Annotated in this window: 62 protein-coding genes, 2 tRNA genes and 1 pseudogene (1 of these 65 only partly in view); 31 read left to right on the top strand and 34 right to left on the bottom strand. The window is 68.9% G+C overall.

Annotated elements, in window-relative coordinates:
• From dinB to rpl7ae, 7 genes and pseudogenes are all read right to left on the bottom strand, one after another.
• Window positions 1-503: the beginning of a DNA polymerase IV gene (gene dinB / locus IEX91_RS13040; protein ID WP_188879491.1), read on the bottom strand. Its footprint begins 739 nt before the window's first position; the window shows 503 of its 1,242 coding nt (coding positions 1-503); the start codon lies at window positions 501-503; the stop codon falls past the left edge of the window.
• Window positions 504-761: 258 nt separating this feature from the next.
• Entirely contained in the window at window positions 762-1,520 is a 759-nt protein-coding gene (locus IEX91_RS13035; protein ID WP_188879490.1) for a GTP cyclohydrolase III, read from the bottom strand.
• A 50-nt stretch (window positions 1,521-1,570) separates the two neighbouring features.
• Window positions 1,571-3,604 carry a hypothetical protein gene (locus tag IEX91_RS13030; RefSeq protein ID WP_188879489.1) on the bottom strand — a complete coding sequence of 678 codons (2,034 nt, stop codon included), beginning with the start codon at window positions 3,602-3,604 and terminating at the stop codon, window positions 1,571-1,573.
• 97 nt (window positions 3,605-3,701) lie between these two features.
• Entirely contained in the window at window positions 3,702-4,184 is a 483-nt protein-coding gene (ndk, locus tag IEX91_RS13025; RefSeq protein ID WP_188879488.1) for a nucleoside-diphosphate kinase, read from the bottom strand.
• A 3-nt stretch (window positions 4,185-4,187) separates the two neighbouring features.
• Window positions 4,188-4,373: pseudogene (locus IEX91_RS13020) on the bottom strand (50S ribosomal protein L24e); the annotation flags it as partial.
• Window positions 4,373-4,600 (bottom strand): 30S ribosomal protein S28e, encoded by a 228-nt coding sequence (locus IEX91_RS13015; RefSeq protein WP_020221793.1) that lies wholly within the window; start codon window positions 4,598-4,600, stop codon window positions 4,373-4,375. The pseudogene IEX91_RS13020 and the gene IEX91_RS13015, both read right to left, overlap by 1 nt.
• 4 nt (window positions 4,601-4,604) lie before the next feature.
• Window positions 4,605-4,967 (bottom strand): 50S ribosomal protein L7Ae, encoded by a 363-nt coding sequence (rpl7ae, locus tag IEX91_RS13010; RefSeq protein ID WP_188879486.1) that lies wholly within the window; start codon window positions 4,965-4,967, stop codon window positions 4,605-4,607.
• A gap of 225 nt (window positions 4,968-5,192) precedes the next feature.
• Between rpl7ae and tmcA the strand changes: the two genes are divergently transcribed.
• Complete coding sequence (gene tmcA / locus IEX91_RS13005; protein ID WP_188879485.1) at window positions 5,193-7,532, top strand: tRNA(Met) cytidine acetyltransferase TmcA; 2,340 nt, start codon at window positions 5,193-5,195, stop codon at window positions 7,530-7,532.
• 1 nt (window position 7,533) lies between these two features.
• Window positions 7,534-8,007, top strand: a complete 474-nt coding sequence (locus IEX91_RS13000; protein WP_188879484.1) for a DUF456 domain-containing protein — start codon at window positions 7,534-7,536, stop codon at window positions 8,005-8,007.
• 53 nt (window positions 8,008-8,060) lie between these two features.
• On the opposite strand, the gene IEX91_RS12995 is transcribed toward IEX91_RS13000, so the two are convergent.
• Window positions 8,061-9,818: a glutamate--tRNA ligase gene (locus IEX91_RS12995; RefSeq protein ID WP_188879483.1), complete on the bottom strand. Its 1,758-nt coding sequence runs from the start codon at window positions 9,816-9,818 to the stop codon at window positions 8,061-8,063.
• A 203-nt stretch (window positions 9,819-10,021) separates the two neighbouring features.
• Here IEX91_RS12995 and IEX91_RS12990 point away from each other — a divergent pair, with 203 nt between their 5' ends.
• From IEX91_RS12990 to IEX91_RS12970, 5 genes are all read left to right on the top strand, one after another.
• Window positions 10,022-10,873 (top strand): aldo/keto reductase, encoded by an 852-nt coding sequence (locus tag IEX91_RS12990; RefSeq protein WP_188879481.1) that lies wholly within the window; start codon window positions 10,022-10,024, stop codon window positions 10,871-10,873.
• A gap of 54 nt (window positions 10,874-10,927) precedes the next feature.
• Window positions 10,928-11,371: a universal stress protein gene (locus IEX91_RS12985; RefSeq protein WP_188879480.1), complete on the top strand. Its 444-nt coding sequence runs from the start codon at window positions 10,928-10,930 to the stop codon at window positions 11,369-11,371.
• A 76-nt stretch (window positions 11,372-11,447) separates the two neighbouring features.
• Window positions 11,448-12,521 (top strand): amidohydrolase family protein, encoded by a 1,074-nt coding sequence (locus IEX91_RS12980; RefSeq protein ID WP_188879479.1) that lies wholly within the window; start codon window positions 11,448-11,450, stop codon window positions 12,519-12,521.
• A complete protein-coding gene (locus IEX91_RS12975) occupies window positions 12,518-12,955 on the top strand; it encodes a metal-sulfur cluster assembly factor (RefSeq protein ID WP_229772878.1) in 438 nt (145 codons plus the stop codon). The genes IEX91_RS12980 and IEX91_RS12975 overlap by 4 nt, the downstream gene beginning before the upstream one ends.
• Window positions 12,956-13,137: 182 nt before the next feature.
• Complete coding sequence (locus tag IEX91_RS12970) at window positions 13,138-13,737, top strand: DUF5789 family protein (protein ID WP_188879477.1); 600 nt, start codon at window positions 13,138-13,140, stop codon at window positions 13,735-13,737.
• A 58-nt stretch (window positions 13,738-13,795) separates the two neighbouring features.
• On the opposite strand, the gene idsA3 is transcribed toward IEX91_RS12970, so the two are convergent.
• Window positions 13,796-14,842 carry a geranylfarnesyl diphosphate synthase gene (gene idsA3, locus IEX91_RS12965; protein WP_188879476.1) on the bottom strand — a complete coding sequence of 349 codons (1,047 nt, stop codon included), beginning with the start codon at window positions 14,840-14,842 and terminating at the stop codon, window positions 13,796-13,798.
• A complete protein-coding gene (locus IEX91_RS12960; protein WP_188879474.1) occupies window positions 14,839-16,161 on the bottom strand; it encodes an MBL fold metallo-hydrolase in 1,323 nt (440 codons plus the stop codon). Before IEX91_RS12960 ends, idsA3 begins: the two co-directional genes overlap by 4 nt.
• 211 nt (window positions 16,162-16,372) lie before the next feature.
• On the opposite strand from IEX91_RS12960, the gene IEX91_RS12955 reads away from it, so the two are divergent.
• Window positions 16,373-17,332, top strand: a complete 960-nt coding sequence (locus tag IEX91_RS12955; protein WP_188879626.1) for an AEC family transporter — start codon at window positions 16,373-16,375, stop codon at window positions 17,330-17,332.
• A 12-nt stretch (window positions 17,333-17,344) separates the two neighbouring features.
• On the opposite strand, the gene IEX91_RS12950 is transcribed toward IEX91_RS12955, so the two are convergent.
• Window positions 17,345-18,079 carry an isopentenyl phosphate kinase gene (locus tag IEX91_RS12950; RefSeq protein ID WP_188879472.1) on the bottom strand — a complete coding sequence of 245 codons (735 nt, stop codon included), beginning with the start codon at window positions 18,077-18,079 and terminating at the stop codon, window positions 17,345-17,347.
• 49 nt (window positions 18,080-18,128) lie between these two features.
• A complete protein-coding gene (gene mvk / locus IEX91_RS12945) occupies window positions 18,129-19,112 on the bottom strand; it encodes a mevalonate kinase (RefSeq protein ID WP_188879471.1) in 984 nt (327 codons plus the stop codon).
• 87 nt (window positions 19,113-19,199) lie between these two features.
• On the opposite strand from mvk, the gene IEX91_RS12940 reads away from it, so the two are divergent.
• Complete coding sequence (locus IEX91_RS12940; RefSeq protein ID WP_188879469.1) at window positions 19,200-20,012, top strand: VOC family protein; 813 nt, start codon at window positions 19,200-19,202, stop codon at window positions 20,010-20,012.
• A 72-nt stretch (window positions 20,013-20,084) separates the two neighbouring features.
• On the opposite strand, the gene rpsB is transcribed toward IEX91_RS12940, so the two are convergent.
• From rpsB to moaA, 15 genes are all read right to left on the bottom strand, one after another.
• Window positions 20,085-20,837, bottom strand: coding sequence for a 30S ribosomal protein S2 (rpsB, locus tag IEX91_RS12935; RefSeq protein ID WP_188879467.1), 753 nt, complete (start codon window positions 20,835-20,837; stop codon window positions 20,085-20,087).
• Window positions 20,834-22,033, bottom strand: a complete 1,200-nt coding sequence (gene eno / locus IEX91_RS12930) for a phosphopyruvate hydratase (protein ID WP_188879466.1) — start codon at window positions 22,031-22,033, stop codon at window positions 20,834-20,836. Before eno ends, rpsB begins: the two co-directional genes overlap by 4 nt.
• Window positions 22,033-22,203 carry a DNA-directed RNA polymerase subunit K gene (locus IEX91_RS12925; RefSeq protein WP_188879464.1) on the bottom strand — a complete coding sequence of 57 codons (171 nt, stop codon included), beginning with the start codon at window positions 22,201-22,203 and terminating at the stop codon, window positions 22,033-22,035. The genes eno and IEX91_RS12925 overlap by 1 nt, the downstream gene beginning before the upstream one ends.
• The gene (locus IEX91_RS12920) at window positions 22,203-22,403 is read right to left on the bottom strand and encodes a DNA-directed RNA polymerase subunit N (RefSeq protein ID WP_188879462.1); all 201 of its coding nucleotides are present in this window, start codon (window positions 22,401-22,403) and stop codon (window positions 22,203-22,205) included. The genes IEX91_RS12925 and IEX91_RS12920 overlap by 1 nt, the downstream gene beginning before the upstream one ends.
• A 10-nt stretch (window positions 22,404-22,413) precedes the next feature.
• Window positions 22,414-22,812 carry a 30S ribosomal protein S9 gene (locus tag IEX91_RS12915; RefSeq protein WP_188879460.1) on the bottom strand — a complete coding sequence of 133 codons (399 nt, stop codon included), beginning with the start codon at window positions 22,810-22,812 and terminating at the stop codon, window positions 22,414-22,416.
• Window positions 22,806-23,243, bottom strand: coding sequence for a 50S ribosomal protein L13 (locus IEX91_RS12910; RefSeq protein WP_188879451.1), 438 nt, complete (start codon window positions 23,241-23,243; stop codon window positions 22,806-22,808). The genes IEX91_RS12915 and IEX91_RS12910 overlap by 7 nt, the downstream gene beginning before the upstream one ends.
• Window positions 23,240-23,593, bottom strand: a complete 354-nt coding sequence (locus IEX91_RS12905) for a 50S ribosomal protein L18e (RefSeq protein WP_020221569.1) — start codon at window positions 23,591-23,593, stop codon at window positions 23,240-23,242. Before IEX91_RS12905 ends, IEX91_RS12910 begins: the two co-directional genes overlap by 4 nt.
• Before the next feature lie 36 nt (window positions 23,594-23,629).
• A tRNA-Leu gene (locus tag IEX91_RS12900) sits at window positions 23,630-23,714 on the bottom strand.
• A 144-nt stretch (window positions 23,715-23,858) separates the two neighbouring features.
• A complete protein-coding gene (locus IEX91_RS12895; RefSeq protein WP_188871775.1) occupies window positions 23,859-24,605 on the bottom strand; it encodes a DNA-directed RNA polymerase subunit D in 747 nt (248 codons plus the stop codon).
• 9 nt (window positions 24,606-24,614) lie between these two features.
• Window positions 24,615-25,007 carry a 30S ribosomal protein S11 gene (locus IEX91_RS12890; protein WP_188871777.1) on the bottom strand — a complete coding sequence of 131 codons (393 nt, stop codon included), beginning with the start codon at window positions 25,005-25,007 and terminating at the stop codon, window positions 24,615-24,617.
• Between the two features lie 4 nt (window positions 25,008-25,011).
• The gene (locus IEX91_RS12885) at window positions 25,012-25,530 is read right to left on the bottom strand and encodes a 30S ribosomal protein S4 (protein ID WP_188879449.1); all 519 of its coding nucleotides are present in this window, start codon (window positions 25,528-25,530) and stop codon (window positions 25,012-25,014) included.
• Window positions 25,530-26,045 carry a 30S ribosomal protein S13 gene (locus IEX91_RS12880; RefSeq protein WP_188871781.1) on the bottom strand — a complete coding sequence of 172 codons (516 nt, stop codon included), beginning with the start codon at window positions 26,043-26,045 and terminating at the stop codon, window positions 25,530-25,532. The genes IEX91_RS12885 and IEX91_RS12880 overlap by 1 nt, the downstream gene beginning before the upstream one ends.
• Before the next feature lie 20 nt (window positions 26,046-26,065).
• Window positions 26,066-26,149 (bottom strand) — tRNA-Ser (locus IEX91_RS12875).
• A gap of 119 nt (window positions 26,150-26,268) precedes the next feature.
• Window positions 26,269-27,576, bottom strand: a complete 1,308-nt coding sequence (locus IEX91_RS12870; protein WP_188879447.1) for an APC family permease — start codon at window positions 27,574-27,576, stop codon at window positions 26,269-26,271.
• 87 nt (window positions 27,577-27,663) lie between these two features.
• Entirely contained in the window at window positions 27,664-28,650 is a 987-nt protein-coding gene (gene moaA / locus IEX91_RS12865; protein WP_188879446.1) for a GTP 3',8-cyclase MoaA, read from the bottom strand.
• 121 nt (window positions 28,651-28,771) lie between these two features.
• Here moaA and IEX91_RS12860 point away from each other — a divergent pair, with 121 nt between their 5' ends.
• The 11 genes from IEX91_RS12860 (at window position 28,772) to IEX91_RS12815 (ending at window position 38,071) form a co-directional block, all read left to right on the top strand.
• Entirely contained in the window at window positions 28,772-29,698 is a 927-nt protein-coding gene (locus tag IEX91_RS12860; protein WP_188879444.1) for an FAD-dependent oxidoreductase, read from the top strand.
• 49 nt (window positions 29,699-29,747) lie between these two features.
• Complete coding sequence (locus tag IEX91_RS12855) at window positions 29,748-30,695, top strand: substrate-binding domain-containing protein (RefSeq protein ID WP_229772876.1); 948 nt, start codon at window positions 29,748-29,750, stop codon at window positions 30,693-30,695.
• Window positions 30,692-30,937 carry a hypothetical protein gene (locus IEX91_RS16330; protein WP_229772875.1) on the top strand — a complete coding sequence of 82 codons (246 nt, stop codon included), beginning with the start codon at window positions 30,692-30,694 and terminating at the stop codon, window positions 30,935-30,937. Before IEX91_RS12855 ends, IEX91_RS16330 begins: the two co-directional genes overlap by 4 nt.
• 218 nt (window positions 30,938-31,155) lie before the next feature.
• Entirely contained in the window at window positions 31,156-32,196 is a 1,041-nt protein-coding gene (locus IEX91_RS12850; RefSeq protein ID WP_188879442.1) for an Mrp/NBP35 family ATP-binding protein, read from the top strand.
• Between the two features lie 135 nt (window positions 32,197-32,331).
• Window positions 32,332-34,221, top strand: a complete 1,890-nt coding sequence (locus IEX91_RS12845; RefSeq protein ID WP_188879441.1) for a 2-oxoacid:acceptor oxidoreductase subunit alpha — start codon at window positions 32,332-32,334, stop codon at window positions 34,219-34,221.
• Window positions 34,222-34,224: 3 nt separating this feature from the next.
• Window positions 34,225-35,157 carry a thiamine pyrophosphate-dependent enzyme gene (locus tag IEX91_RS12840; RefSeq protein ID WP_188879439.1) on the top strand — a complete coding sequence of 311 codons (933 nt, stop codon included), beginning with the start codon at window positions 34,225-34,227 and terminating at the stop codon, window positions 35,155-35,157.
• Between the two features lie 47 nt (window positions 35,158-35,204).
• Window positions 35,205-35,633, top strand: coding sequence for an HTH-type transcriptional regulator LrpA1 (gene lrpA1 / locus IEX91_RS12835; protein WP_188879437.1), 429 nt, complete (start codon window positions 35,205-35,207; stop codon window positions 35,631-35,633).
• Complete coding sequence (locus IEX91_RS12830; protein ID WP_188879435.1) at window positions 35,630-36,025, top strand: thioredoxin family protein; 396 nt, start codon at window positions 35,630-35,632, stop codon at window positions 36,023-36,025. Before lrpA1 ends, IEX91_RS12830 begins: the two co-directional genes overlap by 4 nt.
• A gap of 40 nt (window positions 36,026-36,065) precedes the next feature.
• Complete coding sequence (locus IEX91_RS12825) at window positions 36,066-36,545, top strand: SRPBCC family protein (RefSeq protein ID WP_188879434.1); 480 nt, start codon at window positions 36,066-36,068, stop codon at window positions 36,543-36,545.
• Between the two features lie 52 nt (window positions 36,546-36,597).
• Window positions 36,598-37,158, top strand: coding sequence for an FAD-dependent oxidoreductase (locus IEX91_RS12820; RefSeq protein WP_188879433.1), 561 nt, complete (start codon window positions 36,598-36,600; stop codon window positions 37,156-37,158).
• A 148-nt stretch (window positions 37,159-37,306) separates the two neighbouring features.
• Window positions 37,307-38,071 (top strand): hypothetical protein, encoded by a 765-nt coding sequence (locus IEX91_RS12815; protein ID WP_188879432.1) that lies wholly within the window; start codon window positions 37,307-37,309, stop codon window positions 38,069-38,071.
• A gap of 195 nt (window positions 38,072-38,266) precedes the next feature.
• Here the strand turns inward: IEX91_RS12815 and IEX91_RS12810 are convergent, their stop codons facing one another.
• Window positions 38,267-38,626 carry a hypothetical protein gene (locus IEX91_RS12810; RefSeq protein WP_188879431.1) on the bottom strand — a complete coding sequence of 120 codons (360 nt, stop codon included), beginning with the start codon at window positions 38,624-38,626 and terminating at the stop codon, window positions 38,267-38,269.
• 50 nt (window positions 38,627-38,676) lie between these two features.
• Entirely contained in the window at window positions 38,677-39,234 is a 558-nt protein-coding gene (locus IEX91_RS12805) for a DUF7344 domain-containing protein (protein WP_188879625.1), read from the bottom strand.
• A 441-nt stretch (window positions 39,235-39,675) separates the two neighbouring features.
• Between IEX91_RS12805 and IEX91_RS12800 the strand changes: the two genes are divergently transcribed.
• The 6 genes from IEX91_RS12800 (at window position 39,676) to IEX91_RS12775 (ending at window position 45,785) form a co-directional block, all read left to right on the top strand.
• Window positions 39,676-40,362: a hypothetical protein gene (locus IEX91_RS12800; RefSeq protein WP_188879430.1), complete on the top strand. Its 687-nt coding sequence runs from the start codon at window positions 39,676-39,678 to the stop codon at window positions 40,360-40,362.
• A gap of 4 nt (window positions 40,363-40,366) precedes the next feature.
• The gene (locus IEX91_RS12795; RefSeq protein ID WP_188879429.1) at window positions 40,367-40,930 is read left to right on the top strand and encodes a hypothetical protein; all 564 of its coding nucleotides are present in this window, start codon (window positions 40,367-40,369) and stop codon (window positions 40,928-40,930) included.
• Window positions 40,931-40,992: 62 nt separating this feature from the next.
• Window positions 40,993-42,465, top strand: a complete 1,473-nt coding sequence (locus IEX91_RS12790; RefSeq protein ID WP_188879428.1) for a PGF-pre-PGF domain-containing protein — start codon at window positions 40,993-40,995, stop codon at window positions 42,463-42,465.
• Window positions 42,447-43,358, top strand: coding sequence for a hypothetical protein (locus IEX91_RS12785; protein ID WP_229772873.1), 912 nt, complete (start codon window positions 42,447-42,449; stop codon window positions 43,356-43,358). The genes IEX91_RS12790 and IEX91_RS12785 overlap by 19 nt, the downstream gene beginning before the upstream one ends.
• Before the next feature lie 48 nt (window positions 43,359-43,406).
• A complete protein-coding gene (locus tag IEX91_RS12780; protein WP_188879427.1) occupies window positions 43,407-44,576 on the top strand; it encodes a S26 family signal peptidase in 1,170 nt (389 codons plus the stop codon).
• 57 nt (window positions 44,577-44,633) lie between these two features.
• Window positions 44,634-45,785: a DUF5305 domain-containing protein gene (locus IEX91_RS12775; protein ID WP_188879426.1), complete on the top strand. Its 1,152-nt coding sequence runs from the start codon at window positions 44,634-44,636 to the stop codon at window positions 45,783-45,785.
• An 18-nt stretch (window positions 45,786-45,803) separates the two neighbouring features.
• Here the strand turns inward: IEX91_RS12775 and IEX91_RS12770 are convergent, their stop codons facing one another.
• A complete protein-coding gene (locus tag IEX91_RS12770; protein WP_188879425.1) occupies window positions 45,804-47,189 on the bottom strand; it encodes a dihydrolipoyl dehydrogenase in 1,386 nt (461 codons plus the stop codon).
• Window positions 47,190-47,321: 132 nt separating this feature from the next.
• Window positions 47,322-48,086, bottom strand: a complete 765-nt coding sequence (locus IEX91_RS12765; RefSeq protein ID WP_188879424.1) for an endonuclease/exonuclease/phosphatase family protein — start codon at window positions 48,084-48,086, stop codon at window positions 47,322-47,324.
• Between the two features lie 95 nt (window positions 48,087-48,181).
• On the opposite strand from IEX91_RS12765, the gene IEX91_RS12760 reads away from it, so the two are divergent.
• Window positions 48,182-48,844 carry a helix-turn-helix domain-containing protein gene (locus IEX91_RS12760; RefSeq protein ID WP_188879422.1) on the top strand — a complete coding sequence of 221 codons (663 nt, stop codon included), beginning with the start codon at window positions 48,182-48,184 and terminating at the stop codon, window positions 48,842-48,844.
• Window positions 48,845-48,847: 3 nt separating this feature from the next.
• Here the strand turns inward: IEX91_RS12760 and IEX91_RS12755 are convergent, their stop codons facing one another.
• Window positions 48,848-49,141, bottom strand: a complete 294-nt coding sequence (locus IEX91_RS12755; RefSeq protein WP_188879420.1) for a hypothetical protein — start codon at window positions 49,139-49,141, stop codon at window positions 48,848-48,850.
• Window positions 49,142-49,277: 136 nt separating this feature from the next.
• Here IEX91_RS12755 and IEX91_RS12750 point away from each other — a divergent pair, with 136 nt between their 5' ends.
• The 4 genes from IEX91_RS12750 (at window position 49,278) to IEX91_RS12735 (ending at window position 52,631) form a co-directional block, all read left to right on the top strand.
• A complete protein-coding gene (locus IEX91_RS12750) occupies window positions 49,278-50,024 on the top strand; it encodes an ABC transporter ATP-binding protein (RefSeq protein WP_229772883.1) in 747 nt (248 codons plus the stop codon).
• Window positions 50,021-51,430 (top strand): hypothetical protein, encoded by a 1,410-nt coding sequence (locus IEX91_RS12745; protein WP_229772872.1) that lies wholly within the window; start codon window positions 50,021-50,023, stop codon window positions 51,428-51,430. Before IEX91_RS12750 ends, IEX91_RS12745 begins: the two co-directional genes overlap by 4 nt.
• An 84-nt stretch (window positions 51,431-51,514) precedes the next feature.
• Window positions 51,515-51,937, top strand: coding sequence for a peptide-methionine (R)-S-oxide reductase MsrB (gene msrB, locus IEX91_RS12740; RefSeq protein WP_188879417.1), 423 nt, complete (start codon window positions 51,515-51,517; stop codon window positions 51,935-51,937).
• A gap of 136 nt (window positions 51,938-52,073) precedes the next feature.
• Window positions 52,074-52,631, top strand: a complete 558-nt coding sequence (locus tag IEX91_RS12735) for a sugar O-acetyltransferase (RefSeq protein ID WP_188879416.1) — start codon at window positions 52,074-52,076, stop codon at window positions 52,629-52,631.
• Here IEX91_RS12735 and IEX91_RS12730 read toward each other — a convergent pair whose 3' ends face one another.
• Together IEX91_RS12730 and IEX91_RS12725 are read right to left on the bottom strand one after the other, a co-directional pair.
• Window positions 52,632-53,006, bottom strand: a complete 375-nt coding sequence (locus tag IEX91_RS12730; protein ID WP_188879415.1) for a universal stress protein — start codon at window positions 53,004-53,006, stop codon at window positions 52,632-52,634. It lies immediately after the preceding gene.
• A 41-nt stretch (window positions 53,007-53,047) separates the two neighbouring features.
• On the bottom strand, window positions 53,048-53,506 hold the full coding sequence (locus IEX91_RS12725) for a hypothetical protein (RefSeq protein WP_188879413.1): 459 nt from the start codon (window positions 53,504-53,506) through the stop codon (window positions 53,048-53,050).
• Between the last annotated feature and the right edge of the window lie 56 nt (window positions 53,507-53,562).

Raw genomic sequence — 53,562 nt, 5'->3', positions numbered from 1 at the left:
GCGACGCCGACGCTCGCGGGGACGCCGACCTCGCGCGCGATCCGCTGTTTGACGTGGCGCGCGAATCCCTCGGCGACGTCCCACGCGGTGCGGTCGGTGACGTCGAGGTACGCCTCGTCGATGCTGACCTCGCGGACGGTATCGGCGAGCTCGTGGAGGATCGCCTTCACCTCCGCGGCGACGTCCTCGTAGTAGTCGAGGTCGACCGGCCGGTAGTACGCGCTCGGGCCGTCGGGATCGTCGGCGCGTCGGGGCAGGCGATCGAGCGCCGTCGAGATGGCCTGCGCGCTCTCGACGCCGTGCGCGCGCGCCTCGTAGCTCGCGGTCGCCACCGCGCCCACGGTCTCCCCGGCCTCGTACCCCATGCCGACGACGACGGGTTCGTCGCGGAGCGCGGGTTCGCGTCGCCGCTCACAGGACGCGTAGAAGCAGTCCATGTCCACGTGCAGGACGATCCGCTCCGTGGGGTCGGGCGCACCGGGGAGACGACCGCCCGCAGTCATGGCTCCGCGAAGGCGGCCCGGGAAGGAATAGCTTCGGTTCGCGGGCGTCGCGGCGTCAGTGCTCGGTGTCGCGGCCCTGCTCGTACACGAGCCCCCAGAGGGCCTGCTCGAGCTCGTCGTCGCTGGGCTCTCCGAGCGCGTCGTACAGGTTGTTCGGGACGTCGATGGACTGCATACGCGATTGATAGGGGGCCGAAAGGAAAAGCGTGGTGTGAGTACCGAGCGAGTACAAAATCAGGGAGTACGCATCGAGTTAATCTACGCGCCTTCGACGGTCGTCCCCTCCTCGCGGCAGACTTCGAGGGCGTGTTTGGCGGCCATTCCGGCGTCCGTCGCGGTGCGGCCCGCGCCGACGCCGACCTTGAGCGACATGTCGGCCTCCGCGCGGACGCGCTCGATGACGTCGACGTAGGTGTCGCGGTCGAGGTCGGGAACGAGCGCGATGACGTTGTCGCCGCCGACGAAGAATGCGAGGCCGTCGTGTTCGTCGTGGAGCGTCCGCATCAGCGCCGCGTACCCCTGCTCGATGCGAACGAACGTCGAGAAGGCGTCGAGCTCGTCCGTGTACTTGCCGGTCGCGTCGTTCACGTCGAAGTGCGCGATGCGGACGTCGTCGTCGTCGCGGTCGTCCGGTGAAATCGGATCGCCGGCGAGGACTTCGCGGCGCTCGGCGTCCTGCGCGCTCCCGGCCGCCTGCAGGTGCGCGGTCGCGTCGACGAGGGCGTCCGTCGGATTCGCGCCCGTCCCGATGCCGAGGCTCACGGTGACCGGATAGCGGTTGCGTAGCGACTCCTGTAGACGGCGGTGATCGGCCCGGTCGATGCCGTTCGTCACCGCGATCATGTTGTCGAAGCGCGTGAAGAAGGCGTAGCCGTCGCGGGTGCCGAGGAACTGCGAGAGGTCGGCGTAGAGGCGCGACTGGAGGGTCTGGAGGTCGGCCTCACGTCGGGGTGCGGGCGTCACCGTCCACGGGCCGTAGTTGTCCAGTTGGACGAGAGTGACCTGAGCGTTCGTCACGGATACCGGACACTCCGCCCCGCCCTCGCTTATCGCTTTTGAATCGCGTCTCAGAACTGGGTGTCGTTCCGAGTCGACGATCGGTCGGCGAGCGCGCGCGCCGCCGACTGCCGGACCTCGTCGGGCGTCACGTCGTGGTCGTGCTGATAGACGTCGCCGTTCAGTACGTAAACGGCCTCGCGCTCGTTACAGAGGTCCGCGACCGCCTCGCTCGACAGCGACGAGGGCTGTTCGATCTCGGTGCCGAAGAGTTGGAACTGGTCGCACACGCGTTCGTCGTAGAGCGCCGTCACCCCACCGGCGGCGTCGAACTGCGTCCACCACGCGCGAACCCACAGCTGGTGGCTCTCGAGCGTCGTCGATCGGACGACGAGGTTCGGGATCGAGGCGCCACCGCCGACGCGGACCAGACACCCCGAGACGTCTCCGGCGAAGCGATGCGGGCCCTTCGCGCCCGACCACGCGACGGCGCGCTCGAACGGCGCGCCCGAGAGGAGACGTCCCGCCATCCGGCCGACCATACGTTCGCCGAGCGTCGTCGACACTACGCCGACGCGGGCCCCGCGTTCGACGAGGGCGTCGACGATAGGCCCACCAGTCTCCCGGTCGCCGACGAGCGACACGGCGCGCGCCGAGACGGACGACACACTCATTGGATCGAGGACGCCGTCGCGGCAGGCGAACCCCGCGTCGGTCAGTGGCGCGTCGACGTGAACGAAGCCGTAGTCGGTTTCGAGCGCGTCCCGAACGGCCGCCGTCGTTGGCGGCGCGGTGTCGACCGTGAACGGCTCGGCGACCTCCCGGTGCTCGCGGCCGATCAGGACCGTGGAGAGCGTCTCGCGTGCCGCGCTGCCGACACCGAGGAGTGCGAAACGCTCTTCCGCCACGTCGCGCATCGGCTCGGTGAGCGCGTGCTGGTACCCCGCGACCGAGAGTCGTGTCGCCCCGTGAGGCACACACTCGCCGCTGTAGCCGGTCCGGATCGCGCGGTCGTCGGGCACGTCGTGCCTATCGGTCGTCACCGGCACGAGGTCCCTGACGAGGAACGGGAGCAACGGGGCGTCGGCCGGATCGTCGCGCACCACGGCCACGTAGCGCGCGTCCGGAAGGTAGTCGACGAACGCCGCGCGCGGCGCTTCGAGGTACTCCATGAGCTGCTCGACGATCGGCCGACCGTAGAGCGCCGGCGGGTAGAAGGAAAGCCCACCCGCGACCGGCTCGTACTCCTGGCGCGGCATCTCGTAGTAGCCGGCCGTTCGCACGAACGAGTCGAGGAACAGACAGCGTTCGAGCAGGTTGGTCGCCGCCCGCGGCGAGACCGCGCCGTCGCCCAGCGACTGGCGATAGCCGTTGTCGAGGCGGAGTTCCGCTTCGGACGCCTCGACCACGTCCGCACCGAGGTAGTAGGCGAGCGGCGCGACCGCGTACAGCGACTCGTACGTCGCCGGGGTGGCGATCGTCACGCCCGTCTCGGGCCGCGAAATCGTCGACGGGATCGAGAGGGCGTCCCCGCGCTCGATCCGCGGTGGGTGGCCCCGGAGCGTCGGCCACGAGCGCTCCGGCGACCACTCCTTTACCGCGGAGGCGAGGAAGGGGAGTGCCTCGAGCAGCGCCCCCGGATCGTCGGGCACCGTGATCGTCGCGTGCGGACGCTCGTGGCGCGAACGGGCACCGACCGCGACTCGCGTCGGTTCCTCGAACGTCAGTGTCGTCGCCCCCTCGCCGTGGTGGTGTTCGGTGACGGCCTCGAACGCGGCGTCGAACACCTTCACGTAGAGCTTGCAAGCCGCCTCGATGTCGACGTAATACGTCCCGCGAGGAAACGACACCACGATATCGGAGAGTTGGACGTCGATGTCGCCGCGCTCGTCACGGACACACGACCCCGCGTTCGCGGGCATCGACAGCGTCGTCGCCTCGAAGGAGACTGCGGCGTCGACCGGGAAGAGGAACCGCGCGTCCAACACCCGCTCGACGTCGATCGCGTCGTCAGCGGTGATGCGACACGTCGCGTCCATCACCCGGTCGTGTATTCGTAGCGTCTTCCCCGCCGTCTCGAACTCGATCGGATCTGCCCGCGTCACGCCGTTCCGTACCCTGTCGGTGTACTTACGTGTCGCGGTCAGGGCGGGTGCTGGGAGCTATGCGGGTGTAAACGGGGACGACGGCGAGAGAAACCGCTTAGTGGTCGTGGGCGTCTTCGTAGACCCAGGTCGCCGCGTTGGCGTTCCAGTCGACGAGTTCGTCCCCGTCGAAGAAGAGGTCGATCTCGCGCTCGTTGGCGCCCTCGTCCTCGTGGTCGCTGCCGTGGATGACGTTGTGCCCGAGGTCGTTCCCGAGGTCACCGCGGATGGTGCCGGGAGCGGCCTCCTTGGCGTCCGTCGCGCCCATCAGCTTGCGGACCTGCCGGGTGGCGTCGTCGCCCTCCCAGACCATCGCGAAGACGGGCCCGGACGTGATGAACTCGACGAGGCCCTCGAAGAAGGGCTTGCCCTCGTGCTCGCCGTAATGCTCGTGAGCGAGCTCCTCGTCGATCTGCATGAACTTCCCGCCGACCATCTTGAGCCCCTTGTCCTCGAGACGGCCGACGATCTCGCCGATGAGACCCCGCTGGACGCCGTCGGGCTTGACCATGACGAACGTCCGCTCGTGCTCGTGGCTCATCTATTCGCCCTCGCCGGCGTGGCCCGCGTCGGTCCACTCGAGCTCGCGGGGCTCGCGGCCGAGATCGGCGTTCTTCTCGCACTTCGACGAGCAGAAGTGTACGGTACGTCCGTCGTTGTAGACGAACATCGTCCCCGTGCCGGGTTCGATGTCCGCCCCACAGTAGTCACACTCTCGGGTCTGGGGCATTACTGACCTCCGATGGAGTCGGCTTCGCGGGCCGTCTCGCGCAGCTGGAGGACGTCGCCGACCCGCGTGGGGCCGAGGACGTTGCGCGTGATGATGCGGCCCTGGTTGGAGCCTTCCTGAAGTCGACACTTCACCTGCATCGCCTCGCCGTGCATCCCGGTCTTTCCGACGACCTCGATGACCTCGGCGGACGTGGAGTCCTCCGTCTCCGATTCCTCGGCACTCATCGGTTTACTTCAGCTCCTCGATCTTTTCGCCGATGTCCTCGACGTCGTCCTCGGCGTCGCCGGCGTCGACGACGGCCGCGGCGGCGGATCCGACTTCGAGGCCGGCCGCGACGCCGAGTTCGTCCTGCGTCTCGACGAAGACGTACGGGACGCCCTTCTCCTCCGCGAGCTCCGGGAGGTGGAGGACGATCTCCTCGGGGGAGACGTCTTCGGCGATGATGACGAGGTCCGCGTTGCCGCGCTCGACGGCCTTGGTCGTCTCGTTCGTACCCTTCTTTACGCTGCCGGTGTCGCGGGCGACTTCGAGCGATTCGAGCGCTCGCTCCTGGAGGTCGGCCGGGACGTCGTAGTCGACATAGACTGGCATTTTTATGTTCACCTACTCCCTCGGGCGGGCTTGCGCTCAGTCGCCGACCGCGATTCCCGTGGCGACTCGAAGCATCATGACCCCCCGAAGGCTGTACAACCTATTCCGGATCCCGTGGTTAAAAACGCTTTCAAAGCCCGCCGGGGTGCGAACGCGGGACACGGGGTCACCGACGGCTACAGGGAACGATAACGCCCTTCGGGGTCGCGGGCGAACGACGAGCACATGACCGTCGGAGAGACCGCCGCCGCGCTCCGCGCGGAGGCCCGCGAGACGAACGAGCGCCGCCTCCTCGTCCTCGCCGACGAGACGGACGGGAACGAGAACCGGGACGCGAGAGGCGCTGGCGACGGCGGCGACGGGACCGATCGCGGGCTCGCCGCCGCCATCGATGCGCTCGACGACGCGGGGATCGATCGCGCCGAGACGACGGTCGTCGGTCACCGCGACGGCATCGGCTGCGAGCGCCTCGAACCCCGCGAGACCGGCGACCTCCTCGGCACGACGCGCGACGCCGTCGTCTACGACGCCCGCGATGAGTGTCGACCGAACGCCCTCGGCCGCGTCGCCGGTGCGGTCGACGGCGGCGGCCTCCTGATCCTCGTGACGCCACCGCTCGACGCGTGGTCCGCACGCCGCGACCGCTTCGACGCGGGCATGGCCGTCCCGCCCTTCGGCGTCGAGGACGTCTCGGGACGCTTCCGGACGCGCCTCGTCGACACCCTCCGCACGCATCGCGGCGTCGGCATCGTCGCCCTCGACGAGAGCGGGGAGACGGCGGTCGACGACGGACGCACGCGCCCCGCACCCCGTCTCCCGTCACCCGGTCCGTCGGTGCCCGACGATCACGCCTTCCCGACGGCCGCCTACGAGGCCTGTCTCACCGGCGATCAGGTCGCGGCCGTGCGCGCCTTCGAGGCGCTCCGGGACACCGGCCGCGCCGTCGTCTGCGAGGCCGACCGCGGTCGGGGGAAGACGAGCGCCGCCGGGCTCGCGGCCGCGGGGCTCGCCGTCGAGGGACGGGACGTCCTCGTCACCGCGCCGTCGTTCCGCGGCATTGAGGAACTCTTCGCGCGCGCGGCCGAGCTGTGCGACGCGCTCGGCGTCGCGTCCGAGCGCACCGAGACGACGCGGCTCGTCCTCGCCGGCGGGGGGTCGATTCGCTACGCGAAACCGCCCGAGTCCGTCGACGTCCTCGACGACTGCGACGTGCTCCTCGTCGACGAGGCGGCCGCGCTCCCCGTTCGGCTCCTCGAACGCTTCCTCGACGCCGACGCCGTCGGTTTCACCACGACCGTCCACGGCTACGAGGGCGCGGGCCGCGGCTTCGATGTCCGGTTCCGCGACGTCCTCGCCGGGACTGGCCTCGACGTCACCGACGTGCGCCTCGACGAGCCGATCCGCTACGCCGCCGGCGACCCCGTCGAGGTGTGGGCGTTCCACGCGCTCCTGCTCGACGCTCGGCCGCCCGTCGACCCGCTCGTCGCGGACGCCGACCCGGCGGGCTGTGCGTACGACGCCCTCGACGGCGACGCGCTCCTCGCGGACGAGACGCTGCTGCGCGAGGCGTTCGGTCTCCTCGTCGCCGCCCACTACCGCACCGAGCCGGACGACTTGGCCAGAATGATCGACGCTCCGAACCTCGACGTCCGCGCGCTCCGCGCGAACGGACACGTCGTCGCCGTCGCCCTCCTCGCTCGCGAGGGCGGCCTCGACGCGGCGACTCGGGAGGCGATGTACACCGGCGAGCGGGTGAAGGGCAACATGCTCCCGGACGTTCTCACGAGCCAACTCCGCGACGAGCACGCCGCCGCGCCCGTGGGCACGCGCGTCGTCCGCATCGCTACCCACCACGCCGCCAGATCGCGCGGGCTCGGCTCCGCGCTCCTCGACGGCGTCCGCGACGAGTTCGACGGACGCGACTGGCTCGGCGTCGGCTACGGCGCGACGCCCGCCCTCCTCCGGTTCTGGGCCCGCAACGGCTTCTCCACCGTCCACCTCTCGACGACGCGCAACGACGCCAGCGGCGAGTACTCCGCGCTGATGCTCGACCCGCTGAGCGCGGACGGGCGCGCGCTCGCCGCCCGCCACGAGTCGTGGTTCGCCGACCGGATCGCGGGCGTCCTCGCAGACTCCCTCCACGACCTCGACCCGGACGTCGCGCGCGCCGCGCTCGCCGCCTGCGACGCGACTCCCGACCCCGGATTGGGCGAGAACGCGTGGCGCGTCGTCGCCGGCTCCGCCTACGGCTCCGCGATGTACAGCGTCGATCCCGAGCCCGTCCGTCGTCTCGCCGTCTGCGCGCTCGTCCGCGACGACGCGCCGCCCCTCCTCTCTGACGCCGCGGGCGTCGACATCGACGGCGAGGCCGAAGTCGAGCGCCGCGAGCGCCTCTTCGTCCTGAAGCTCCTCCAGTGTCGCCCGTGGGACGCCGTCGCCGACGAGCTCGGCTATCACTCGTCCGGGCAGGCGATGCGGGCGTTCGGCGACGCCCTGCGACCGCTCTGCGACGCGTGGGGCGGCGAGGCCGCCGCGGCGGAGCGCGCGCGACACGGGGACGAGTGAGATGGACGCGCTCGTCCTCCTCGCGATCGGCCTGCTCGGGTTCGGGATGGTGGCCAGCGTCCTCCCGCTCCTCCCGAGCGGCCTCGTCTCGCTCGCGGGGCTCGGCCTCTACCGGTGGCACACGAGCGAACCCGGCGCGTTCGTCCTCGCCGCCCTCGTCGCGTGCTGTCTCGTCGCGCTCGCCGTCGACTGGTTCGGCGGCGCGATCGGCGCGAGCGCGGGTGGCGCGTCCCTCCGGACGACGCTCCTCGCCGCGGTCGTGGGCCTGCTCTGTCTCCCGCTCGGCGGCCCGATCGGCGTCCTCGCGGGCGTGGCCGTCACCGTCCTCGCGCTCGAATATCGTCGCCTCGGCGACGCCGAGGCGAGCCTGCGGAGCGCGGCCGCGGCGACCGTCGGCGTGCTCGCCGCCGCGGCCGTGCAGTTGGTCTGCACGGGCGTCGTGCTGGCCGCGGTGCTCGTGATCGAGTTCCTGTAGCAGGAGACGCGAACGGAAAGGCGAAGAGCAGAGGAGAGGGACCGCGCGCCGAGCTACTGGTGGGCGTAGTACGCGACCGTCTCGTCCTCGTCGGCACGGTCGTAGCGCGCGAAGCCCACGCGGACGAACTGGGTGAGGTCGTCCGGGTCGTAGTCCGCGTAGCCGGGTTCCGCGTAGCCGTAGACGTCGCCGTCCGTCCGGCGGAGGCGAACGGGCACGCTGCCCGCCGCGGGCACCCAGTGGATCACGTCGACGCCCTCCTCGCGGACGGCATCGATGTCGTCGTCGGTGTACGCGAAGCCGTCGCCGTCGTAGCGGACGGGACCGTACCCCTTGAGCCAGACGCGCTCGCCCTCGTCGGGGAGGTCGGCGGTCTCGACGAGCACCGCGTCGCCGACGGGGATGTCGCGCTCGCCGCGCTCCTCGTGGTTCGGGTGCACGGGCGGATGCGCGGTCTCCGGGCCGCCCGCGATGGGGACCTCGGTGGCCGCGTACGCCGCCTCGGCCCCCTCGCTGCGCGGCGCGAAGCCGTTGCGGACGAGGAAGGCGCGCGGCGTCTCCTCGTCGATCAGGTCGCGGTTGTTCGCGTAGATGGAGGACATGGCGAGGTCGACGTCGGAGGTGGAGGTGCCGAGTTCGACCATCGCGTCCACGATCGCCTGGCCCCGGATCCCGCGGCGGCGGACGCTCTTGAGCGTGGGCGCGCGCGGGTCGTCCCAGCCGTCGAGCTCGCCTGCCTCGATCTTCGCTTTGATCGTCGACGTGCTCATCTGCACGTCGTAGGCGTCGACCTGCACGTGCCCCCAGTGGACGACCTCGGGGTACTCCCAGCCGAAGTAGTCGTAGACGAACTGCTGGCGCTTCGCGGAGTCCTGGAGGTCGATCCCGCGGATGATGTGCGTGATACCGAGGAGGTGGTCGTCGATCCCGGACTGGAAGTCGAGCATCGGCCAGCAGCGATACGCCGCGGCCTCCTCGCGCGGGTGGGGCGTGTCGACCATCCGGAAGGCGACGAAGTCGCGCAGCGCGGGGTTCTTGTGCTCGATGTCCGTCTTCACGCGCAGCACCATCTCGCCGGACTCGTACTCGCCGTCGATCATCGCCTCGAACTCGTCGCGGACGACGCCGGGGTTCTTCTCGCGGTGCGGGCAGGCCTCCCCGTCGTTCTTCAGCTCGGAGAAGGCCTCGCCCGAACAGCTACAGGTGTACGCGCCGCCGAGCCCGATGAGCTCGCGCGCGTGCTCGTAGTAGGTCTCCATCCGATCCGAGGCTTTCACGACCTCGTCGGGTTTGAAGCCGAGGTAGTCGATGTCGTCGAGGATGCCGTCGTAGGCGTCGAGGTCGGGGCGCTTCGTCTCCGGGTCCGTGTCGTCGAAGCGGACGAGCATCCAGCCGTCGTAGCGCTCCTTGTACGTCCCGATGACCGCGGGCATCCGGGCGTGTCCGAGGTGCCACGGGCCGTTCGGGTTGGGGGCACACCGCATCCGGACCTCGTCGTAGTCCTCGACGTTCGGGAGGTCGGGCAGCGGGTGATCCTCGCCCTCGTCCTCCGCGTCGAGCTCTGCGAGGCGCTCCGGCGCGATCTCTTCGAGGCGCGCGCGCTTCTCGGCCTCGTCGAGGGCGTTCACCTCGTTCACGACGGGCGCGACGACGCCCGACACCTCGTCGCCGTGCTCGCGGAACTCGGGGTTCGCGCCCATCAGCGGGCCGAGGATCGCGCCCACCTGCGCGTCGCTCCCGTGTTTCAGCGCGTTGAACAGCGCGTTCGCCTCGGCCTCCCGTCGGATCCGCTCGCGGAGGTCCTCGTCCATACCCGAGCGCTTACCGGGGTACGAGGAAATTCGTTTGGGTTCGCCATCGCCGCGCGGGACGCCCAGCGGCGACGACGCCGATTCCGGCGACGGCCCGGCCGACGACGCGGGCGACTGACGACGTGGGCGCCAGCGGATCCGACGGATCCCGCACTGCCCGCCGCCTCCACAGCGCCTTAGCCGCTCGCCGTCGAACGACGGATATGGTCACGAACGAGAGCGACACGTTCGACATCGGCGGCGAGTACACCGTCCACCGCCTCGGCTTCGGCGCGATGCGGATCACCGGCGAGGACGTCATCGGTCGCCCGGAGAGCGAGCCGAACGCCCGCGACGTGCTCCGTCGCGCGGACGAACTCGGCGTCGACTTCATCGACACCGCGGACTCCTACGGACCCGCGGTCTCGGAGCGCCTGATCGGCGAGGCACTCGACGCGACCCGCGACGACCTCGTCGTCGCCACGAAGGCGGGTCTCCTCCGCAACCGCGAGGGCGAGTGGCTCGCACACGGCGGCCCCGACTACATCAAGAACCAAGCCCTCACGAGCATCGATCGCCTCGGGGTCGACTCGATCGACCTCTATCAGTTCCACCGCCCCGACCCGGACACCGACTACGAGGCGTCGATCCAGGCCTTCGCCGAACTGCAAGACGACGGCCTCGTCGATCACGTCGGCATCTCGAACGTCTCCGTCGAGCAGCTCGAGCTCGCGCGCGATCACGTCGACGTCGCCACGGTGCAAAACGAGTACAACCTCGGCGACCGGGAGCACGAGGACGTCCTTGAGGCCTGCGAGGAGTACGACATCGGCTTCATCCCGTACTTCCCGGTCGGGGCCGGCGGCTTCGACGACGAGGCGCGTGACGCCGTCGAAACCGTCGCCGAGCGCCACGACGCGAGCGTCTATCAGGTCGCGCTCGCGTGGCTCCTCGATCACAGCGACGTCACCCTCCCGATCCCCGGAACGTCGAGCGTCTCGCACCTCGAACAGAACGTCGCCGCGAGCGAACTCGCGCTCACCGACGCGGACCGCGCGACGCTGGACGTCGAGTAGATCCGGACCCCCTCGGTCGGAACCTATTTGCGGCGTGTGGTTAATCGTGAAGGTATGGTGATTCTCGCCGCCGTCGGCGAACAGCACGACCAAGAGGCGATCATCGAGACCGGGCGCGACCTCGCCGAGGCCTACGACGACGACCTCCGGGTGCTTCACGTCATCCCGGAAGACGAGGCCGAATCCCACTTCGAGTCGGTGCGCTCGATAGACCAGTTCAGCAACACCTCCTTCTCGATCGAGATCGAGCGTGCGGAGGACATCGCCGAACGGCTCGTGGAGATGGCGCTCGGCGACGTCCCGGCGACGATCACGCCCGCCGGTCGGATCGGCGATCCGACGGAGGAGATACTCGACGACGCCGCGTCGGTCGGCCCGCGCTACATCGTCATCGGCGGCCGGAAACGCTCGCCCACCGGAAAGGCGCTCTTCGGGAGCGTCACGCAGTCGGTCATCCTCAGCGCCGACCACCCCGTCGTCAGCGTCCTCGCGGAGTAGCGCAGTCGGACGGTTCGCGACGGTACCATATTTTAACAAACATAACTATTACTACTGTAGGTTACGGCCGTACGATATGGCAACACTCGACGACGTGTTCGTGGTGGACGCTGTCACCCACGCGTACAATCAGACCGAGGAGAACTACCGCGTGCCGCGCTACGCCGAGCAGGTCGCCAACGTCGGCGCCGCCTTGGAGGCGAAGATGCCCGACGGCTACCAGCGCACCCGCGAGGCCTTCCTCGGCGACTGGCCGGTCGAGAACACGGAGAACGCCCTCTTCCGCGAGAGCCAGACGGACTTCGCCGTCATGCACCCGCAGTCGATCACCGTCTTCGAGGACGGCCTCACCGCCGAGTCGAAGGCCCGCGCGTTCTTCGAGCGCAATCCGACGCGGACGGCCGCGTTCGCCAGCATCGACGCGATCGGCCTCGACGACCCGCAGGCCGACCTCACGCGACAGGTCGAGGCCTTCGACCCCCACGGCGTGAAGGTGTATCCCTCCTACTGGGAGCCCGACGGCACCCATCACGAGTTCAAGATGAACGACCCCGAGGACGCCTTCCCGCTCTGGCAGCACGCCGTCGACCTCGGCCTCGACGTCGTCGCCGTCCACAAGGCCTTCCCCTTCGCCACCGCACCGATGGAGTCCTACAAGGTCGGCGACGTCGAGGAGGCCGCCAACAGCTTCCCCGAGCTTACCTTCGAGATCGTCCACGGCGGGCTGACCTTCGCCGAGGAGACCGGCTGGCAGATCGCCCGCCACCCCAACGTCTACGTCAACCTCGAACTCACGCTCACCGAGCTCGTGACGACGCCGACGTCCTTCGTCGACTCGCTCCAACAACTCCTCTACGCCGGCGGGAAGCAGGCCGTCGACAAGATCATCTGGGGGACCGGCGCGCCCCACTTCCACCCGCAGCTCCTCTTGGAGCGCTTCTGGAACTACGACTTCCCGGAGATGGAGAGCTTCAGCGGCCCCTTCCAGCTCACCGAGGACGACAAGCGCAAGATCCTCGGCGAGAACTTCGCCGAGGCCCACGGCTTCGATCTCGACGAACTCGAGGCGGGTACGGCGGACGATCAGTACAGCGACGTCGAGATGGCCGACGACCCGTGGTCGACGACCGACTTCGAGGTGGTCGAATGAGCGCGAGCACCGACCCGACCGACGCCACCGACCCCATCGAGGAACGAGCCCGCGACGCCCTCCGGGACGTAGTGGATCCGTGTAGCGCCGCCACCGGCTCGAACTTGAACATCGTCGAGATGGGGCTCGTGAAGGCGATCGAGGTCGACTCCGACGACGGTCGGGCGCACGTCGAGATGCGCCTCACCACCCCGATGTGTCACATGATCGGCTACTTTATCGATCAGGTCGAGGACCGCCTCACGGGCCTCGAACCCGTCGAGCGCGTCGAGCTCGACACCGACGACGGGATGGAGTGGAGCGAGGAGCTGATGAGCGAGGCGGCGCGGGCCAAACGCCGAGACGTCCTCGACGGCTACGAGGAACGCTACCGCGAGGAGCTCGGCGACGACGGCTCGACGGACCGATCGGTCGACGTCGAGACGGGCGACTGAACGAGCGGGCGGACGGGGATCGACACACCCCACCGTTGCAAGTGTTCCGTCGGTTCCCGCTGGGGACGGCGTCCCCGCCCACACGTCGCCGAATCGGAGTCGGAAACGGCCGTGCGCCGTGCTCGCGGTGGTCCGTGAATCACGACCACAGGACTATCAGCGTGGAGGGACAACGCTAGAGGATGGCAGACGATAAACGCGGCCGAGAGAAGCAAGCGCGGGACGCGGAGCGACGCCAGCAAGAGCGCGACATCGCCACGGAACTGGATCGAGGGGACGAGTCGGAGCCACCGGTCGAGGCGGCGGCGCTCGACGACGTCGAAGCGGCCCTCGAGTCGGTGCAGTTTCCCGCGACGGGGGCCGACGTCGTCGCGGCGATCGGCGACCGCACGATCGAATCCGACGGGGAGCGCTACGCGATCGAGGCGCTCGTGCCGGAGACCGACCGGGAGGCGTTCGACTCCCCGGCGGCCGTTCAGGTGGCGGTCCGGCGCCCGACGGTCGCTTCGGCGATGAAACGTATCGTCGAGTCCATCGAGACGCGGCAGGACGCGGAGTTCAGCTGGTCACAGCGCAAAGCGTACGAAACGACGTTCCGAGCGCTCGGCTCGATCGACGCCGATGACGACGACGAGGGGATCGCGGTCATTCGCGACTGGATCGTCGATCGGGTCCGCGAGACGGGGGATCTCCCGTCCTCCAGAGCGGTACGCCGGGAAGCGGCCGAGTTCTGTCGGACGAACGGGTATCAGGTCCGGGCGGACGAGTGGCTCGGTATATAGACCGACGGACGCGGGCGGCCGTCGAGGAGGGCGGACTCCGTGTATCGCAAACGGCCGGTCAGTAGCCGCGTTCGATGAGGTAGTCGGCGATCTCCCGGAGGAGGTATCGTGCCTCGTTGTCGGGGAGGACGTCGAGTTCGGCCTTCGCCTGTGCGGTGAGATCGGCGGCGAGATCGCGAGCGTAGTCGATGCTGCCAGCGTCCTCGAGTTCGGCGACGGCGGCGTCGATGTCGGCGTCGGTGACGTCCTCGGGGTCGTCGGCGTCCACGAGGTCGTCGACCGCGACGCCGTGGTCGCGGGCGTGGACGGTGATGATCGTGCGCTTGTTCTCGACGAGGTCGCTCCCGCGCTGCTTGCCGAGTTGCTCGGAGGGGACGGTCAGATCGAGGACGTCGTCCTGAATCTGGAAGGCCTTGCCGGCGTTGACGCCGTACCGGTAGAGCGCGTCGACGACCTCGTCGTCGGCCCCCACGACGATGGCGGGAACGCTCGCGGCGGCGCCGTAGAGGACGGCGGTCTTGCGCTCGACCATGTCGAGGTACGCTCCGGTGTCGACGTCGGGGCGCGTCTCGAAGTCCACGTCGAGGGATTGGCCCTCGCAGATGCGCGTACAGGTGCGAGCGAGACAGTCGATGGCGTCGAGGCTCGCGGTCGGCTCGGCGTCGGTCCGGAGCATGATCTCGAAGGCCTTCGAGTAGAGCGTGTCGCCGGCGAGGATCGCGGTCTCGTCGTCGTACTCGCGGTGGACGGACGGGACGCCGCGGCGGAGGTCGTCGTCGTCCATGATGTCGTCGTGGATGAGGGTGAACGACTGGATGATCTCGATGGAGACGGCGGCCGCCATGACGTCGACCGTCGTCTCGTCGAGCGCCGGGAAGTCGTCGTACGGCTCGCTCAGCGGTTCGACGTCGGCGAGCGCCTCCGCGACGAGCAGGGAGACGGTCGGGCGGAGGCGTTTGCCCCCGGCCTCGAGGAGATAGCGCGATGCCTCGTAGAGCCGTTCGGGTTCGGCCATGGGTAGCTCCTCGTCGATCGCGTCGTTGACGCGTTCGCGTCGGTCCTCGATGGCGGACAGCACCGTGTCTTCGCGCGTGTTCTGGTTCATGACGAGAGTTGGATGATGGTTCCGTTTCGAGCGACGTGGACGTCTTCGCCGCGCTCGTATCCGTCGGCTTCGGCGAGGGCGACGTACCGTTCGATACCTCCTACTGACTGGTGGGCAGGGATAAGGGTACGGGGTTCGAGCGTGCGGCGCATCCGGCGGTGGCCCGCGGCGCTGAGGTGACCGGAGACGTGGACGTCCTCGTGCACCTCGACCCCGCGCCGAGCCAGCCGGCGATCGAGCGTCGCCCGCTGGCGGCGGTTGACCGGGTCGGGGATCACGCGAGCGCCGAACACGACGACGTCGCCCGCCCCGAGGGCGAGGGCGCCGTCCCCGCGGGCGAGACGGGGGAGGACGGCGTTCGGCTCGCCCTGATGGCCGGTGGCGAGCAGCAGAAACGAGTCGCGGCCCTCGGTACGGACGCGACGGAGGGCGCGCTCGATACCGACGCGCGTCCCGTGCGCCTCGACGTCCCCGAAGCCCGGATAGTCGAAGTGCGCGGCCGTCCGCGCGTAGGTCGCCATCGATCGCCCGAGGAGGATCGCCTCTCGTCCGATCTCACGGGCGGCCTCGACGACGCTGGAGACGCGCGCGACGTGACTGGCGAACGTCGAGGCGACGATCACGCCCGGCGCGTCCGCGACGCTCCCGAGGACGTCACGGACGCGAGCGCGGGCGACGGCCTCGCCGGGCGTGCGACCCGAACGACCCGCGTTCGTGCAGTCCTCGACGTACGCGAGGACCCCCGCCTCGCCGAGCTCGGCGAAACGCACCATGTCGATCGGCGCTTCGAGGACCGGGTCGTGGTCGAGGCGTTTGTCGAGTCCGTAGACGATCGCACCGCGGGGCGTGTGCAACACGGGGTTCACCGCGCCGACGGTCGAGTGCGTGACGTGGACGAACTCCAAGTCGAGGTCGTCGCCGAGCGGCGTCACCTCCCCGGCCGCCATCGTCACGAGGTCGCCGTCGTATCCCGGGTCGAGTTCGCCCTTCAGGATCTCCATGGTGAACGGCGACGCGATCAGCGGGGCGTCGTAGCGCTCCGCGAGGACGCCGGCCGCCCCGACGTGATCGAGGTGGCCGTGCGAGAAGACGATCGCACACACCTCTCCGTCGAGGTCGGCGACGACGCTATCGTCCGGAATCGCGCCGGCGTCGATCAGTTCGCGTCGCCCGGCGTGCTCGACGTCGATCCCCTCGCGGACGACCGGCGCGACGTCGAGGCCCATGTCGAAGACGACGACGTCGTCCCCGACACGGACCGCCGTCATGTTCCGGCCGACCTCCTCGTACCCCCCGACCGCCACGATTTCGATGTCCATTCGGTTGCTCCTCGTCCGGCGCGAGCGTCTCGCTACCGTCGGTACGTAGGACCGACCGCGACAAAAGCGCCGGGGTCACCGGCCGGTGTGGTCCCGTCTCTCGGCGGCGCGTTTCGGAAGGGGCTTTGCGTCGGCGGCCGGTACGGGTCGGCGTGTGCCGCTCTCCCCACGCGACCCGCATCGACGCCGCCCGAGCGGCGGTGAGACGCCCGTGACGCTCCTCGGTGCGTTCGTGTCGGCGATCCTCCCGATCGTCGCCATCGCCGCCGTCGGCTACGCCATCGGACGCGCCACCGACGTCGCCGTCGGCCCGCTCAACACCGTCGCGCTCAACTTCTTCCTCCCGGCGCTCGTCTTCCACGGCATCGCCACGACGACCCTCGGCGGGGACGCGGTCGTCTCCCTCGTCGTCGCCGTCGTCGCCTACCTCCTCGGGCTCATGGCGCTCGCGTTCGCCGCCGGTCACCTCCTCGACGTCCCCGAGACGCTGTTCTCCGGCGTCGTGCTCGCCAGCGCGTTCCCCAACTCCGGGTTCGTCGGGATCCCGCTCTCCGCGTTCGTCTTCGGCGACCTCGGGCGGACCACCGCGACCGTCTTCCTCACCGTCCAAAGCGTCGTCCTCTACACCCTCGGCGTCTACGTCGTCTCCGCGCGCGAGGGGGACGCCGCCGGCGCGACGAGCGCCCTCCGCGAGGTCGTCCGCCTCCCGCTCGTCTACGCCGTCGCCGCCGCGGCGCTCGTCCGCGTCCTCGGCCTCGTCCCCCCCGTCGATGGGACGTTCATGACGACGGTCGACAGCGTCGGTTCGGCCGCCGTTCCACTCATGCTCACCGTCGTCGGCATCCAGCTCGCCGACGTCGACCTCGGTCACCTCCGTCCGACGGCGCTCCCCACCGCTCTCAAACTCGGCGTCGCGCCGCTCGTCGGGGTCGTGATCGCGCTCGCCGTCGGATTCACGAACCCGGCGGTCGCCAACGTCTTCGTCCTCGAATGTGCGACGCCGGCCGCCGTGACGCCGCTCGCGCTCGTCATCGCCTATCGGAGCGCGAGCGCCGACGAGGCCGTCGACGTCGCCGAGTACATGAGCACCGTCATCTTCGTCACGACGGTGGCGAGCGTCGTCGTCCTCACCGGCCTCGTCGCCGCGATCCGGCAGGGGCTCCTCTTCTGAGCGCTGTCGCCCTTAGCGGATCACCGTCCCCGGCGTCTCGCCGTCGAGGAAGTCGCCGACGGCGTCGGGGCCGAAGACGGACGCGGGCGCGCGGAGCCCGAGGAGCGCGCGGACCTTCGCGGCCATGCCGCCCGTGACGTCCGTGTCGTCGCTTCCGCCGAGATAGCGCTCGACGTCCGCGTAGTTCTCGATCGCGGGGATGACCGCCCCCTCGTCGTCCAACACCCCGGAGACGGTCGAGCAGACGCCGACCCGTTCGGCGTCGAGGCCGTCCGCGAGCGCGACGACGAGCTCGTCGCCGCTCACGACCGTCGCGCCCGCGCCGACGTGCGTCACGACGTCGCCGTGGAGCACCGGGACGAACCCCTCGTCGCGTTTCGCGGCGACGGCGTCCACCGAAAGCGAGAGCGTCCCGTCCGCGTCCCGGACGCCCGCGGAGTGGGGGTGGTGGGGGACGGCGGACACGCCGCGATCGCAGAGCGCGTCACAGACGGCGTCGTTCAGCGTCCGCATCGCCCCGTGGATCTCCCTGATCGCCGTCGCCTCGCGCGTCCCGTCGGCCCGTGACACGCCGTGGGCGGCCGCGTGGGGGTGGCCGAACGACCCCCCGCCGTGGACGAGGACGAGGTCGTCGACCCCCGACGCGGCGATCGCGTCCGCGGCGTCCGCGAGCGCGGGACCGTCGACGGTGTCGGGCGTGTCCTTCTCGGTGACGACGCTCCCGCCGAGTTTCAGGACGACGGTCACGGCGATCCCCCCCGACGCGGCGAGTGCGGGACAGCGCGCTCGACGCCGCTCATTCGGCGCGCACCCCGTCGGTGGCGAGCTCGGCGCGGAACGACTCGTCGCACGCCGGCGTGAGCGAGAGTGCGGTCTCCGCACCCGCGCCGTCGTCGAGCGCGACGATACAGCCGCCGCCGCCCGCGCCGGTCAGCTTCGCACCCGCCGCGCCGCCCTCGCGGGCCGCCCAGACCATCTCGTCGAGCGAGCGCGCGGAGACGCCGAGCGCCGCGAGCAGCCCGTGGTTCACGTCCATCAGTCGCCCGAGTTCGGCGACGTCGCCCTCGCGGAGCGCCTCCTCACCCCGGCGAACGAGGTCGCCGATGGAGCCGACGGTATCGCGCGCGAAGTCGTACTCCTCGCGGAGCGCGCGCACGCCCGCGACGAGTTCGCCCGTGTCGTGGCTCGTCCCGTCGTACCCCACGACGAACGGGAGATCGGGCGTCGCCAGCGTCCGGCAGTCCGACCCCTCGACGCGGACGGCCCCGCCCACCGCCGAGCAGAAGGTGTCCGCCCGCGAGGCCTCGCCGCTCTGCACGTCCCGCTCGACCTCGTACGCGCGCTCGGCGATCGCCTCCGGGGCGAGGTCGACGCCGAGCTCACGCGTCGCGGCGTCGATCGCCGCGACGACGACCGCGGCCGAGGACCCCAGTCCCGCGCCCAGCGGGATGTCGCTCTCGATCGTGACGTCGAGGCCGGCGTCTGGGCGGTCGGCCGCGTCCCGTGCCGTCGCCATCGCGGCGTCCACGTACCCCATCGCGGCCTCGACGAGCGGCGTCGGCACGTCCACGTCGGGCGCGTCGTCGCTCGCCCCGTACTCGACGGTGAACCCGTCGAGCGTGAGGTCCGCCGCGCTCACGCGCTGTCGGTCGTCGCCGCGCTCCGCGACCGTCACCGTCGCGCGCCGCTCGATCGCACAGGGCACCGCGGGCTCGCCGTAGACGACCGCGTGCTCCCCGAAGAGGTACACCTTCCCCGGGGCGCTCGAACTCGTCGGCATACCCGAACACGCGGCGGCCGCGCGTAAGTACCCTTTCGCTTCGGGGCCGGTCACGCCACCTATGCCCGACGGCGGCCAAGCGGCGGTATGCGACCCGTCATCGACCACGTGCCGTTCGTCGCCCCCGACCTCGACGCGCTCGTCGAGCGCTTCGAGAACGCCGGCTTCGCCCCCCAGTACGGCGGCGAGCACGCCGAGACCGGGACGGAGACCGCGATGATCGTCCTCCCGGACGGCTCCGCGCTCGAACTCCTCGCTCCCGCCGGCGCCGACATCGATCCGGACGACGGCCACTGGCCCGCGTTCGTCGCCGCCGACGCCGGTCCCTGCGCGTGGGGCGTCGACGCCGGGAGCGTCCACAGCGAACTCCAGCGCGCGATCAGCCACGACGTCACCGTCCGGGGCCCCCTGCGCGAGCGCCGCGAGACCGACCGCGGCGTCGCCGAGTGGGACGTCGGCTTCCTCGGCGGTCCCGACTCCCCGCTCCCCTTCGTCGTCTCCGATCGGACACCGCGCGAGTACCGCGTTCCCGACAGCGCCCTCTACGGGTCGCCGCTCTCCGGGATCGGCCGCGTCGTCGTCGCCGTCGACGACCTCGACGGCGCGATCGCGCGTTTCACCGATCTCTATCGACTCCCCGCACCCGAGCGCGACGACGACGACACGTTCGGCGACCTCGCGGCCTTCCCCGGCCAAGACGTCGTCCTTTGCGAACCGAGCGGCGGCCCCGTCCGCGAGCGCGTCGAGCGCTTCGGGGCCTGCCCTGCGACCGTCCTCCTCAGCGGGGACGTCTCCGACGCCGCCGCCCACCACCCGCTCCACGGCGGGCGCACCCTCTTCGGCAAGCGCGTCCGCTTCGTCGACGGCTTCGACACCCGACTCGGCGTCCTCGAGCGCTGACGACCGACGCGGACACGCGCGACAGCGTCGCCACTCTCGACCGGGAGTCTTCGAAAGGAAGAGTCGTCGGCGTTAGATCTCGCTCTCGAAGTCCTCGAGGCTGTAGGACGGCTCGGCGCCGCGCTTGTCGAGGACCTCGTTCGCGAGCAGCCAGTAGACGACCGAGAGCGCGCGTCGACCCTTGTTGTTCGTCGGAACGACGAGGTCGACGTTGCTCGTGGAGTTGTTCGAGTCGCACATCGCGATGACCGGGATGCCGACCGTGATCGCTTCCTTGACCGCCTGGCTGTCGCCGATCGGGTCCGTGACGACCAGCACGTCCGGCTCGATGTAGCCGTCGTACTGCGGGTTCGTCAGCGTCCCCGGGATGAAGCGACCCGTCCGGGCGCGCGCACCGACCGCGTCCGCGAACTTCTCCGCGGGGAAGCGACCGTACTGACGCGAGGAGGTCACGAGGACCTGCTCGGGGTCGTAGTTGGCGAGGAAGTCCGCGGCCGTGCGGATGCGCTCGTCCGTGCGCGAGACGTCGAGGACGTAGAGGCCATCCGTCCGCACGCGGTGGATGAACCGCTCCATGTCCTTCGTCTTCTGCTGTGTGCCGATGTGGACACCCGCGGCGAGGTAATCCTCGACCGGGATGAGGAGGTCGGCGTCCTCGTCTGGCATTACGTCTTCCGTCCCTGCGGCCGGCTCGGGGGCCTCCGTGGCGTCGGCGTCGTCGGCGGCGTCCGCCTCGACGTCGACCTCGACGTCGGTCGCCTCGGACTCCGCGTCCGCCTCGGGGGCGTCCTCGAGTTCGGCCTCGCTGTCTTCGTGCTCGCTCATAGTGCCTCGTCCGCGATGCGGATGAGTTCGTTCAGCTTGGCAGTGCGCTCGCCTCCGACCGCGCCCGTCTTGATGAACGGGGCGTCGGTCGCGACGGCGAGGTGTGCGATCGTCGTGTCCTCCGTCTCGCCGCTCCGATGGCTGACGACCGTCTCGTAGCCGTTCCGGGTGGCGAGTTCGATGGCGTCGAAGGCGTCGCTGAGAGTGCCGATCTGGTTCGGCTTGATGAGGATGCTGTTCGCCGCATCGACGTCGATCCCCGCTTCGAGGCGCTCGACGTTCGTGACGAACAGATCGTCGCCGCAGATCAGCGTCTGCGAGCCGACGCGGTCGGTGAGGTCCGCGAACGCCTCGTAGGCGTCCTCGTCGAGCGGGTCCTCGACGTACGCGAGGTCGTACTCGTCGACCAGTCCGGCGACGTAGTCGATCTGCTCCTCGGTAGAGCGGACCTCGTCACCGTAGACGTACTCACCGTCCTCGAAGGTCTCTGCCGCCGCCATGTCGAGACCGAACTTGATGTCGAAGCCGACGTCGTCCGCGACCGTCTCGACGGCCTCCTCGACGAGCTCGAACGCTTCCGCGTCCGAGATCGAGGGGGCCCACGCGCCCTCGTCGCCCTTCGCCGCGGGCGTACCGCGCTCCTCCAGCAGCGAGCCGATCTCGCCGTGGACCCGCGCGTTCGCGAAGACCGCGTCCTTCACGCTCGGCGCGCCGACGGGTGCGCTCAGGAACTCCTGGATCGCCGTGGCCTCCTGGGCGTGCTCGCCACCACCGACGACGTTCCCCAGGGGAATCGGGAAGTTCCCGCCCCGGAAGGCGCCGCCGAGGTGCTGGTAGAGCGGTGCGCCGAGGACGTCCGCCCCGGCCTTGGAGGCCGCCATGCTGATGGCGACCGCCGAGTTCGCGCCGATCTCCGAGAAGTCCGCGGTGCCGTCGGCCGCGCGCAGGGTCTCGTCGACCTCGCGCTGATCGCCGGCGTAGACGCGCCCTTCGAGTCGGGGGACGGCGTGCTCGCGGGCCGCCGCGATGGCCTCGTTCACGGGCAGCTCGATGGCTTCGTACTCACCGGTGGACGCCCCGGAGGGCGCGGCCGCGCGGCCGAAGCCGCCGGACTCGGTGAGCACGTCCGCTTCCACGGTCTTGTTGCCGCGCGAGTCGAGGACCGCGCGCAGGCGAACCGTTTCGATGCGTGTCATTACTGTTCCCTCCGGACGGTGAACGGGAGCGCGTTCGCGTCGTACTCCTCGGCGGCGATCAGGATCGGCTCCGTCTGGTCGGTGTCGACCAGTACGGGCGCGCCGTAGGAGACCTGGAGCGCTCGCGCCCCGATGATGCGTGCTTTCTCGTAGCGGTTGAAATCGGGCATTACTGGTAGGGTGAGACCACGTCGACGAGGTCCTGGTGCGAGACGAACATGCGCCGACAGCAGTGTCTGTCGAGGCCGAGGTCGTCGAGGACCGCTGCGGGGTCCTCGTCGCCCTCCTTGCTCGCCGCGCGCGCCTTGAACTCCTCCCAGTGTTCACCGATGACGGTGCCGCACGTGAAACACCGGACTGGTACCATCATGATCGATCCCTCAGCGGTAGGACTTCTGGTAGCGCGCCCGCGCACCGGGCCCGCCCCACTTCTTCGGCTCCTTACGCCGCGCGTCGTTGACGAGGAGCTGACGGTCGAACTCCATGAACGCGTCGCGGAGCTCGGCGTCGTTGCGGAACTCGACGATGCCGCGAGCGATGGCGGTGCGGACGGCGTCGGCCTGACCGGCGTAGCCGCCGCCGCTCACGCTGACGTCGACGTCGATCTCGTCGCGGATGTCCTCGCCCGCGATGCGGAACGGCTCCAGCATCTTGAGACGCGACATCTCGGGATCGACGAGCTCGACGGGCGTCGAGTTGATTCGCACGCGACCCTCGCCTTCGGTGACCGTCGCGCGGGCGACGGCCGTCTTCTTCTTGCCGCTCGTGTTGGTTACCATGTCTTGTTAGCACCCAGCTCCTCGGAGATCTCGCCGAGGGAGACGAACTTGATGTTCGAGAGGCGATCGAGCGAGGTGCCATCGAGCACCTCGCCCTCCTCGTCGAACTGGTTTCCGACGTAGAGGCGGACGTTCTCGAACGCCTCGCGCCCGCGGTCCGTCTTGTACGGGAGCATCCCGCGCACGGCGCGCTTGAAGATGCGGTCGGGGCGTTTGGGGTAGTACGGCCCGCTGTCCGAGCCGAGCTCGGCGCGCTTGCGGTACGTCCCGAGGACGTCTTCCTCGGTGCCCGTGATGACCGCGTCCTCCGCGTTGACGACGGCCACCGTCCGGCCGTCGAGCGCGAGCTCCGCGACGTTCGATGCGACGCGGCCCATGATGCAGTCACGGGCGTCGACGACGACGTCCGCGTCGAACTCTGCGGCGCTCATCGGATCACCCGGACGTTAGATCCTTCGGGGTTTTGTTCGACTGCCTGTGCTAGCTGGACGACGTCGCCGTCCGCGTGCTCGATCTTCGTCTCCGCGCTGGACGAAAAGTCCACCGCGGCGACGGTCACGGACTTCCGGAGGGCGCCCGAACCGAGCACCTTGCCCGGGACGACGACCGTTTCGTCCTCGTTCGCGTACCGTTCGATGCGACTCAGATTCACCTCAGCGTGCGTCGATCGCGGCTTCTCCAGCCGGTCTGCGACGTCATGCCACACGTCCGCACCCGAATCGCGGGCGACGGACTTGAGTTGGGCGATGAGACTACTGAGTCTCGGGCTCGTCTTGCTCATGCTTCTGGCTCCTGATGAGAGTATAGGGGTGTGGAGTGCAGGGAGCAGGATTTGAACCTGCGAACTCCTACGAGACAGCGCCCTGAACGCTGCGCCTTTGGCCAAACTTGGCTATCCCTGCACGCCCACTGAGAAGGCGCGGTCTTACCGACGACACATGGTTCCCGCCGCCCCGTAAAGGGACTTTCGATCCCCCGGCGACCCGCACCCGTCGCTACGGGCGTCGAGCGCGCGTCGGTGGTGGGGTGGCGGGACATGTGTCGTCTTACAGACTGACCTTCTCGCGTAGTTCGTCCGCGCGCGTGGACAGCGTGTCCACGGCACGGAGGACCAGTTCGTCGACGGGCATCGACCCGTCGGACTCGACGTGGAAGACGAAGGCGTTCGGGACGTCCTCGACCGTGACCTCCTTCCCCGGATACCGGTTCGTGAGGTCGTGGCCGAACTCCGAGGTGGCGACGAGCTCGTCGCCGTCCTCGATGACGCCGCGGACGATCTGCGCTTCGTCTTCACCGTACTCCGAGGCGTCGTCACCGACCTCGACGTGCTGGAGGTGCCGGTAGCCGACGGCCACACCGCCCTGGAACTTCGCGTGATCGCGTCCCCGGCCGAGTTTCGCCTCGGCCTCGGCCTCCAGACGCTGTCCGTCCTTCAGCTCGATGAGGGGGATGTTCTCGTCGGCGGGTTCGACCTGGGGGTCCGGCGAGACCAGGTCGCCGCTGTACGCGGTGGCCGGGCCCTCCACGTCGATGGCCAGGGTGACGGTGTCGTCCTCGTCGAACTCGCCCTCGGGGGTCGTCAGCGGAACGAGCCCCATGCGGAGGGCGAGCACCTCGTCGAACAGGACGCTCGAGTTCTCCACGAACCGCACCGTATCGATGGAGAGCGTCGGGACGTCCGCGAGGATGGCCCGGCGGATGCCGTTGGCGAACGCGGGCGTGATCCCTCTGACGAGGAAGCGCGCCTCGCGCTCCGTGTCTTCGATGAATTCGACGTCGAAGTCCGTTGCCATGTGGTGTGGTTAGTATCCGCTGTTCTTCGGCGGGCGGGTCCCGTCGTGGGGGATCGGGGTGACGTCCTCGATGCGGCCGATCTCGAGGCCCGCGCGAGCGAGCGCTCGGATCGTGGCCTGCGCGCCCGGACCCGGGCTGCGCTGGAGGTTGCCACCGGGGCCGCGCACGCGGACGTGCACGCCCTCGATACCCTGCTCTTTGAGGTCTTCGGCGAGCTGTTCGGCCATCTGCATCGCGGCGTACGGCGAGGCCTCGTCACGGTTCTGCTTCACCACGGCACCGCCGCTGGACTTGGCCAGCGTCTCGGCGCCCGTCTCGTCGGTGACGGTGAGCAGCGTGTTGTTGAACGAGGCGTGCACGTGTGCGATGCCCCACTTGTCGTCGGCTTCGTTCTCTGCCATTGGATTACTCCTGGTTGTCGGCGCGAGCCGGGTGGAGCTCGTCGTCCAGCGGGCTCGTCTCGTCGAACGCGACGTCGTCCTCCTCGGCGACTGCGACCTTCCGCGACGGCGCGGTCACGCGGCTCTCGCCGACAGTGACGTGGCCGTGGGTGACGAACTGCCGCGCCTGCTGCGGCGTGTTCGCCAGCCCCTTGCGGTAGGCGACCGTTTGGAGGCGGCGTTCGAGGACGTCGGTGACGTCGAGCGAGAGGACCGCGTCCAGCTCGTCCGCGTCACCGAGGATCCCGTAGCGCCGGAGGCGGGCGACGAACTCCTCGCCCTCGTCGCCTTCCTCGGTCACGCGACCGAGGAGTTCGCGGGCCTCGCGGCGGTAGGAGCGCAGTTCAGACTGCGCGCGCCAGAGCTCCTGTTTGTTCTTCAGGCCGTAGCGGCTGAGGAGATCGGACTCCTCGGCGATCCGCTCGCCCTGATAGGGGTGGTTCGGCGTCTCGTAGAACTTGGTGTTCTCACCGGGAAGCGCCATTATTCACCCTCCCCCTCGGCTTCTTCTTCCATCTCTTCTTGCAGGGCCTCGACGTTGACACCGATGGTGCCCTCGGTACGTCCGGTGGACTTCGTGCGCTGACCGCGGACCTTCTGTCCGCGCTCGTGGCGCACGCCCTTGTAGGATCGGATCATTCGCATCCGATTGACGTCCTGATTCCGTGTGAGGGAAACGTCGTTACCCGTGATGTGTTCTGTCTCGCCGGTGTAGAAGTCGTTCCGGCGGTTCGCCAGCCATTCTGGAGCTTCGTCGGCGAAGTTCTCCACGGCCTCGACGATGCGCTCGATGGGCTCGTCGTCGAGACGGCCGAGCGTGGCTGTTCGATCCACGTCGGCGTTGGCGGCGACCACGCGGGAGACCCGGCGGCCGATGCCGTCCATCTCGGAGAGGGCACGCTCGACGGTCTTCGTCCCGTCGAGGTCCGTCTGCCCGATCCGGACGAAGTATCGGATGTCCTCCTCCTCGTCCGGCTCCTCTTGTTGTTCTTCGCTCATGATTGTCTCGTGTGGAGAGGCGTCGTGGCGGGGATTTGAACCCCGGAGGCGGTGAGCCACAGAGTTAGCAACCCTGCGCCTTGACCAGGCTAGGCTACCACGACCCGCTCGGTGGTTTACTGTCGCCCTCAGCGGACTCGGGACCCGGCGTCCCTACAGTGACTACACTCACACCGAGCCCCCGACCCTACTTAACTATCACGAAACGCCGGAACCGTGTGAGCTAGCGACGGGGGAGCCAGTAGACGGCGAGGACGACCGCCCAGATGGTCGCGACGGTGGCGAGCACGTCGGGATCGGTGCGGTGGAGGTGCCAGAAGAGCGCGATCAGCGCGACGGCGGCGCCGAGCGCGCCGACGGCCGGAACGACCGAGCTCACGAGCGAGTCGCGTCTGGTGTACGCGACGGCCGAGATCACGCCGAAGATACTGATGAACGCCCCCGAGGCGAAACTCGTGATCGACTGGAGGCTCCCGTAGACGGTGAGAACTGCCGTGAGCGTCCCGAGAACGAGAAGCGCACGCACGGGCGACTCCGTCCCCGGGTCCGCGCTCCGCTGGTGGCCGACCGACGCTGCCACACGCTCGTCATCGCCAGTCTTGGGGACGTTGTGCGCGGCGTCCGCGACCTGCTGGCTGAGGCGGGCGGCGGAGAACAGCGTCGCGTTCAGCGCCGAGGCCGTCGAGAGCACGGCGGCGACGGCGATCAGGGCGAAGCCGACCTCGTGGAAGACCGGACGCGCTGCGTACGCGAGCGCCGTCTCGGCGTGTGCGGCGATCGTCTCCGCGGAGAGCAGGTTCGTCGTGACGACGGCGACGAGCACGTAGAGGAGCGTCGTGAACACGATGCTCACGTAGATCGCCTTCCGGACCGTCGCTTCCGGGTCCTCGATGCTGTCGAGGTCGAAGGTGAGGAGCTCCCACCCCTCGAAGGCGACGAACGAGAGGGCGGCCGCGGAGACGACGCCGCCGCCGACGTGGTGGAGCCCGCTCCGGAGGGTGCCCTGCGTGTAGCCGTAGTAGACGCCGGCGACGCCGACGACGAGCAGGATGGCGACCTTCGTGGCGACGAGCGCGTCCTCCGCCCGGCCCGAGGCCCGCGCGCCGACGACGTTCAGGCCGACGAAGGCGACGACGCCGAGCGCGGACACGAGCGGTCGCGCGGGTATGCCGAGGACGGTCTCGACACCGACGAGCTGGAGCGCGTAACTCCCGAAGGCGTAGGCGTACATCGCCATCGTGCCGACGTAGCCGAACGTGAACACCCACCCGATCACGCCGGCGAGCCACCGCTTCCCGGTGAACTCCGCGACGTGGTCGACCGGACTGGCGACGGCGTCGTCGCTCTCCGCGATCAGGCGGACGAAGGAGTAGCCCGCACAGAGCGCGAGCGCGCCCGACGCAACGAACGCCAGCCACGCGGCCGTGCGCGCGTTCGCCGCGACGACGCCGAGAACGGCGAAGATGCCGCCCCCGACCATTCCGCCGACGGCGAGCGACACGGACTCGGAGAAGCCGATCGTCTCGCCCATACTCGCCGACGCGTCGGCGGACACCAAAGAACCCGGGGTCGTCGGGGGTGCGAAACGGCGGAGGCGGTCGTCCGGCGGGGCGCCGACCTAGTCGTCCGCGATCGGGACGTCCGCGGGCGCGTCGATGTACTCCTCGTTCACCGTCCACCCGCCGTCGCCGTCCTCGATCATGTACTCGCCGTAATAGGGGACGCGGTTCCGCACGGTCTCGCGGAACGTCGATGCGATCTCCCCGCGCGTCATCTCGCCCATCGAGCGCAGGTCGTCGTTGCGGTTCAGACACCCCTTCAAGTATCCCTCGTGTGTCACGCGCACGCGATGGCAGTTCGCGCAGAACTCCTCGTTGCCGACGGGGTCGACGATCTCGATCATCCCGCCGTCGACCCAGTAGCGCTTGCGGTCGTGCATCTCCCGGCTCTCGACCCGGTCGGCCCGCCCCGCGAGCCAGTCGTGGACGGCGTCGATGTCGACCGCCCACTCGGGCTTTCCCACCAGTTCGGGCATGAACTCGATGAGCTGGAGCTGGAGCCCGTCGTTCTCGGCGACGTAGTCGACCATCTCCGGGACGTACCCCTTCGTCTCCTCGAAGAGCACCATGTTGAGCTTCACGGGGTCGAGACCGGCCTCGACGGCGGCCTTAACGCCCTCGATGACCCGGCCGTACGCGCCGGATTGAGTGACTTCGCGGAACGCCTCCTCGTCGAGTGCGTCCTGCGAGACGTTCACGCGATCGAGGCCGGCCTCGACGAGCGCGTCGGCGCGCTCCGGGAGGAAGGTGCCGTTCGTGGTGAGCGAGACCTCCATCGAGTCGGGCGTCCGGCGGACGATCTCCTCGAGGTCGTCGCGAAGCATCGGCTCGCCGCCCGTGAACTTCACGGCGTCGACGCCGAACCCCTCGACGATGTCGAGGAAGCGGACGACGTCGTCCGCGCTCATCTCGTGGTCGCGCGCCGCCATCGGGCCGCGGGTGTCGCCGAGCCCCTCGTTGTGGCAGTAGACGCAGTCGAAGTTACAGCGGTCCGTCAGCGAGACCCGGACCCCGGTCACTTCGCGACCGAACCCATCCTCGAGCATGCGGGGATATGGCACGTCCGGACGGATAAGGACGCGGGTAGGGGCGGCGGTGCGCGCTATGTCCCGGTGCGCGCGCCGGCGTTGCGAACCGCTTATGCTTTTAGGTCCGCCTAAGAAACGCATGGGAAACGGGACCGAATCGTCCGTCGACGTGGCCGTGGTCGGCTGCGGGCCCGCCGGCTGTGCGGCGGCGCTCTGCACCGCACGCGACGGCCTCGATACCGTCGTTTTCGACGGCGGCGACGCCTCGATCGAACGCTGTGCGTACGTCGAGACCTACCCGGGGTTTCCGGCGGGCATCGACGTGCCGACGCTTCGCGCACTCCTCCGCGCGCACGTCGAGACGGCGGACGCGCGCCTCGTGCGCGAGCGCGTCGCGGACGTCACGGACTCCGAGGGCGGGTTCCGGATCGAGACCGCGGCGGGGCGCACCGTGGCGAGCGAGCGCGTCGTCGCGGCCACACCTCTCGACGCGGACTACCTCCGCGGCCTCGACGACGAGGTGGCGATGTTCTCCACGCACGTTCGCGAGACGGGGACACACCAGCGCTTCGACGGCACGTACGCGGACGCGGACGGGCGGACGCCCATCGATGGGCTCTCCGTGGCCGGGGGATTGGCGGGCCGGGGTGATCAGGTCCTGCTCGCGGCCGCGGACGGGATGCGCGTCGGCCGGCGGCTCGTCCACGAGGCGCGCCGCGAGTTCGGTTACTGGGAGGCCGCACTCCCGCACAAAGACTGGTTGCGCCGGATACCGGACGCGGACGACGACTGGGAGGAGGAGCGCGACTGGGACGAGTGGTTCGACTATCACCGCCTCCCGGACGGCGAGCACGGGATGGACGCGGAGCGCGTCGAGCGCGTCCGCGAGCGCGAACTCACGCTCGTCGCGGCCGCTCGCCTCGACGACGCAGCGATAGAGGCGCGCACGAAACGCGGACAGCGTCGACTCGCCGCGCACCTCGACGACGAGGCGCTCCTCGCGACACTGGACGACGACGTCATCGACGTATACGCTCGTGAGCGTGGGCTCGGCGCGATCGAGTGAGAACGAGTGTCACAGAAACACCTATAGTGTTTTAGGCTAGCCTAAAATCATGGGGTGCGGAAGCGACACCAACCACGCACCGACGCGACGGGACGCTATCAAGGGCGGGAGCGCCGTTCTCGGCGGCGGATTGCTCGCCGGGTGCAGTTCGAGCCGTCGCGAGCCGGACGCGACCGCGACGGCCGAGGCGACCAGCGACGGCGCGACGACGGAGGACGTCGACCCCTACGAGGTGACGGTCCGACCCGGCGGGACCGGGACGTTCGACGACCCGCCCGAGACGTACGCCACCATCCCCGGCGTCTGGATGGATCTCGCGATGGGGTTCGGCATTCCGCCGAAAGCGGTCGCGTCGTTCAATCGCATCTCCCTCGACTACTACGACGCCCTCCCCGGTGTCGAGTTCGACGCCGACGACGTCCTCACGTTCGGCACCGAGGGCGAGAGCGGGAGCTACGACAAGGAGGTGCTCTACGAGATCGACGCCGATGTCCACCTCATGGACCCGCGACTGCTCAAGCGCTACTCCGGGTGGGACGAGGGCGACCTCGACGAGATCGAGGCGAACGTCGGCCCGATCCTCGGCTCGTTCATCCGTTTTCCCTACGGGGGACGGGACCCCTACTACTCGCTCTACGAGGCGTTCGAGAAGGCCGCGGAGGTCTTCCAGCGGCGCCAGCAGTACGAGCGTGGGTCGACCTCAAGGAGGAGGTGTACGCGACGATCCGGTCGCGCGTCCCCGATGAGACGCCGACCGTCGCGGCGTTCAACTTCCAGTTCGCCCCCGACGACGGGAAGTTCCATGCGGCGAACGTCTACGCGCCGCGTAACGATACGCGGAGCCTCCGTCTGCTCGGCGTCGAAGACGCGCTCCCGGCGGGCGAGTACGTTCCGAACGCCGCAATCGGCCACGAAGAGCTTCTCGAACTCGACCCCGACTACATCGGCTGTATCGGTGACCTCTCTTACCGGAGCGAGGCGGAGTTCGAGCAGATGATCCAGAGCGCGCAGAGCCACGAGACGGTCGGGACGCTTCGCGCGGTGCAGGAGGGGAACTTCGTCCGCACCGGCGGGAAGCGCATGGGCCCCATCGTGGACCTCTTCTCCGCGGAAGCCACCGCGAAGCAACTCTACCCCGAGGAGTTCGGCGAATGGCCGGGCTCCATCGACGAAGTCCCCGAGGACGAGCGCCTCTTCGACCGTCAGCGCGTGGCGGACGTCGTCAACGGTGAGCTCTGAGAGCGGACACGAGCGATCGCGACCGCCGGCGCCTTCGCGGCGCGTCGCGGTCTCGATACCGTCGTCTCGAACGGCGAGGAGTCCTCGCCGTTCGGGCTGACGACGGCCACCGGGAGTCGCGCGCCCGACCTCGACGTAGTCTATCGACCAGACTCCCGAAAGCGGCGGCGCGACCGGGCGTCACAACCCTTATTCACGCGACGGCGCCTAACGGCCCCATGAACGAAGCGGACGTCGAGGAGGCGCTGGGCGGTGTCGCGGATCCGGACCTCGGTGAGGACATCGTCACCGCGGGGCTCGTCAACGAGGTGTCGGTCGAGGACGGCGTCGCGCACGTCTCGCTCGCCCTCGGGACGCCGTACTCGCCGGCGGAGTCGACGATCGCCGATCGGGTCCGCGAAGCGATCCGCGACCTCGGCCTCGAACCGGAGCTCTCGGCCTACCACCCCGAGCAGGATTCGGGCGCCGAGGACGACGTCCTCCCGAACGTGAAGAACGTCATCGCGGTGGCGTCCGGGAAGGGCGGCGTCGGGAAATCGACGGTCGCCGTGAACCTCGCGGCGGCGCTCTCGGATCGCGGGGCGCGAGTCGGGCTCTTCGACGCCGACGTCTACGGGCCGAACGTCCCGCGGATGGTGTCGGCGGACGAGGCCCCGCAGGCCACCGAGGAGGAGACGCTCATCCCCCCGGAGAAGTTCGGGGTGAAGCTGATGAGCATGGCCTTCCTGACGGGCGGAGAGGACGATCCCGTGATCTGGCGCGGCCCGATGGTGCATAAGGTCCTCACCCAGCTCGTCGAGGACGTCGAGTGGGGCTACCTCGACTACCTCGTCATCGACCTCCCGCCGGGGACGGGCGACACGCAACTCACCGTCCTCCAGACGATGCCGGTGACGGGCGCGGTGGTCGTGACGACGCCGCAGGACGTGGCGATCGACGACGCGCAGAAGGGCCTGGAGATGTTCGGCACGCACGACACGCCCGTGCTCGGGATCGTCGAGAACATGAGCACGTTCGTCTGTCCCGACTGCGGGTCCGAACACGACGTCTTCGGGAGCGGTGGCGGCGAGGCGTTCGCCGCGGAGAACGACCTCCCCTTCCTCGGCGCGATCCCGCTCGATCCCTCCGTCCGCGCGGGCGGGGATCGGGGCGCGCCGGTCGCGCTCGACGAGGAGAGCGACGTCGGCGCGTCGTTCCGCGATCTCGCGGGTAACACGGCCGACATGGCCGGAATCCTCAACCGCCGGGCGCTGGACTGACGGCGTCGGCTAGCGGCGGATCTCGCCGAGAGGGTATCTTTCATAATTTTTCCTTGGTAATGGATAGCAAACGATTTAGTGAGTGCCGTGCGAAAATTTTCCTAGCGTCCCACGCAGGGGGCCAGGATATACACTATGACTGACGACGAACTCATCTGGCGAATCGCGGGCGGTTCCGGTGACGGAATCGACTCGACGAGCCAGAACTTCGCAAAAGCTCTGATGCGCTCGGGGCTCAACGTATTCACTCACCGGCACTACCCCTCGCGCATCCGCGGCGGCCACACGTACGTGGAGATCCGCGCATCGTCGGAGGAGGTCACGTCCCGGGGCGACGGCTACAACTTCCTCGTCGCGCTCGGCGACTCGTTCGCCCGGAACCCGAAGGAGAACGCCTACTACGGTGAGGAGGAGGTCAAGCCCCTCGCCGAGAACCTCGACGAGCTCCGCGAGGGCGGGGTCATCGTCTACGACTCCGGGCTCCTCGACACGGACGAGATCGAGAACTTCGACCGGCGGGTCGAGGAGAACGACTGGCACGTCTACGACGTCGACCTCCGCGGCATCGCCAAGGAGCACGGCCGCGAGATCATGCGGAACACCGCCGGCGTCGGCGTCACCGCCGCGCTCACCGGCCTCGACACCACGTACATCGAGGACCTGATGGGCGAAGCGATGGGCGGCGACATCCTGGAGGCGAACCTGAACGTGCTCCACGACGCCTTCGAGCACGTCCAGGAGGAGTACGACGCGGACGCCCACGACGTCACCGTCCCGACCGGCGAGCACGACGAGGAGCAGGTCCTCGTCTCCGGGAGCCACGGGATCGCGTACGGCGCCCTCGACGAGGGGTGTCGGTTCATCGCGGGCTACCCGATGACGCCCTGGACGGACGTCTTCACCATCCTCACGAACCTGATGCCCGAGGTCGGCGGTATCAGCGAGCAGGTCGAGGACGAGATCGCGGCGGCGGCGCTCGCCGTCGGCGCCTCGCACGCCGGCGTGAAGGCCATGTCCGGGTCCTCCGGCGGTGGCTTCTCGCTGATGAGCGAACCCCTCGGTCTCGCGGAGATGACCGAGACGCCGCTCGTGCTCGTCGAGTCGATGCGGGCCGGCCCCTCCACGGGGATGCCGACGAAGCCCGAGCAGGCCGACCTCGAACACGTCCTCTACACGAGTCAGGGCGACAGCCACCGCGTGGTGTTCGCGCCCTCCGACCCGGTGGAGTGTTACGAGCAGACGCGGACGGCGTTCCAGATCGCCTACGACTACCAGATCCCGGTCATGGTCATCTACGACCAGAAGCTCTCCGGGGAACACCGGAACGTCCCGAAGAGCACCTTCGACGAGGAGCCCAACCCGGACCTCGGGAGCGTCCTCACGGAGGAGGAGCTGAAGGACCAGCCCCACGGCGAGACGGGGATCTATCACCGCTTCCAGCACGAGGGCGAAGACGGCGTCAGTCCGCGCTCCATCCCCGGGCAGAAGGGCGGGCGGTATCTCGCCACCGGGAACGAGCACACCCCCGAGGGGCACATCAGCGAGAGCCCCTCGAACCGGAAGGCGCAGGTCGATCGGCGTAACGAGAAGCTCGCGGCGATCCGCGAGGCCCTCGACGCCGACGAGCGCCAGGAGGTCTACGGCGACGAGTCCGCCGACTACGGCGTCATCTCCTGGGGCAGCCAGTCGGGCACCGTCGAGGAGGCCGTCGAGCGTCTGAACGCCGACGGCCACCCGGTCAAGGGGCTCAGCGTCTCCGAGATGGCACCCTTCCCGACGGACCTCCTGACGGAGTTCATCGAGAGCGTGGACGACGTGCTCGTCGTCGAGATGTCCTCGACGGCGCAGTTCCACGGCGTGATCCAGAAGAACCTCGGGCAGTACGGCGAGAAGCTCTCCTCGCTCCTGAAGTACGACGGCAACCCGTTCGAACCCGCCGAGATCGTCGAGGCGGTCGAAGAGCACGGGAGCGGCGAGGATCTCTCCTCGAACACGCGGTTCGAAGCCGCGGCAGGTAGTGATTAAATCATGAGTGCGTTTAGCGCAATCGGCGAGGAACGAGAGGTAGAACAGGACGAGTTCACGCCCAGCATCGAGCCCCAGCCCACGTGGTGTCCGGGCTGTGGTGACTACGGTGTGCTGAAGGCCCTGAAGGGCGCGATGTCGGAGCTCGGGAAGAACCCGGAGGAGATCCTCCTCGCGACGGGGATCGGCTGCTCGGGGAAGCTCAACAGCTACTTCGACAGCTACGGGTTCCACACGATCCACGGCCGCTCGCTGCCGGTCGCCCGCGCGGCGAAGCTGGCGAACGACGGCGTCGAGGTCATCGCGGCGGGCGGTGACGGCGACGGCTACGGCATCGGCGGGAACCACTTCATCCACACGGCCCGGGAGAACCACGACATGACGTACATCGTGTTCAACAACGAGGTCTTCGGCCTGACGAAGGGCCAGACCTCGCCGACTTCCCCGAAGGGCCACAAGTCCAAGACCCAGCCGAACGGCAACGCGAAGACGCCGCTGCGTCCGCTCTCGCTGAGCCTGACGGCCGGTTCGTCCTACGTCGCCCGGACGGCCGCGGTCAACCCGAACCAGGCGAAGGAGATCATCAAAGAGGCCGTCCAGCACGACGGCTTCAGCCACGTGGACTTCCTCACGCAGTGTCCGACGTGGAACAAGGACGCGAAGCAGTACGTCCCGTACGTCGACATCCAGGACTCCGAGGAGTACGGTCACGACCTCCACGACCGGCAGGCCGCCCAGCAGGCGATGTACGAGACGGAGAACGCCCTCTACGAGGGGACCGTCCTCACCGGTCGCTACTTCGTCGACGACGAACGTCCCTCCTACCAGGAGGAGAAGCGCGCGCGCGGCGACATGCCGGAGGGAAGCCTCGCGGAGCGCTACTTCGAAGACGGAGAGTGGGAGCGCTCCTACGACTTCATCGACCGGCACGCCTGATCTTCGGATTCGGAAGATATTTTTTCCGCGGTACCAAACGATACTGCGTGAGCAGTGACTCGACCGAGAAACGGATACTCGCGGCGCTGGAGGAGGACGCGCAGGCCTCGTACGCGGAGTTGGCCGAGCGGGCCGACGTCTCGAAGCCGACCGTCCGGAAGTACGTGAACGAACTGGAGGAGGCGGGCGTCATCGTCGGCTACTCGGCGGAGGTGGATCCGAAGAAGCTCTCCGGGCAGTCCATCGCCATGGTCGGCATCGACGTCGAGTCCGAGCGATACGTCGAGGCGACGCGCGCGTTGAAGGATCTCGACTCCATCCGATCGCTCTACACCTCCTCCGGCGACCACATGCTGATGGCGGAGGTCCGCGCCGAGGACGGGAACGCTCTCGGCGACGTCATCAGCGAGGACATCCTCGACATCGACGGCGTGACGGCCGCCCACCCCTCGTTCCTGCAGGAGCGCCTGAAGTGAGCGACGCACGCACCCTCGCCGAGCGATCCGATACGCCGACGACGCCGGTCGCGGTGGAGACCGGTGCGGACATCGACGCCTTCGTCGCCGCCAACGACGTCGCGCTCGTCGACGTCTACCGGCCGGGCTGTACGCTCTGCGACGCCATCGAGCCGATCGTCGGCGCGGTGGCGAAGGCCTCGGGCGTCGCCGTCGCCACGTGCAACCCCCAACGCGACCTCGACGTCGTCGACGACTACGATATCCGCTCGGTCCCGACGCTCCTCCTCTTCGTCGATGGCGAGCTCGTCGGCCGCCTCGCCGAGGGGTTCCAGGGCACCGACGCCGTCTTCGCGTTTCTCGCCGAGCACCTCGATGCGAACCGCGACGTCCTCCCCGATGAGTACCGCTAGCGACCCGAGTGGTTTTCCACTCCCCGCCCGTACGCACCACATGGCCGTTTACGAACGCGAGTCGTGGGTGCGTGCGCCGCTCGATCGAGTGTGGTCGTTCCACTCGGGCGTCGGCGGGCTGGTCGCGCTCACGCCCTCGTGGGTGAACATGCGCGTCGAGCGCGTCACGGGACCCGACGGCGAGCCCGACCCGGACGTCCTCGATCCGGGATCGCGGGTCGAGCTCTCGGTCCGCCCCTTCGGCGTGGGCCCCCGGCAGGCGTGGACGTCAGAGATCGTCGAGCGGAAACGCGGCGACGGCGTCGCGTACTTCCGCGACGTCATGACCGAGGGGCCGTTCCCGGAGTGGGAACACACCCACCTCTTCTACGCGGACGGCGAGCGCACGCGCTGTCGCGACCGGGTGCGCTATCGGACGCCGACGGGGCCGCTCGCGCCGGTCGCGGACGAGGCGGCGAAGGTCGGCCTCGATGCCTTCTTCCGGTACCGTCACCGCCGCCTCCCGGCGCACGTCGAGTAGGCGGGCCGTCCCGGCGGGAACGCTTATCCGGTATGCGAACGCACGTCGCGACATGGCAGAGACGGACGTCATCGTCGTCGGTGGCGGTCCCGCCGGCCTCAGCGCCGCGCTGTTCGCGTCGAAGAACGGGCTAGACGCCGTCGCGTTCGACACCGACGCGACGTGGATGCACAAGGCCCACCTGTTCAACTACCTCGGCATCCGCTCGATGGACGGCGACGTCTTCCTCGACCGGGCGCGCGAGCAGGCGACCGCCGACCACGGCGTCACGCTCCACGAGGAGACGGAAGTCACGGCGGTCGAGGCGGACGAGGAGGGGTTCGTCGTCACCGCGGACGAGGAGCACACCGCGGACTACCTCGTGTTGGCGACCGGGGCGAACCGCGACCTCGCCGAGGAGCTGGGGTGCGACTTCACGGACGAGGACGTCGTGGACGTCGACGTGACGATGGAGACGAGCGTCGACGACGCGTACGCGACGGGCGCGATGGTGCGCGCCGAGGAGTGGCAGGCCGTCATCTCCGCGGGCGACGGCGCCGCCGCCGCGCTCAACATCCTCACGAAGGAGAAGGGCGAGCATTACCACGACTTCGACACGCCCGCCGGCGTCTGAGGCGCCGGCGTCAGGCGAGGAGGAGACGATAATCGATTGCGACTGTTCGCGCACGTACCAAGAGAGGCGTCGAATAGGATGGCCTCCATCCCCGGAACCGTGAGCAGTGTCATGGCGACGATGCTGAATCCGGGGTAACACCCGTCGAGTGGATCTGACCGTCATACGGACCGTCTGCTTCTTCATTCGGCCAGTGAAGCGTCTGCGTACCGGATCGCACGGTCTGCTTGATAGAGCGGCAGGCGGCGCATGCATACGGTGGTGTAGTGTCATAGGAATCGACGTCGGCGAGGAAGTTCGCCGGGCACACATCATGACAGATATCCGACGTACACGTCGGTATGTCCTCATCGCAGTCGTCGTCGTCGGCCTCGTCGCCGCGAGTACGGGTATCGGAACGATGGCACTATCCAGCGATCAGGAACGGAGCGGGAGCAACACGATCCAGGTCAGGACGGTCGAATTCTCGATGGCCAGTTCGGGTGGCGGCGTCGTCGACGGCAGCAACGGAAGTCTACGGCCGGGCGCGTCAACTAGCGGGAACGTGACGATTTCGAACCTGGGGGACCTCGACGGCACCGCTGACCTGAACGTCACGTACACGGAACGTGACGCGAACGGGTCGACAGCCGACGGGACAGACATTAGTGCCGATGAGACCGCGAAACTACTCGACATCACGACGTTGCAGTACGGCGGGTTGTCGATTATAAAATACATCAACGACAGAGATGGTGACGGCACGAAGACACTCTACGATCTCGCACAGTCCGAAGTTAACCTCGGCACGCTTGACGCAAGTGAGAGTCAGCGCTTCAGCGTGACGCTGACGGTGAACGAGAGCTCGGAGAACACGTTTCGGAACGACGGCCTCAACGCGACGTTCAACGTTACGGTGACGCAGACGTATTGAGTGACGGGCGGAGCACCTCGTGTACGGTCCTCGGCAGCCCCGTCACGCTCGGTGCGGCGTCAAGTGTAGGACTGGTCAGTCATTGAGAGCGCCACACTGCGAACAAAACTCCGTTGGGAACGCGTTTGATGATAGCTGGCCCCGTAGCCTCCGGTCGTAGAACCAACTGAAGGGGGCGCTTTCGTCGGTGGTAGTTTACCCGTTTCCAAGGTGGGAACAGTCGTTCGTTTCCCCGACAGTCGCGTGGATGGTCGCGTCGATGCCGTCACCGGATGCGTGCACTGTCACGGTATCCCCTTCCTGCGCTTTTAGGTTGAAGTGCCGTTGGCCGCCAACGGCAACAATCCGGGATTTGCCAGAAACGGTTACGTCTACGCTGTCTGTGTACTGATTCGTCACGAACACCTTCGCAGGGATACTTCCGTTGCCGCTCGAATTGTTGTTCGGCGTCTCGCAGGCCTCCACGCCGATGTAGGCGTCCTCACTATCGGCGACGGAGACGGAGACGTCGCGACTCGCGCTGACGCTGCTGAACCCCATCGAACCGACAGTCATCGCGCAGACCGCGGCGACAGCGAGCGTGAGCGCAAGCGCGCGACGGCTGTTCATCGATAGTCGAGCTCGGGGGGTTCGTCAGTCGCACTCATCTCTGTCGTCTGGGCGTAGTACGTGTGGATCGCCGAAGATGTCGCAAACGCGGCGACGATGACCACCGCCCAGCTGACGTCCGAGAGAACGCTGAATAGGGGAACGTCTATCCAGATGGCGGCGAGAAGGGAGGCGCTCACGGCCGAAAGTCCGAGGTAGTACTCGCTCCACGGGAGTTCGCGCCCGCGTACGACGTCGAGATAGACATCGACATCCTCGAGCACCTCCGTCGGCTCGACCGTCCCCCGATCCTTGTCGTAGTCGACGACGCCGGCTTCGTCCATCTTCGGTAGATGCGACTGCTGGAGAGCGGTGTAGACGCGCTTGCGTTCGTCGTAGGAGACGGCCTCGACCTCCGTGTCGTACTCCCAAGCTGCGACCTGCTCGGCGACGTCGCCGATTGTAGCCCCTTCTTCCTCGTCTTTGAGTGCGTGGACGGCGTATCGGCGGCGTCTGTTCGAGAGCACCTCAAACAGGTCATCCTCCGTCAGCTCCCCGGACTGCTCCTCCCCCATTTGCCCTGAAGCAGATGCCACAACGGTTGATTCACTGATATTACTCAGCATAAGTGTTGCTCAAAAATGCATTCTAATCAACCGGTGAATATAGCTACCGCGTCATCCAGACGCTCACGGAGGTGGTGGCACACGCGAGGCCGGGCGTCGCGCTCACACAGTCAGCACTGCGATGGCGTCCGATCGCTCCGTTTACGCCCTATTTAGGTTCTCAAGCCCACCTTTCGGTCCAAAATCACCGTTTTAGACCCTGCGTTCCGCCCGCGAAAGCCTCCTCTTCCGCCCGCACAGCCACCGCCTTCGACGCCACCATCGAGCGCAGGCCATCGCTGAGGGCGTGTCAGGTCACTCATTACCACAGGGGGTACGCCCTAAGGGGTGAACGTCGCCGGGGTGACCCGGGACACACCAACTATGCAACGACGCAAGTTCCTCGCCGCAATGGGATCGGTCACCGCCGCCGGGGCGGCCGGAATCGGTACGGGCGCGTTCACGAGCGTGAGCGCGAGTCGTTCCGTTTCGCTTGAGACCGCGTCCGACAACGATGCGTACCTAGCGTTCACGACGACAGACGCCAAGAATAGCGCGTACGTTAGTAACGCAAGTAGCGGCGCTGTCTCGTTCAATCTGGATGGCGATGCTACTCCTGAGGGAGACGGTAGTGGCCTGAACCGCAACGCGACCACCCAGATCAACGACATCGTTAGGATTCAAAACCAGGGCACCGAGCCCGTGCTGGTGTACGTCCCCCCGAGCTCCATCGATAACGCCAATTCGACTTGGAAGGGTGATTCCGAGAACCTCCGTATCGACCCGCAGGCGACGAACCGCCCGCACGGTGACTACGAGAAGGAAGCGACGGGGAATCTCGATGGTGGAGTGGCAGACGACCAGATCAGCCTGACGGGTGGGTTCCACAGTCCCCCTTACACCTACAGCGCGTATGGTGAGAACGAAGACGACCGGAAAGAAGAGTTCCTCCTTGACACGGGAGAGGAGCTCAGCTTCGGTCTCTACGTGAAGACTCCCGATTCGGATAAGGACGTAGACATCTCGATGGAGATCGTCGCAGACGCGACCGCCGTTACAGACTCCCTGAAGGCGGAATTGAACTCCGAGGAAGAATAGACCGATGAAGCGGCGCACCCTCATCGCCGGCCTCGGTAGCCTCACTGCGAGTGGTGTCTTTGCCGTCGGCTCGGGTGCGTTCACCAGCGTCAGCGCTAAACGAACCGTCTCCATCTCGGTCGCTAACGATTCTACGGCGTTTCTCAAGCTCAATGAGCAAGGAAACGGCCGTCGATCGTATACTGACGGAGGTACCATTGGCTTCGACATTCCGGGTCCGGGCGAGGACGACTACGGTGGAACCGACCCCGAAGGTCTCGGAACGGACTCGGTCTACCGCTTCGGCGGCGACGCGGATAACGCTGAACAGGGCTTGTTCGCCGCCGAGAACCAGGGCACGCAGCCGGTCAAGCTCTACAGCACGCAGGCCGAGACCGACGGCGTTCCGACGGTGACGATGTACGACGTCGATACTGGCAATCTCCTAACTGAGGAGAGCCCCTCAGACCCGATGGACGTCGGCAACCAACTCCGCTGCGGCCTCGAGATCGACACGCACGGCGTGCCCGTCCGTGAGGACGAGTACGACGTGACGCTCACGATCCACGCCGACGCGACGGCGGACTGAGCGGTCGCATCACACCCATCTTCGGTATTTGCGACGGTTCGACTCCGTCGGTGGGCATCTTTATGAGGCACCTCGCCGTCGCGGTATTCGCCCTCTTCTTGGCGGGAACCTTAGCGTTCCCGTCGCTAGGCGCACCGCTGTTCGCGGGTGGCGATCACGTCTCGGAGCACGTCTCGCTCGCGCCCGCCGACTCACCGCACGGTGACTACGCCTACATGCGTGACGGCGACCTCGTCGTGGACCTCACGGCGTCGAACCCGGACGTTTCGGGCGCGGGTATCAATCCGAACGCCGTCACCCGGTTCGACCGGGTGTTTCTGATCCGACACAACGGCTCGGAGTACGCGGACGTCTGGGTGACGGACGACTCGCCGGACGTGACGTTCTACGCGCGTGGGCACGCGATCCAGTCGGTCGGGGAGAACGTGACGCTCGCGCCAAACGGGACGGTGGCGGTGGGATTCACTGTTGATACGCGCGACGGCGCGACGGACGGATTGATCCAAGACCTCACCGTACACGCGCGAGTCGGAGGGCCCTCGCCGTCGGACGGCGGAGACAAGGGCGGGAACGGAGGTGAAGGCACGAGCGCGCCGCCGACCGTGCAGTCGACGGCCGGGGACGACGGAACGCTCGACTACGCGGTCAACGATGCGGCCGTCGGGGAATCGGTGACGCTGGACGGGAGTCCGCTGACCGTCGCACAGGACGGCCAAGGGGAAACGGTGACGCTGGATGGGATTGACGTGAACGCACAACGGTCGTCGTTCGACCTCTCGGTGTCGCGCCGGGATAACTCTCTCAGAGTCGGCGGACGGGGCGTCGACGAACTCGGGGCGTTCGGCGTGGACGTCGCGGACGGCGCGACGGACGGGGGGCGCTTCCAGTTCAGCGTCTCGCAGGCGTACCTGGAGCGTGCCGACGTCTCGCGGGATCGCTTCGTCGTCTATCACGGCGCGGATGATGACTGGCGCGCGCTCGAGACGACGGTGGCCGGCTCACGCGACGGTCGGGTGCGCTTCGTGGCGGAGACGGACGGCTTCTCGCCGTTCGTCGTCGGGGCGCGCGTCCCCGCGTTTGCGGTGTCGAACGCCTCGCTTGCGACGCAGTCCGTCCCAGCAAACGAATCTGCGTCGGTGCGCGCAACGGTCAGGAACGAGGGCGCGGCACGGGGGACTGAGTCGGTGGCACTCCGGGTCGACGGTGCGACCGTGGCGACTCGTTCAGTCTCGCTGGCGCGCGACACGATGACGACGGTGACGTTCACGCTGAACGCGACGCCGGGCGAACACCGCGTCGCGGTCGGAAACACCTCAGCGGGCACGCTCTCCGTCGGCGCTGTCCCGTCGGGGACGATCGCTGGAACGAGCGAGAGCGAGACGACGACCACGACGAGCGGGACGTCGACGGAGTCGACGCGGACGCGCGAAGCGGTGGCGGAACCGGCGGCGATCGAGTGGCGAGCGCTCAGTGGACTGCTGGGCGCGCTCGTGCTCGTGGCGGGACTGCTCGCCGCGTGGCGGCGGTGGCGGTGAGAGACGTTTTGGGGTTCGCGCCCGCAGTATCGGACGTGTCGAGACCACCGGATACGGGAGCCTCGGTCCTCATTGTGCTCCACGAACGGGGGCGGCTCCGGGACGCCGTCGCACTCGCCGTCGTCCCCGTCGCGCTCGTGGGGGTGTTCGCGCTTCCCGCGTCGCTCCGGTCGTCACTCGTGTTCTCGTACCGGGAGCCGACGCTCGTGACGGCCTACGGGGCGAATGTCGTGCACTTTCGTCTTGCACACCTTCTCGCTGACGTCGTCGGCTACGTGCTCCTCGCGGGCACGGGCTACGTATTGGCGGTGCTCGCCGAACGTCGACACCTGTTCCTCGCGTCAGCACTCACGTATCTAGTGGCGTTTCCACCGATACTCTCGGCGCTCAATCTCGCCGTTCCCCGGAACGCCGTCACCTACGGATTCTCGGGTGTGGTGGCTGCGTTCGCGGGGTTCGTACCGCTGGCGCTCGCAACGTACGCGAAGCACCGGCTGTCGGCCGGCGCGTGGGTGCGACAGGCACCCGGGGTGTTTCTCGCGTCGCTCGTTGTCGTTGTTGCAGTCGCGCTCCCGGATTCACGAGTAGCGATGGGGGCCACCGCGTTCGTGGTCAGCGCGACCGCACTCTACGGTGTCTCGACGCTCCGGCGTGGGCTGATCACGACGCTCGCCCGTTCGGTGCGTGACCGACGGGGATGGGGAGACTGCTTCCTTCTCGGCGTTGTCGTCGTGTTCGGGTTCCCGTTCGCGGGATTCCCGCAGCCCCGGGTCGGCGGTTCGGTAGTGAACCTCTATGTCCACCTTCTCGGGTACTGTCTGGCGTTCCTCGTGCCGTACGTCGCGTTGCAGACGGATGCGTTCGCGCGGATGCCCGAACCGCGATCGTCGTAACGTGTCACCCCGGTGGGTTTTTGCCTGACCACGCCAATGATTGGCCGAATGACACCGCGACGCGTGCTCAGTCTCGCGGGCCAAGCCTTCGTCGCCGTCGTCGTCCTCTCGTTGATTGCCGGTCAAGTCCTCGGCTATCCCGTCCTTCTCGGCTACGTCACGACCGGGAGCATGACCGGAACCATCGACCCGGGCGACGGGTTCATCGCGGTCCCGTCGGCCGTGAGCGGCGACGTCGACGAGGGTGACGTCGTGACGTTCCAGGCGCAGGAGTTACACGGCGGCGGCCTGACAACTCACCGGATCGTCGACCGGACCGGCCGTGGCTTCACCACGAAGGGCGACGCGAATCCCTTCCCGGATCAAGACGGGGGCGAACCACCGGTAAAGCGCGCACAGATCGTCGCACACGCCCTCCAGGTGAACGGCCACATCGTCACCATCCCGCATCTCGGCACCGCTGTCATGGGCGTTCGTGACGCCGTTTCGTCGACGCAGCGCCAACTCGCCGTCCTCACTGGCTCGCGCTCACTGCTCGGGTCGAGCGGATTGACGTATCTGTTGTTCGCACTCTCATTCGCCCTCTACCTCTTCGATGTCGTGGCTGACCGCGGGGCCGAGAAGGAACGTGAGCGCGAACGAGAGCGCGAGCGCAACGCGGCGGTATCCTCACGCGCCGTAATCGGCGTGCTCGCCGCGGTCCTCGTGGTGACCGCGACGGCGGCGATGGTCGTCCCCGCGGGCACGCAACAGTACGGTGTCGTGAGCGCAGAGTTCCAGTCAGATCGACCGACCGTTATCCCCGCCGGTGGGTCGTCAACGCTCACCTATCCCGTCGACAACGGCGGTGTCGTCCCCATCGATGTGTACTTGGAGCCAGCGAGCGACGGTGTTACGGCCGCGCCCGCACAGGTACACGTGTCCTCGAGGTCGGTCGTGAACGCCTCCGTGACACTGCACGCACCGCCCGACACCGGCTACTACCGGCGCTACGTGACTGAGTACCGCTATCTCGCGTTGCTCCCACGCCCTGTCCTGGCGGTCGCACACGACGTTCACCCCTGGCTCCCGATCGTCCTCGTCGACGCGGAGCTCGCGGCGATGATGGTGCTACTTGGATCCGTCCTCCTTGATGACGGCCGGATTCGTGCCCGAACGCGCGACTCTCGCCACAACCGATCGCTCCTCGCACGCATCCGTCGCGCGCTCACCCGGTGACCGGTAGTAGTAACCTGACCGACAGGACTTTGAGCGGTGATCGCACAACGCCAGCCAATGGCCGAACGCTCTCGGCGCCTCCAGGTGCGGGCGACGCTCGGAAATTGTCTCGCCGCCCTCGCTGTCGTCGCACTGTTGCTCGCCGTGTTCGGCGGATATGCGACCTACGGTGCCTACGCCGCACCCGGAACGACCGAGACACAACGCACCGTGGAGGCGTGGGCAGTTAGTGGAGGGTTCGAGCAGAACGCGACCGTCACCGAATCGAACCCTGTCTTCCCGGTCGGCACGCAATTGGAAAACCGTTCGACGTACTTCGTCGGCGTCTCTCCGATCATGCACGGAGCGTTCACGCTCCGCCAGCGTCCGCCCGCCGACACACCGGTATCGGTGACGCTCGACTCTCGCCTCCGAACGCGCTCGGTCGGCGAAGAGGACGGCACCGTCTACTGGCAGACCACTAGGCCGCTCGACGCCGCGACGGTCGAACGCCTTGGCGGTGACGACACCGCTCGCGTCAGTTTCCGGGTGAACACCAGCCGAGTCCTCGCACACCGCGATCGGATTACCAGCCAACTTGGCAGTGGCCCCGGAACGCTCGAGACGGCTGTCGTCGTCGACGCCACGGTCTCCGGTCCCGTTGAGGGAGCGCCGACGACGCTCGCGTTCACGAAAACGCTCCCCCTCTCGTTCTCGGGGTCGACGTACACTGTCGGTTCGCACGATTCCGTCAGGCAGGCCGCAACCCGAACCCGAACGGTGTCTGTTCCCCGAACATACGGCCCGCTCCAGCGCATCGGCGGCCCGCTCGCCTTCTTCGTCGGTGTCATCGCACTCGCTGCGCTCGTCGGTACCAAGCGGAGCGGCATTCTCGAGTTGGACGACGACGAACGCGAGCGTCTCTCATTCGAGCGTGACCGATCGGAGTTCGACGACTGGATCGTCCGTGCGCGCCTTCCCACCGCCGTTCAGAATCGTGACCTCGCGTTCGCCGACACGCTTGCGGACGTGGTTGACTTCGCTATTGACGCCGACACGGGAGTCGTCGAGAACATCGACGACGGACGTTTCTACGCGCTTTCAGATGATCTCACGCTCGTGTACGAGCCGCCGCGTCCATCGGAGGTGACCGCGGACGTGGCCGACGCGGAGCACGGCAGCGACGAGACTGACAGCGATGATAGCCCCGCCGAGAGCGAGGCGACGTGACACAGTTTCACGGAAGCTTCAGCGTCGCTCGTCGGGGTCGCTGAACCGGCCGCCGAAGGCGCGCGCGACGACCTCGTTGAGCGCGGGGTGGACGTGGATCGTGTCGCGGATGTCGGCGACGGTGCCGCTCCCGGCCCGCATCGCCACGCAGACCTCGTGGACGAGTTGGGAGGCGTGGGGGCCGACGACGTGCGTCCCGAGGATCTCGCCGTCGGGCGCGACGAGGACCTTGACGAAGCCGGGCGGGTCGCCCATCGCCGACCCCATCGCGGTGTCGGCGTACTCGTAGCCGCCGACGCGATACTCGCGCGATTCGGCGCGGAGGTCGGCCTCCGTGACGCCGACGGCGGCGACTTGGGGGTCCGCGAAGACGGCGTGGGGCATCGCGGTGTAGTCGACGGCGTCGCGTTCGTCGCGGAGCACGTTCGCGATGACCGTGCTCGCCTCGTGATTCGCGGCGTGCTTGTAGGGGTAGCGCCCGACGATGTCGCCGAGCGCCCAGACGTTCTCCGCGCTCGTTTCGAGGTAGCGGTTCGTCGCCACGTACCCTCTGTCCGTCGTCTCGATCCCGCCCGCCGCGGCGTCGAGGCGATCCGTGTTCGGGACGCGGCCGGCGGCGACGAGGAGCTGATCGCCGCGGACGGTCGCGGTGTCGTCGCCGTCGACGGTCTCGGCGTCGAGCGCGATCCCGTCGCCGGTCTCGCGGACCGCGCTCGCCTCGAAGCCCGTCCGAACGTCGAAGCGCCGCTCGTAGCGCTCGGTGAAGTGACGAGCGACCGCGGGGTCCTCGCCGGGGAGGAGCGCGCCGCGGCGACCGACGATGGTCACGTCGCTTCCGAACGTCCCGAAGTAGTGGGCGAGCTCCGCGGCGACGTAGCCGCCGCCGACGATCACGAGGTGCTCGGGGGGCGCGTCGGCGCGAAGCGCCTCGGTGCTCGTCCAGTAGTCGACGTCCTCGATGCCCTCGACGTCCGGGATCGCGGGTCGGGTGCCGGCGGCGACGACGACCGCCTCGCCGCGGATCGTCTCGTCGCCGACCGCGAGGGTGCGCTCGTCGACGAACCGACCGGTGTCGTCGAAGAGCGTGTGGTTCTCTGAGGCCTCGATCCCGCGGCGGATCGACGCGCTGTCCCGATCGACGTGGTCGGAGACCTCCGCGACCATCCCCGAGAAGTCGACGTCCTCGACGGTGGCGTCGATGCCGAACTCGTCCGCGGTGTCGACGCCGCGTTTCACGTCGGCGCGGTGGACGAGCATCTTCGAGGGGACGCAGCCGCGATTGAGACACGTACCGCCGAGCGGGCCGTCCTCGACGACGGCGACGTCCTGTCCCTGTCGAGCGGCGACCGAGGCGACGTCCAGTCCGGAGCCCGAGCCGACGACGACGAGATCGAAGTCCTGCATACGCGGCGCTTCGACCGCCGGCGGGGAATAGCTTCGGAGACGTCGAGCGCGACGCCCCCGCCCGAAGCGAGCGCCGACCGAACCGAGAGGCGCGAGCGGGGGGAGAGGACGAGGGTGGAGGGGGGACGGCGTTCAGGAGAGGTCGACGACGACGGGGAGGTGATCGGAGGGATAGCGCCCGTTGGCGTACTGATCGCTACAGACGGCGCGGGCGTCGACGGCCCACGCGTCGCTGAGGAGGACGTGGTCGATCGTCCAGTCGGCGTGGAGGGTTCGATAATCGTTGCGCGTGGTGTTCGGGCCGTGGTCGTACGTCGCGGCGGCGCGCGAATCGCGGAGCGACTCGGTGAGGGCGTCGTGGGCGGGGTCGCCCGCCTCGCAGTTGAAGTCGCCGAGGACGATCGCCGGGGCGTCGCTCGCGGCGACGCGCGCCCGGACGAGTTCGGCGCCGCGCTTGCGGGCCGTCCGGCCCTCGTGGTCGAGGTGGATGCAGTAGACGACGAACTGCTCGCCGCTCGCGCGCTCGCGGAGGCGCGCGGACGTACAGACGCGGGGGTGAGCGGCGTCCCAGCCGACGCTCCCGGCGACGGTCGGCGTCTCGGAGAGCCAGAAGGTCTCGGACTCGACGAGCTCGAAGCGGTCGTGGGCGTAGCCGACGGGGACGTACTCGTCGGTCGCCTCGCCGGCGCCGCGCGAGCGCCCGACGAACCGGTATCGATCGAGGCGTTCGCGGACGTCCGCGAGCTGACCGGCGAGGAGCTCTTGGAGGCCGAGAACGTCCGGGTCGTGATAGCGGATCGTCCCGGCGACCGCGTCGCGCCGGTACGGCCAGCCGTCCTCGCCGTCCTCGGGGGTGTCGACGCGGACGTTGTACGTCATGGCGCGCACGGGATCCATCACCACAGCGTTCGCGCGCGGCGGGTAAAAAAGGTTGAGACGAGCGACGAGTATCGATCCGCGGGCTCTTATTCGTCAACGGCCTACGGGCAGCGATGACGCTCGTCGCCACACTACACCTCCACTGTGCGGACTTCTCGCTCGTCACGGCGTTGGCCGCCGCCCCCTCAACGACGGTCGAGGTGGAGGCGACGATGGCGGCGGATCCGAGCCGTCCGGTGTTGTTCGTGTGGGCGAGCGGTCGGGATCTCGAGCGCTTCGCGGACGCGCTCGCGTCGGCCGACGACACCGCGCGCGTCGACTGTCTCGACGACGGTGACGATGTCGGTGGCGACCGGCGACTCTATCGGGTCCAACTCGCGCCGTCGACGCCGTCGATCTACGAAACGGCGCTCGACGTCGGTGCGCCCGTCCTCGACGTGGGCGCGACCCCGGAGTACGCGTCGTTCCGTCTCCGGTTCCCCGACCGGGACGCGCTCGTCGCGTTCCGCGAGGCGCTCGTCGACGTCGGCATCGACGTCACGACCCGCTCCCTCGGGGCGAGCCGCGACGCGGAGGCGGAGCGACTGACGCGAAAGCAACGCGAGACGCTGGCTGCGGCGGTCGACGCCGGCTACTTCTCGGTCCCGCGTGAGGCGACGCTGGCGGACGTCGCCGGGGCGCTCGACGTCTCCCGGCAGGCCGCCTCCGAGCGGTTGCGCCGCGGGCTGGAGTCCCTCGCGCGCGACGCCGTCGACTGCGTCGACCCTCCCGGCTGACGATCAGCGCCCGAGTCGGGATCGCGCGCCCGCACCGACACGGCTCACGCCGCGTCGAAGCACCCGAAGCCCGACGTACAGGAGCGCGTAGGCCGCGCTGAGCGCGAGCGCGAGAGCGGTCGTGGCGGCGACGACGACGGACGAGCCCGCGCCCGCGGTGATCGTCAGCCACTCCTCGCTCAGCGTCGGACGCTCCGAGTAGGACTCGTGGAGGTACGGCGCGAGCGCGTCCGCGGGGCGACGGACGAGCGACGCGAGACAGCGGCGGGCGAACGCGGCGGGACCGGGGAGCGACATGGGTCGTGATCCGCGCGGCGCGGACAAAAACGTGCCCACCGCGGCGGGCGGTGGCGTCGTCGCGCCGTCCTCTCGCCGTTCCCTCGCCGTCGCCGCGACGCGAGGCTATTTGCCGGCGGCGGGCGACGCCGGTGACGTGAACGCGATCGCCACCGCGGATCTCCGCAAGTCGTACGGCGACCTCACGGCGCTCGCGGGGCTGACGCTCGACGTCCCCGCGGGCGAGCTGTTCGGCCTCCTCGGGCCGAACGGCGCGGGCAAGAGCACCACGATCCGGATCCTCACCGGTCAGCTCCGCCCCGACGCGGGCACGGCGTCCGTCCTCGGTGTCGATCCCGCCGCCGATCCGATCGGCGTCCGCGAGCGCGTCGGGATCCTCCCCGAGCAGGAGTCCCCGCCGAGCTTCATGACGCCGCGCGAGTACTTCGACTTCGTCGGGTCGGTGCGCGACCTCGACGCCGCGACGGTGAACGAGCGCGTCGAGACGTGGGCCGACCGGCTCGCCTACGGGGCGAAGCTTGACACGATGCACACCGACCTCTCGCGGGGCCAACAGCAGAAGGTGATGATCACCGCGGCGTTCCTCCACGACCCCGACCTCGTCTTCATCGACGAGCCGCTGGCGAACCTCGACCCGATCGTGCAGGAGGCCGTAAAACGCTTCCTCCGGGAGTATCGAGACGCCGGGAACACGGTCTTCCTCTCGACGCACGACATCGACGTCGCGGCCGACCTCTGCGATCGGGTCGAGATCGTCCACGAGGGCGAGCTGGTGGCGACGCGCCGCCCGGCGGCGCTCGACGGCGACCGACTGCTCGACGTCTTCCTCCGCGAGGTCGGTGCGGACGCGAGTGTCGGGGCTGACGCGGGCGCGGGACGATGAGCGCCGACCGCGCGGTGCTCGCGGCGATGGTCCGCGAGGAGTGGCGACTCCACAGTCGGCTGTTCGGCGGGCGGCGCTTCGCCGCGTTCCCCGTCTTCGTCGCGCTCGTCGGCGGGCTGACCGCGTGGGCGCTCGGGACGACCGGCGCGAGGACGGAGACGGTCGTCGCGGGCGCGCACGTCCTCGTCGCGCTCTTCGGCCTCCAGACGGGCACGGTCGGCCTCGTCGGCCGCGACGCGATGCGCGGGCTCTTGGGCGAGACGACGCTCGTCGTCTTCAGCGCGCACACGCTCCCGCTGCGCCAGCGCCGGCTCCTCGGGCTCTTCCTCCTGAAGGACGTCGGCTACTACGCCGTCCTCCTCCTCCTGCCGCTCGCCGTCGCGTTCGCGCCGCTCCTCCCCCTCGCCGAGCTCGCGCTCCTCTGGCTGACGCTCGTCTGGACGTTCGGGCTCGGCCTCTGCGCGACGGTCGCGGCGGTGTCGCTCGCCACCCGCGGCCGTCCCGGCAAGGTCGTCGCGGCGCTCGTCGCGTGCGCGCTCGGTGCGGCGGCCGTCGCCGGTCTCCCGGTCGCGGCGGCGACGCCCTACGCGCTCTTCGTCGCGCCCGGCATCACGAGCGCCGTCGCGGCCGCCGTCCCGCCGCTCTGTCTCCTCGCCGTCGCCGCGCTCGCCTACGACCCGGAGCACGAACCGCCGGCGCGCACCGCCGAGAACGCCTACCGCGCGTGGCGGCGCCGCGTCCCCGCGTGGGACGACCCGGTCTTCGTCAAGACGATGCTGGACGTCTCGCGCTCCGCCGGCGGCTACTGGAAGGTGCTCCTCTCCGCGGGCATCCTGGTGGCCGTGAGCGCCTTCCTCGTCTCCCTCGCCGAGTCCGTCGTCGGCCTCCGCGTCCTCCCCGGCGTCGCGTTCGGGTCGATCCTCGGGCTGACGGCGTTCACGACGTACAACTGGCTCACGCAGTTCGACGACCCGACGACGTACGCGACGCTCCCGATCGATACGAGCGCGGTCTTCGACGCGAAGCGCCGCGCCTTCGCGGTGCTCGGTCTCCCGACCGGGGTGGCGTGCTACGCCGCCGCCGCGCTCTGGCGTGGCGCCGCCATCCTCGACGCGCTCGCCGGCCTCGCGCTCTGCGTCGGTCTGCAGGCCTACCTGTTCGGCCTCACGGTCGCGCTCGCCGGTACCCGGCCGAACGAGTTCCTCTTCGACACCGTGTTGTTCGCGGGCTTCACGCTCGGCGTCGCCCTCCCCCTGGTTCCGGTACTCGTCGTCGGCTTCGTCGCCGCTCCGCTGAGCGCGCCGCTGGCCGCGGCGCTCGTCGTCGCGGGACTCGCTCTCGCCGGCGTCGGTCACGTCCTCTACGGCCGCGCCGTGCCGCGCTGGCGCGAACGCTATCGGGAGTGACCGCCCGGGTCGCCCTCGCCTCGACACGAGCCGTCGTCCCGAGCCGTCGTCACCCCTAAAGCCGCGGCGCCCCTTCGAGCACGCATGAGTGACGCCGAGGAGGGCCTCCCGCAGAGCGACGCCGAGTGGCGAGAACGCCTCGACGACGAGGAGTACCGCGTCCTCCGCGAGCGGGGGACGGAAGCGAAGTTCACCGGGGAGTTCATTGGCAAGGACGACGACGGCGTCTACCGCTGTGCGGGCTGCGACGCCGCGCTCTTCGACTCCGAGACGAAGTTCGACGGCGAGGGATCGGGGTGGCCGAGCTTCGACGACGCCATCGAGGGCAGCGTCGAGCGCCGGGAGGACACCAGCCACGGGATGGTCCGCACCGAAGTCGTCTGTGCGAACTGCGGCGGTCACCTCGGGCACGTCTTTCAGGACGGCCCGACGGAGACCGGCGAGCGCTACTGCATCAACTCCTGCGCCCTCGACTTCACCGACGAGGACGGCGACGCCGACCGATAGGGAGGCGTCGAAGACCCGATCGGGCGTGGCGCGCCCCGTGAGGACGTCGGTGCCGCCACGACGAACGCGGCGGCGACCGGAGCGGGACGCCGCGGTGACCCGCCACCCCTATCGTCGTGCGCGTCGACTCCCGGACGTGACGAGTGAACGGGAGAAGATGGTGGCCGGCGAGCGGTACGACCCGAGCGATCCCGAGCTGGTCGCGGCGCGCGAGCGGGCGCGAGAGCTGACCGCGCGCTACGACGACACCGCCCCGGGCGCCGACGGCGAGCGACGCGAGATCCTCGAAAGGCTGCTCGGCTCCGTCGGCGAGGACGTGTCCATCGAGCCGCCGTTCCACTGCGACTACGGCGAGCACGTCCACGTCGGCGACGGCTTCTACGCGAACGTCGACTGCGTGATCCTCGACGTCTGCCGGGTCGAGATCGGGGACGACTGCCTGCTCGGGCCGGGCGCCCACGTCTACACGGCGACGCATCCGCTGGACCCGGCCGAGCGCGCCGCCGGCGAGGAGTACGGGGAACCGGTGGCGATCGGGGATCGGGTGTGGCTCGGCGGGCGCGCCGTCGTGAACCCGGGCGTGAGTATCGGCGACGACAGCGTCGTCGCGTCGGGAGCCGTCGTCACCGAGGACGTCCCGGAGGGCGTCGTCGTGCGCGGGAACCCGGCGCGCGTCGCGACGGAGATCGAGTAGCTACTCCAGCCCGACGGGCGGCAACACCACGCAGGGGACCTCGACGCGGCCGACGAGCGCGCGCGCGGTCCGGCCGAGGCCGGACTCCGCGCCGGGGCCGGGTTCGTGCGCGCCGACGACGAGTTCGTCGACGCCGCCCCGTTCGAGTTCCTCCCGGATCTCGTCGACGGCCTCGCCGTCGCGGACCGCGGTCTCGACGGTCGGCGTCGTGAGGCGCGCCGACGCGACGTTCACGGCGTCGCCGGCGTCGCGCGAGCCGTCCTCGGTGACGCCGACGACGCGAACGGAGTCGCCGGCGTCGAGTCGGGGACCGAGGTAGTCGCAGGCGGCCGCGGTCGTGTGGACGGAGTCGGTCGCGACGAGGAAACGCGTCATACCGGCCACTCGCGCGCCGCCGGGAAAAACCCACGCGAACGCTACTCGTCGTCCGCGTCGTCGCCGCTCGCGGCGCGATAGCGCTCGAAGAGCGCGCGGGCGCGCTCGCTCTCGCCGGCCTCGGCCGCGACCGCGGAGTCCTCGACGGCCTCGAACTCCCGGTCCTCGTGGCCCGCCCACTCGCGGAGCGCCTCGTTGGCGGCCTGCGCGTGCTCCTCCGCGGCCGCGACGACGCCCTCGGCGGCGGCGCGCTCCTCGGGGTTCGCTGCCTCCTCGAAGGACTCGCTGTAGACGACCGTCCACTCGTCCGCACCGAGGTCGTAGCCGACGCCCTGCACGATCCCGTCGCGCACGAGCACGAGCGCGGAGACGAGGCGTTCGTCCTCGCCGCGGGCGGTGTGCGCGCTCGCGGGCGCGACCATTCGGAAGGCGTCGCTGCGGTGGAGCGCGCGCCCCTCCGCGATGGTGAGCGGCCGACTGGGGAGTGAATCCATCGCCATGGTTCGGGGGACGCGTTCGACGAAGAAGAACCGGGCGATCCGTCGCCGCCGCTCTC

The organism is Halarchaeum nitratireducens (genome assembly GCF_014647155.1).
Taxonomy (GTDB): domain Archaea; phylum Halobacteriota; class Halobacteria; order Halobacteriales; family Halobacteriaceae; genus Halarchaeum; species Halarchaeum nitratireducens.
Note: the sequence above shows the minus strand (reverse complement) of the source record. Positions and strands in the feature narration are given on the sequence as shown.

Coding starts and splice junctions, on each gene's coding strand:
- ndk (WP_188879488.1), bottom strand. CDS start 4,184: ATGAGCCACGAGCACGAGCGGACGTTCGTCATGGTCAAGCCCGACGGC.
- IEX91_RS13015 (WP_020221793.1), bottom strand. CDS start 4,600: ATGAGTGCCGAGGAATCGGAGACGGAGGACTCCACGTCCGCCGAGGTC.
- rpl7ae (WP_188879486.1), bottom strand. CDS start 4,967: ATGCCAGTCTATGTCGACTACGACGTCCCGGCCGACCTCCAGGAGCGA.
- tmcA (WP_188879485.1), top strand. CDS start 5,193: ATGACCGTCGGAGAGACCGCCGCCGCGCTCCGCGCGGAGGCCCGCGAG.
- IEX91_RS13000 (WP_188879484.1), top strand. CDS start 7,534: ATGGACGCGCTCGTCCTCCTCGCGATCGGCCTGCTCGGGTTCGGGATG.
- IEX91_RS12995 (WP_188879483.1), bottom strand. CDS start 9,818: ATGGACGAGGACCTCCGCGAGCGGATCCGACGGGAGGCCGAGGCGAAC.
- IEX91_RS12990 (WP_188879481.1), top strand. CDS start 10,022: ATGGTCACGAACGAGAGCGACACGTTCGACATCGGCGGCGAGTACACC.
- IEX91_RS12985 (WP_188879480.1), top strand. CDS start 10,928: ATGGTGATTCTCGCCGCCGTCGGCGAACAGCACGACCAAGAGGCGATC.
- IEX91_RS12980 (WP_188879479.1), top strand. CDS start 11,448: ATGGCAACACTCGACGACGTGTTCGTGGTGGACGCTGTCACCCACGCG.
- IEX91_RS12975 (WP_229772878.1), top strand. CDS start 12,518: ATGAGCGCGAGCACCGACCCGACCGACGCCACCGACCCCATCGAGGAA.
- IEX91_RS12970 (WP_188879477.1), top strand. CDS start 13,138: ATGGCAGACGATAAACGCGGCCGAGAGAAGCAAGCGCGGGACGCGGAG.
- idsA3 (WP_188879476.1), bottom strand. CDS start 14,842: ATGAACCAGAACACGCGCGAAGACACGGTGCTGTCCGCCATCGAGGAC.
- IEX91_RS12960 (WP_188879474.1), bottom strand. CDS start 16,161: ATGGACATCGAAATCGTGGCGGTCGGGGGGTACGAGGAGGTCGGCCGG.
- mvk (WP_188879471.1), bottom strand. CDS start 19,112: ATGCCGACGAGTTCGAGCGCCCCGGGGAAGGTGTACCTCTTCGGGGAG.
- IEX91_RS12940 (WP_188879469.1), top strand. CDS start 19,200: ATGCGACCCGTCATCGACCACGTGCCGTTCGTCGCCCCCGACCTCGAC.
- rpsB (WP_188879467.1), bottom strand. CDS start 20,837: ATGAGCGAGCACGAAGACAGCGAGGCCGAACTCGAGGACGCCCCCGAG.
- eno (WP_188879466.1), bottom strand. CDS start 22,033: ATGACACGCATCGAAACGGTTCGCCTGCGCGCGGTCCTCGACTCGCGC.
- IEX91_RS12925 (WP_188879464.1), bottom strand. CDS start 22,203: ATGCCCGATTTCAACCGCTACGAGAAAGCACGCATCATCGGGGCGCGA.
- IEX91_RS12920 (WP_188879462.1), bottom strand. CDS start 22,403: ATGATGGTACCAGTCCGGTGTTTCACGTGCGGCACCGTCATCGGTGAA.
- IEX91_RS12915 (WP_188879460.1), bottom strand. CDS start 22,812: ATGGTAACCAACACGAGCGGCAAGAAGAAGACGGCCGTCGCCCGCGCG.
- IEX91_RS12910 (WP_188879451.1), bottom strand. CDS start 23,243: ATGAGCGCCGCAGAGTTCGACGCGGACGTCGTCGTCGACGCCCGTGAC.
- IEX91_RS12905 (WP_020221569.1), bottom strand. CDS start 23,593: ATGAGCAAGACGAGCCCGAGACTCAGTAGTCTCATCGCCCAACTCAAG.
- IEX91_RS12895 (WP_188871775.1), bottom strand. CDS start 24,605: ATGGCAACGGACTTCGACGTCGAATTCATCGAAGACACGGAGCGCGAG.
- IEX91_RS12890 (WP_188871777.1), bottom strand. CDS start 25,007: ATGGCAGAGAACGAAGCCGACGACAAGTGGGGCATCGCACACGTGCAC.
- IEX91_RS12885 (WP_188879449.1), bottom strand. CDS start 25,530: ATGGCGCTTCCCGGTGAGAACACCAAGTTCTACGAGACGCCGAACCAC.
- IEX91_RS12880 (WP_188871781.1), bottom strand. CDS start 26,045: ATGAGCGAAGAACAACAAGAGGAGCCGGACGAGGAGGAGGACATCCGA.
- IEX91_RS12870 (WP_188879447.1), bottom strand. CDS start 27,576: ATGGGCGAGACGATCGGCTTCTCCGAGTCCGTGTCGCTCGCCGTCGGC.
- moaA (WP_188879446.1), bottom strand. CDS start 28,650: ATGCTCGAGGATGGGTTCGGTCGCGAAGTGACCGGGGTCCGGGTCTCG.
- IEX91_RS12860 (WP_188879444.1), top strand. CDS start 28,772: ATGGGAAACGGGACCGAATCGTCCGTCGACGTGGCCGTGGTCGGCTGC.
- IEX91_RS12855 (WP_229772876.1), top strand. CDS start 29,748: ATGGGGTGCGGAAGCGACACCAACCACGCACCGACGCGACGGGACGCT.
- IEX91_RS16330 (WP_229772875.1), top strand. CDS start 30,692: ATGATCCAGAGCGCGCAGAGCCACGAGACGGTCGGGACGCTTCGCGCG.
- IEX91_RS12850 (WP_188879442.1), top strand. CDS start 31,156: ATGAACGAAGCGGACGTCGAGGAGGCGCTGGGCGGTGTCGCGGATCCG.
- IEX91_RS12845 (WP_188879441.1), top strand. CDS start 32,332: ATGACTGACGACGAACTCATCTGGCGAATCGCGGGCGGTTCCGGTGAC.
- IEX91_RS12840 (WP_188879439.1), top strand. CDS start 34,225: ATGAGTGCGTTTAGCGCAATCGGCGAGGAACGAGAGGTAGAACAGGAC.
- IEX91_RS12825 (WP_188879434.1), top strand. CDS start 36,066: ATGGCCGTTTACGAACGCGAGTCGTGGGTGCGTGCGCCGCTCGATCGA.
- IEX91_RS12820 (WP_188879433.1), top strand. CDS start 36,598: ATGGCAGAGACGGACGTCATCGTCGTCGGTGGCGGTCCCGCCGGCCTC.
- IEX91_RS12810 (WP_188879431.1), bottom strand. CDS start 38,626: ATGACTGTCGGTTCGATGGGGTTCAGCAGCGTCAGCGCGAGTCGCGAC.
- IEX91_RS12805 (WP_188879625.1), bottom strand. CDS start 39,234: ATGGGGGAGGAGCAGTCCGGGGAGCTGACGGAGGATGACCTGTTTGAG.
- IEX91_RS12800 (WP_188879430.1), top strand. CDS start 39,676: ATGGGATCGGTCACCGCCGCCGGGGCGGCCGGAATCGGTACGGGCGCG.
- IEX91_RS12795 (WP_188879429.1), top strand. CDS start 40,367: ATGAAGCGGCGCACCCTCATCGCCGGCCTCGGTAGCCTCACTGCGAGT.
- IEX91_RS12790 (WP_188879428.1), top strand. CDS start 40,993: ATGAGGCACCTCGCCGTCGCGGTATTCGCCCTCTTCTTGGCGGGAACC.
- IEX91_RS12780 (WP_188879427.1), top strand. CDS start 43,407: ATGACACCGCGACGCGTGCTCAGTCTCGCGGGCCAAGCCTTCGTCGCC.
- IEX91_RS12775 (WP_188879426.1), top strand. CDS start 44,634: ATGGCCGAACGCTCTCGGCGCCTCCAGGTGCGGGCGACGCTCGGAAAT.
- IEX91_RS12770 (WP_188879425.1), bottom strand. CDS start 47,189: ATGCAGGACTTCGATCTCGTCGTCGTCGGCTCGGGCTCCGGACTGGAC.
- IEX91_RS12765 (WP_188879424.1), bottom strand. CDS start 48,086: ATGGATCCCGTGCGCGCCATGACGTACAACGTCCGCGTCGACACCCCC.
- IEX91_RS12760 (WP_188879422.1), top strand. CDS start 48,182: ATGACGCTCGTCGCCACACTACACCTCCACTGTGCGGACTTCTCGCTC.
- IEX91_RS12755 (WP_188879420.1), bottom strand. CDS start 49,141: ATGTCGCTCCCCGGTCCCGCCGCGTTCGCCCGCCGCTGTCTCGCGTCG.
- IEX91_RS12745 (WP_229772872.1), top strand. CDS start 50,021: ATGAGCGCCGACCGCGCGGTGCTCGCGGCGATGGTCCGCGAGGAGTGG.
- msrB (WP_188879417.1), top strand. CDS start 51,515: ATGAGTGACGCCGAGGAGGGCCTCCCGCAGAGCGACGCCGAGTGGCGA.
- IEX91_RS12730 (WP_188879415.1), bottom strand. CDS start 53,006: ATGACGCGTTTCCTCGTCGCGACCGACTCCGTCCACACGACCGCGGCC.
- IEX91_RS12725 (WP_188879413.1), bottom strand. CDS start 53,506: ATGGCGATGGATTCACTCCCCAGTCGGCCGCTCACCATCGCGGAGGGG.